The sequence below is a fragment of the Isoptericola cucumis genome, from assembly GCF_014635665.1.
GTDB classification, from domain to species: domain Bacteria; phylum Actinomycetota; class Actinomycetes; order Actinomycetales; family Cellulomonadaceae; genus Isoptericola; species Isoptericola cucumis.
Genome location: NZ_BMDG01000018.1, coordinates 1 through 56,774, shown reverse-complemented (window position 1 = coordinate 56,774; position 56,774 = coordinate 1). Strand labels below are relative to the sequence as shown.

Genomic DNA, 56,774 nt, shown 5'->3' with positions numbered 1-56,774 from the left:
ATCTGGTAGCGCTTGAACGGGAACGCCAGGCGGCCGGCGTTCTCCAGCACGTACCGCGCGAACGGGACGGTGAGGTCGAAGTGCAGGCCCAGCTGCTTCTCCGGCTGCCGGTCCGCCGGCTCGGCACCGTCGGCGTCGTCCTGCAGCCGCCGCAGCACGTAGACCTCCTTGGAGGTCTCCCCCTTGCGCAGCAGCTGGTCCAACGGCTCGACCGCCCGCGTCTCGATGCCGGCGAACCCGTGCAGCTCGAACGTGCGCCGCAAGACCTCGAGCACGTGCTGCTCGACCACGCGGCCGTCGGGGAGCCATTCGGGGAAGCCGGAGAGAGGGTGAGGGCGTGCCATGCGGCCATCTTCCCAGACGACGGAGGTGCACCGGTCCCGGCGCCCATCGGCCGGACCGGTCTCGGACACCGCTCGGGCGCCGCTCGGGGTCGCCGGGTTCAGCCGGCCGCTCGGCGCAGGAACGGGTTGGTGGCCAGCTCGTGGGCGACGGTCGTCCTCGGTCCGTGGCCGGGTACGACGACGAGGCGGGGGTCGAGCCGCGCGACGACGTCGCGCAGCGTGCGCGTCATCGTCGCCGCGTCGCCGCCGGGCAGGTCCGTGCGCCCGACGCCGCCCGCGAACAGCACGTCGCCCGCGAGGACGGTCCCGGCGGCCGCGTCCCCGTCGTCCGCGGTGCCCGGGCCGTCGTCCAGGACGAACAGGGTGGAGCCCTGCGTGTGACCCGGCGCCGGCACGCCGGCCAGGCGCACGGCGCCCGCGACGACCTCCACGGGGCCGCCGGTGCCGTCGAACGTCTCGACGTGCCGCGGGACGCGGTAGTCGCCAGGCCGTCGCCCGGTACCTGCGAGCGCCGCCGCGAGGGCGTCGGAGACGCCAGGGCCCCCGCCGGCCGCGAGGCCGAGGCTCCCGAACGGGTCCGCGAGGCGGTAGGCGTCCGCGGCGTGGAGACGGAGGGGCACGTCGTACCGCGCGCACAGGTCGGCGGCGTCCCAGGTGTGGTCGACGTGACCATGCGTGGCGAGCACCGCACGCGGCCGCAGCCCGTGTCTCTCCACCAGGCGCGACACCTCCGCGGCGACGCCGGCGCCCGGGTCGACGACGACGCAGTCGCGGCGCGGACCGGCGTCCTGGCGCGCGTCCGCCGACGAGCCGCCGGCGACCACGACGCAGCAGTTGGTGCCGAACACGGGGGCGACGACCTGGAGCACCTGCACGACCCACACGCTAGCGGCGGATTCTCGTGGGCGTGACCGGCGTCCCGCCGCCTAGACTGTCCTGCGCACGTGGATCCGACGTGCGGTGACCGGACGACCAAGGAGGTGCCCCCGACGGTGGCGGCCACCAAGCGCGAGCGCGAGCAGGCACGCAAGCGGCAGGCGAAGTGGGACGAGCGACAGGCTCGGACGAGGGAGCGCCGGCGCCGGACGTGGGCGATCGTGGCGATCCTCGCGATCCTCGCGCTGGTCGGAGGCACGGCCGTCGTCGCAGGTCTGGGCGGTGCGTCGGGCCCGGCGGCGTCCGGCACCCCCGCGGCCGCCGGCGACTGCCCCGCCGCGTCCACCGGTGCGCGGAGCGGGGGCGAGCTGCCGGACCCGTCGGCCGCCGAGGGCCGCACGTGGACCGCGACGCTCGACATGTGCGCCGGAGGCACCGAGTCCCAGGTCGTCATGGAGCTCGACGGCGCCGCGGCCCCCCAGGCCGTCGCCAGCTTCGTGTCGCTCGCGGACGGCGGCTATTACGACGACACCGCCTGCCACCGCCTCACCACCTCGGGCATCCACGTGCTGCAGTGCGGCGACCCCACCGGCACCGGGTCCGGCGACCCCGGCTACTCGTACGGCCCGGTCGAGAACGCCCCCGCCGACAACGTGTACCCCGCCGGCACCGTCGCGATGGCCCGCGCCAGCGGCGACGGCGAGTCGATGGGCTCGCAGTTCTTCATCGTGTACCAGGATTCGACCATCCCGTCCGACGCCGCCGGCGGGTACACGGTGCTCGGCACCGTGACGTCCGGCCTGGACGCCGTCCAGGCAGTCGCTGACGCGGGCACCGTGGAGGGGACAGAGTCCCCCACGAGCCCCGTCATCATCGAAGGAGTGGAGACCCAGTGAGCGAGAGCACCCCCGGCTCGACCGGCCCGGAGCAGCCCGAGGCGGTCGAGACCGAGCAGGCCGAGACTCCTGCCCCCGACACCGACCGTGCCGCGGAGGCTCCCGGGAACTCCTCCCCAGCCACCGACGAGGGGGCGCCCACCGACGAAGGAGCGCCCACCGACGAAGGGGCGCCCGCCGATGACGACGGCGGTGCTGCCGCGAGCGCACCCGCCGCCGAGAGCGCACCCGCCGACGACGACGCGACGGCTGAGACCACACCGGGCGCCGAAGAGACACCGAGCGCGCCGGCGACGGGTACGCCCCGACCCCCCAAGCCGTCGGCCCTCGCGCCCAAGCCCTCGGCGCTGCGCCGGCCGACGCCGGCCGCCGTGGCCCGGCCAGGAGCCAAGCCGGGAGCCGACGCCGCCCCGGTGCCCGCGGTCCCGCCCGCGGCGCTGGACGCCGCGGAGGCCGCCGCGGCCGAGGCGTTCGGCCGCGTCGACGACGACGGCACGGTGTACGTGCGCGAGGCGGCCGGCGAGCGGGCCGTGGGCCAGTTCCCCGGGGTCTCCACGTACGAGGCGATGAGCCTCTACGTCCGCCGGTACCTCGACCTCGTGGCCAAGGTGGCGCTGTTCGAGACGCGGCTGTCGTCCGCGGACCTGTCGGTCCGCGAGATCGACCAGACCCTGGCCAAGCTGTCGGAGGAGACGGCCGAGCCGGCCGCCGTGGGCGACCTCGACACCCTGCGGACGCGCGTGGAGGGGCTGCGCTCGGTCGCGGCGGAGCGCCGGGCCGCGCTCGAGCAGGAGCGTCAGGCCGCGAAGGCCGAGGCCGTCGAGGCCCGCACCGGCATCGTCGAGGCGGCGGAGAAGATCGCGGCCACCGACCCGGCCAAGATGCAGTGGCGGCCCGCCGGGGAGGAGCTGCGGTCCCTGCTCGAGACCTGGAAGGAGTCGCAGCGCAACGGCCCTCGCATCGACCGGCCCACCGAGGAGGCGCTCTGGAAGCGTTTCAGCCACGCGCGCACGGCCTTCGACCGCGAGCGCCGGCACTTCTTCGCCGACCTGGAGCAGCGCAACAGCGCCGCCAAGGCGGCCAAGGAGAAGCTCGTCCAGGAGGCCGAGGCCCTCGCGCACAGCACCGACTGGGGGGCGACCGCAGCGGCGTACCGCGACCTCATGACCCGCTGGAAGGCGGCCGGCCGGGCCAACCGGAAGGACGATGACGCGCTCTGGGCACGCTTCCGCGGCGCGCAGGACACGTTCTTCGCCGCCCGGGACGCCGAGAACGCGGTGATCGACGCGGAGTACGCGCAGAACCTCGTGGTCAAGGAGGAGCTGCTCGCGCAGGCGGAGGCGCTGTTGCCGGTCACCGACCTCCAGGCCGCCAAGGCCGCGCTGCGGGACATCCAGGAACGCTGGGAGGACGCCGGCAAGGTCCCGCGCGGCGACCTGCAGCGTGTCGAGGGCCGGCTGCGCGCCGTCGAGTCGGCCGTGCGCGACGCCGACCAGGCCCGGTGGGACCGCACGAACCCGGAGACGCGTGCCCGCGCCGAGGGCGCGGCGTCGCAGCTCGAGTCCGCGATCGAGGGGCTGGAGGCCGACCTCGCGCGGGCCCGGGAGGCCGGGGACGCGCGCCGCGCCGAGGAGATCGAGACCTCGATCGCCGCGCGCCGCTCCTGGCTGGAGCAGGTGGTGCGCGCCGCGGAGGAGACGCGCGGCTGAGCCTGCGCACAGCCCGGCCCCGGCGCGGTCCGAGTCAGGGCCGTCCACAGGAGGTCCACGAGCAGGGCCCACGCCCGGGTACGTTCCCGGGTGTGGGCCCTGCCTCGTCTCCCGTCCTCCCCGCCCCCGCGCCGACACCGCTCGGCGAGCTGCTCCGCGCGCCTGGCCCGTCGCGCAGCCCGCTACGCAGCCCGGCCGACGTCGGCGGGCGCGCCGCGTGGGACGTCCTGGTGCGCGACGGCGTCCTCGAGGTCGTGCGCGGCGACGCCGCCGTGGCGGCAGGCACGCGGCTCGACGCGGCGCACCGGGCGGGGCTCCTGGCGGGCGCCGTGCCGACCGGTGCCGTCGTCGCCGGCCGGACCGCCGCCTGGGTGCACGCCGGGCGCGTGCTCGACGACGGCGGGGCCCTCGACCTCACCTACCCTGCCGGGGGCCACCGGCCGTCCGTCTGGGGCGCCGGCCTCGTCTGGCAGTCGCCGCTGCTGCGCGAGGACGTCTCCCCGTACGGCGGCCTGCGTGTCACGAGCCCGGTCCGCACGGCGCTGGACCTCGCCCTGCACCTGGCCCCCGACGACGCGGCGTGGCGGGTCGTCGCGCTCGTGCGCGCGTGCGGCGTCGACCTGCGGGAGGTCCGCCGGCAGCTCGAACGCCGGGTGCGCGCCGTCGGGCGTCCGCGGGCCCGGACGGTCCTCGACCGGGTCGGGGCGAGCCTGGGTGCGGCGCCGGGCCCGCTGCCCTAGGTTGAGGCCCATGGCCTCCGCCTCCCCCGCCGTCGAGCTCGACGCCGCCGGACGCGCCGTGCGCGTCTCCAGCCCGGACCGGGTCGTCTTCCCCTCCCTCGGCAGCCGCCCCGGCATCACCAAGCGGGAGGTCGTCGAGTACTTCCTCTCCGTGGGTGACGGGATCCTGGGGGCGCTGCTGCACCGGCCCACCACGCTCGAGCGCTGGCCCAAGGGCTGGTGGGCCGACGCCGTCATGGCCACGCGGGCCGACAGCCGCGGCGACGCCTTCTACCAGAAGCGCCTCCCGAAGGGGGCGCCCGACTACGTCGAGACGGCGACCATCGCCTTCCCGAGCGGCCGCACCGCGGACGAGGTCGCGCCGACGGAGCTGGCCGTCGTGGGGTGGGCCGCGAACCTGGGCACCCTCACGTTCCACCCGTGGCCCGTGCGGCGCGACGACGTCGAGGCCGTGGACCAGCTGCGCATCGACCTCGACCCGCAGCCCGGCACCGACTTCGGCGACGCGGCCGCGGTCGCGCCGCACCTGCGCGAGCTGCTGGGCGAGCTCGGGCTGACCGGCTATCCCAAGACGTCCGGCGGCCGCGGGATCCACGTCTTCGTGCCGCTCGCGCCCCGGTGGTCGTTTCAGCAGGCCAGGCGCGCCACCATCGCTGTCGGCCGCGAGCTGGAGCGCCGGCTGCCCGAGCGCGTCACCACGAAGTGGTGGAAGGAGGAGCGCGGGGCCAAGATCTTCGTCGACTACAACCAGATGGCGCGCGACCGCACCATCGCGTCCGCGTACTCGGTGCGCGCCAACCAGCGCGCGACGGTCTCCACGCCGCTCGAGTGGGACGAGGTCGGCGAGGTGCATCCTGACGACTTCGACGTCTTCACCGTCCCGGCCCGGTTCGCCGAGCGTGGCGACCTGTTCGCGGCCCTGCGCGCCGACCGCGACCCCGCGCTGGACTGCTCCCTCGACCAGGCGCTCGAACTGGCCCGCCGCGACGAAGAGGAGCACGGCCTCGGCGACCTGCCCTACCCGCCCGAGTACCCGAAGATGCCGGGCGAGCCCAAGCGCGTGCAGCCCAGCCGCGACACCGACCGCAAGCGCTCCTGACGCCCCCGGCGCGGTCAGCGGGCCGTGTAGCGCAGGAAGACCGACCCGTCAGTGAGCGGCCGGGACTCCGCGAGCGTGAGCTCCGTCTGCCAGCCGTCGGGCAGCAGGCGCAGCCCGCCTCCCGCCACGTAGGGCGCGACGCGCACCGTCAGCTCATCGACCAGCCCGGCGCGCAGCATGCCCGCCGCCGTCGTCGGCCCGGAGACCTCCACGACGCCGTCGGTCGCCGCCACGATCTCGGCGAGGCGGCCCGGGGTGAGCCGCGGCTCGAGCGTGGTGCGCGGTGCGTCGACGGCGTCGAGGCTGTCGGAGCAGACGATCTTGTCGATCCCCTTCCAGAGCTCGGCGAACTCGTCAGCGGCCTCCCCCTGGCCGGGCGGCCAGTCGTCCCACACACGCATCGTGTCGAACATGCGCCGGCCGACGACGAACGTCCGCACGTCGCGGACCCGGTCGTTGATGAACGCGTGGACCTCCTCGTCCGGCGCTCCCCAGTCGAAGCCGCCGTCCGCGTCGGCGACGTAGCCGTCGAGCGAGCAGGTCATCAGGCCGTACCTCAGTGTTCCCATGCCCTGCCGACCGACCCCGGCGCCGGAACTCACCGGTGCCGGGGCGGCGACCGCCCGGCAGCGGGTCAGTGCAGCATGATCGAGCCGCCGTCGGTCATGAGGGTCTGGCCGGTGACGTACCTCGAGTCGTCGCCCGCGAGGAACGCGACGACCGGCGCGATGTCGTCCTCCGGGTCGCCCAGGCGCCCGAGCGGGATGCCCTGACGGACCTCCTCGTAGGCGTCGGGGTAGGCCTTCGACCACTGCTCGATCCCCGGGGTCAGCGCGACCGGGGACACGAGGTTGACGCGGACGCCGTCGGCGGCCCACTCGTGCGCGGCCACCCGGGTGATGGCGCGGATGGCCTCCTTCGCCGCGGCGTACGTGACCTGGTTCGGCAGCCCCTTCAGACCTGCCCCGGAGGCGAAGTTCACCACGGCGCCCCGCGTCTTCGTCAGCTCGGGGTACGCGGCCCGCATCAGGTGGAACGTCGCGTACATGCCGCTGCCCAGGGACAGGTCCCACATCTCCTGGGTCGTCTCCATGATCGGTGCCTGCTGCGACGCGTGGGCGTTGTTGACGAGCGCGTCGAGCGCGCCGAACCGCTCGACGGCGGCCGCGACGATCACCGGGGCGTTCTCCGCCGCCGAGATGTCGGAGCGCAGGTAGGCGACGTTCTCCGCGGGGACGAGCCCGGCGACGAGCTCGTCGCCGGCGGCCTGGTCCACGATGTCGACGACCAGCACCTTCGCGCCGCGCGCGAGGAAGTGCCGCACGATCCCCTGCCCGATGCCGCCTGCGCCGCCGGTGACGATCGCGACCTTGCCCGCCAGGGAGCCGGTGTCTGTCATTGCTGTGCCTTTCGTGGTGGTGTGCGCGCCGTCACCGGTCGCGCGGGTGGAGGGAGTGGGCGACACCGTCGAGGTAGCTGCCCAGCGCCACCTCGAGCAGGCGCCTGCCGCGCCCGGCGTCGAACGGCTCGCCGCGGAACCGTGCGGTCAGCGTCTCCTCGACGGGCGCTCCGCCCCCCGGGTGGTCGGCGGCGTACTCGACAGGACGCGAGGCTCCCGTTCCGGGCGCCGTGCCGGAGGGTGGGCCGAGGGTGACCCGGGCGATGCCGATGACCAGCGCCGCGGTACCGAGGAACACGTCGCCCGCGCGGTCGGGCGGGCACCCGGCGGCGACCAGACGCGCGAGCACGGTCTCGGTCTCGGGGGCGGAGGTGGCGTCCACCAGCCGGCTCGGCGAGACGGCGACGTCGACCAGCCAGCGGTGCCGTTCGAACGCCGTCCACTCGGTGGTCGCGAGGTGCTCCAGCGTCTCCCGCCAGCCGACCTCGCCGGCCGGCACGTGGGGCAGCTCCACGGCGATCCGGGCGACCATGCGGCGCACGAGGTCGTCGCGGTCGCCGACATGGCGGTACAGCGCCATCCCGGAGACGCCGAGGGCGGCCCCGACGCGGCGCATCGAGACGGCTTCGACACCTTCGGCGTCGGCGAGAGCGATCGCGGCGTCCGCGATCGCGGAGGCCCCCAGCCTGTCAGCCGCACGTCGTCCGGTCACGTTTACAGTGTAAACGCGGTGGCGCCGGTCCAGGTCCCCCGCCGAGGGTCCGGGAGGCTACCGCTCCGTCGTGCCCGGAGCGCCGGGCAGGAGCGACGCGAGGTCGTAGCCGACCGGCTCGACCAGCTGCTCGTACGTGCAGGACGCGGGGTCGCGGTCCGGGCGCCAGCGCTTGAACTGTGCGGTGTGCCGGAACCGTGCCCCCTCCATGTGGTCGTAGCCCACCTCGAGCACGCGCTCGACGCGCAGCGGCGTGAACGACAGGTCCTTGCCCGCGCTCCACCGCGACTGCGCGCCGGGGCGCCGCTCCCCCGCGCTCCCGTCGGCCACGGCCGGGTCCTGCCAGTCCGCCCACGGGTGCTCCGCCGCCGCCGAGGTGCCGGGCTCGACGACGAGCGGCGCCAGCTCCTGGTACAGCTCGGCCCGCCGCGCGACGGGGAACGAGGCCGCCACCCCGACGAACTGGAGCCGCGACCCACCCCCGGCCTCGTCGTCGCGGTACAGGCCCAGCAGCAGCGACCCGATCAGCGGCTTCTCGGGCGTCGAGGTCTTGTGCGGCCGGTAGCCCGCGAGCACGACGTCCGCCGTGCGGGCGTGCTTGATCTTGAGCATCGCGCGCTTGTCCGGCTGGTAGGGGCCGTCGGCCGGCTTGGCGACGACGCCGTCCAGCCCGGCCCCCTCGAAGGAGTCGAACCACTCGCGGGCGACCCGTGGGTCCGTGGTGCGCGGCGTCGCGTGCACCTGCGGCCCGGCCAGGCCGAGCCCGTCCAGGAGCGCCAGCCGCTCCGTGAGGGGCCGCGCCGTGAGGTCGTCGTCGTCGAGCGCGAGCAGGTCGAAGACGACGAGGCTCGCGGGCGTCTGCTCCGCCAGCATCGTCACGCGCGACTCGGCCGGGTGGATGCGCTGGCCGAGTGCGTCGAAGTCCAGGTGCGCGGAGCCCGCCCCGTCGCCCGGCCGTGCCAGCACGATCTCCCCGTCGACCACGCACCGGGGCGGGAGCGCCGCGCGGGCGGCCTCGACGACCTCCGGGAAGTAGCGCTGCATCGGGCGGCCGTTGCGCGAGTCGATGCGCACGTCGTCGCCGTCGCGGAAGACGAGCGCCCGGAAGCCGTCCCACTTGGGCTCGTAGACCCACCCCGGCCCGTCGGCCGGCTGGTCGGGCACGGCGGCGACCGACCGCGCGAGCATGGGCAGGACCGGCGGCTCCAACGGCAGCGTCATGGAGGCGAAACTACTCCGGGCGCCGCCCGAGCACCTCTCGCACGCCCGACCGGCTCAGGCCGCGGTCACGAGCCGCACCCGTACCGTCACCCGACCCGCCGCGTCGCGGTCCGCCACACCGTGCCCGCTGTGCTCCGCGCCGTCCAGCTCGAGCGACAGCGGAGCGCCCTCGCCCAGGAAGTTGCGCCACCAGCTCTTGGCATCCGGCATGCGCACCCCGATGACGACGTCGTCCCCGCTACGACGGAACCCGACCGGGATGACGAAGTCCCGCCCCGAGCGTCGGCCCGTGTACCTGACGATCGTGAGGTGCCGGCGCACCGGGCCGCCCCAGCGCGGCGAGGCGCGCCACGCGAGCACGCGTCCGTTGAACCAGGTGACGAAGCGCCGGGCGCGGGGCGAACCGAGGTTCGGCATGGGTCTCCTTCATGTCAGGACGAGCGTCGGGCGGGACGACCGGACGCGGTGCGTCAGACGACCACCGTCACGTCAGCCACGTAAGCGGAGGGAGGATTCCGCTTAGGTCTAGAGTGAGAGCAATGAGCGCCGAAACCTCTCACCCACGCGTCGCCGGGCCGGCAGCCGCAACCACGCCGGCAGACCCACCGCTGCGGTCGGACGCCCGGCAGAACCGGGACCGGATCGTCGAGGCTGCCCGTTGGCTGTTCGCCTCTCGGGGTATCGACGTGCCGCTGGCCGCCGTGGCCCGCCGGGCCGACGTCGGCGTCGCGACGCTCTACCGGCGCTTCCCCACACGTGAGTCGCTCGTCGAGGCGGTCTTCGCCGAGGAGTTCGCCACCTGTGCCGCGGCCGTCGACCAGGCAGCCGCCGATCCGGACCCGTGGCGGGGCTTCCGTGTGGCCGTGGAGCACGTGTGCGCACTGCAGGCCGTCGACCGCGGGTTCAGCGCAGCCTTCCTGGCGGCGCTCCCCGAGACGGACACCGTCGCCCGAGAGCGGGACCGCGTCCTGGGCGTCATCGCCGACCTCGTCGCGCGGGCCCAGGCGGTCGGCCGGCTGCGCCCCGACGTCACCATCGACGACCTCGCGCTCGTCGTCATGGCCAACAGCGGGGTGGTCGCCGCGTCACCCGAGGAGGCGCAGATCGCCTCGCGCCGGCTCGTCGGGATCCTGCTCAGCGGGTTCCGGGCGGACGGCGCGGTCCGGTTGCCACCCGCCACCGGGCGCGGGCTCGCGGAATCGCTCAGGCGCCGGGAGAGCCCGCCACCTCGTGCACCTCGGAGGCCTTCGTCCCGGTGATGCGGTAGACGTCGAAGACGCCGTCCACCTTGCGGACGGCCGTCAGCACCTGCGCGAGGTGCGCGGGCTCGGCCATCTCGAAGACGAACTTCGACGTCGCGATCCGGTCCGACGTGGTGGCGACCGACGCCGACAGGATGTTCACGTGGTAGTCGGACAGCACCCGGGTGACGTCGGACAGCAGGCGCGACCGGTCGAGGGCCTCGACCTGGATCTGCACCAGGAACATCGTGTTCGCGCCGGTCGTCCAGCTCACGTCGACCATCCGCTCCGGCTGGGCGTGACGGAGCTGCTCGGCGTTCGCGCAGTCGGAACGGTGCACGCTGACCCCGGCGCCGCGGGTCACGAACCCGACGATGTCGTCGCCCGGCACGGGGGTGCAGCACTTGGCCAGCTTCACCCAGATGTCCTCGACGCCCTTGACCATGACGCCCGGGTCACCGGTGCGGCTGCGGCGCGACGGACGGCCCGGCTGCGCGACCTCGGCCGCGTCCTCCTCGGTGCCCTCGGCCCCGCCGAGCGACTTCACCAGGGTCTCGACGACGTGCTGGGCGGACGTGTGTCCCTCGCCCACCGCGGCGTACAGCGCGGACACGTCGGCGTACCGCATGTCGCTCGCGATCCCGACGAGGGCCTCGTGGCTCAGCAGCCGCTGGATCGGCAGGTTCTGCTTGCGCATCGCCTTGGTGATGGCGTCCTTGCCCTGCTCGATCGCCTCCTCGCGGCGCTCCTTGGTGAACCACTGCCGGATCTTGTTCCGGGCGCGGGGCGACTTCACGAAGGCGAGCCAGTCGCGCGACGGCCCCGCGGACTCCGCCTTCGACGTGAGGATGTCGACCGTGTCGCCGTTCTGCAGCGACGAGTCCAGCGGCACGAGCCGCCCGTTCACCCGCGCGCCCATCGTGCGGTGCCCGACCTCGGTGTGCACCGAGTACGCGAAGTCGACGGGGGTCGCGTCCGCCGGCAGCGCCATGACCTCACCCTTCGGGGTGAAGACGTAGACCTCGGCGCCGCCGATCTCGTAGCGCAGCGAGTCGAGGAACTCGCTCGGGTCCGCGGTCTCCCGCTGCCAGTCCACGAGCTGGCGCAACCACGCCATGTCGTTGGCCCGCGGGTCGTCCGACGCCCCCTTGCCGGAGCGCGCCATCTCCTTGTACTTCCAGTGCGCCGCGACGCCGTACTCGGCACGGCGGTGCATGTCGTGCGTGCGGATCTGGATCTCGACGGGCTTGCCGCCCGGGCCCACGACCGTCGTGTGCAGCGACTGGTACATGTTGAACTTCGGCATCGCGATGTAGTCCTTGAACCGGCCCGGGACGGGGTTCCAGCGCGCGTGCAGCGCACCGAGCACCGCGTAGCAGTCCCGCACCGTGTCCACGAGGACGCGCGTGCCCACCAGGTCGTAGATCTCCGCGAAGTCGTGACCGCGGACGATCATCTTCTGGTAGATCGAGTAGTAGTGCTTCGGCCGGCCGGTGACGGTCGCCTTGATCTTCGCGCTGCGCAGGTCGGCCGTGATCTGCTCGCGCACCACCGACAGGTACTCCTCGCGCGCCGGCGCGCGCTCCGCCACGAGGTGCACGATCTCGTCGTACACCTTGGGGTACAGCGTCTGGAAGGACAGGTCCTCCAGCTCCCACTTGATGGCGTTCATGCCGAGCCGGTGCGCCAGCGGGGCGTAGATCTCGAGCGTCTCGCGGGCCTTGCGCTGCGCGGAGTTACCGGAGACGTACTTCCACGTGCGCGCGTTGTGCAGCCGGTCGGCGAGCTTGATCACCAGGACGCGGATGTCCTTGGCCATCGCCACGACCATCTTGCGGACGGTCTCCGCCTGCGCCGCGTCGCCGTACTTCACCTTGTCGAGCTTGGTGACGCCGTCCACGAGCATGGCGATCTCCTCGCCGTACTCCCGGGTGAGCTCCTCCAGCCCGTACTCGGTGTCCTCGACCGTGTCGTGCAGCAGGGCGGCCGCGAGCGTCGCACCGTCGAAGCCCAGCTCCGCCAGGATCGTCGCCACGGCGACCGGGTGCGTGATGTACGGGTCGCCCGACTTGCGCTCCTGGCCGCGGTGACATCGTTCGGCCGTCGCGTAGGCCCGCTCCAGGACGGAGAGGTCGGACTTCGGGTGGTTGGTGCGCACGGCCTGCAGCACCGGCTCGAGAGCGGGCGTCGTCGCGGGTGCGCCGCGGACGCCGAGGCGCACCAGCCGGTTGCGCACCCATTCGCCGGAGCCGCTTGACCTGTTGCCGGACGCCGGGGGCGGGGAGGTCGCGGCGCGCGCGACCTTCGTCTCGTCGCTCATCTGCGCCTCCCTCCGCCACCGTGGTGTGCTGGACGTCCGGAACGGCAAGTCTACGACCCTACTCGCAGCAGGGTCTCGACCGTGCGCCCCGTGAGTCGGTCGCGGCCGCCCAGGCCGACCAGCTCGAGCAGGAAGGCCAGGGCGACCACCTGCCCGCCGGATCGCTCCACGAGCTCGGCCGCCGCCCGGGCGGTCCCGCCGGTCGCCAGCACGTCGTCGATGAGAAGAACACGCGCACCGGGGTGCAGTGTTCCCGTGCGCAGCTCGATCGCCGCCGAGCCGTACTCGAGGTCGTAGTCGACCCGCTCGACGGGCGGCGGCAGCTTGCCGGCCTTGCGCAGCGGCAGGAACCCGACGCCCAGCCGGGTGGCCAGGGGCGCGCCCAGCAGGAACCCGCGCGCCTCCATCCCCGCCACGACGTCGATCTCCCCGTCGAGCGCCGACGCGCCGTCGGCGAGGTGCATGCCGGCGAACGCCTCCACGACGTCCGTCAGCGCCGGACCGTCGGCGAGCAGGGGGGTGATGTCCCGGAAGACGACCGGCGGGTGCGGGTAGTCCGGCACGTCCCTGATCAGCGCGCGGATCTGCGCGGCCCGCCCCGCGCCGAGGAGCGCGAGCGCGTCGGGGACGATGTCGTCCGCCCCCGGCGCGGCCGGCACGTCACCGGCTGCGGCGTGCGCCGGGTGCTGCGGTTCGATGTCCCATCCCATGCCCGGTCAGTTCCCGCGCCGGCGGCGCGGCTGGGCGCCCTGGCCCTGGTGCCGGCCGGGGATCAGCTGGGCGGAGCCGGTGCTCGCCGCCGCGAGCTCGGCCTCGTGGCCGCCCTCGGCCGCGAGCTGCTGACGCGACTCCAGCACGGCCCGGGTGTGGGCGGCGATCTTCGGTTCCCCGTTGCGCAGGGCGGCGTCGAGCGGCGTGGCGAGGAAGATCGACGACGCCGCGCCGACGGCGATGCCGACGAAGAGCGACAGCGACAGGTCGCGCAGCGTGCCGGCGCCCAGCAGGAACGCCCCGACGAACAGGATGCTCGCCACCGGCAGCAGGGCGACGACGGAGGTGTTGATCGACCGGACGAGAGTCTGGTTGACCGCCAGGTTGGCCCGCTCCTCGTACGTGCTGCGGGTCTGGGTCTGCAGGTCGGCGGTGTTCTCGCGCACCTTGTCGAACACGACCATCTTGTCGTACAGCGAGAAGCCGAGGATCGTCAGGAAGCCGATGATCGTCGACGGCGTGACCTCCCAGCCGATCAGCGAGTAGACACCCGCCGAGATCAGCAGGTCGGACAGCATCGCCACGATCGCCGCGACCGACATCCGCCACGCGCGGAAGTAGACGGCCATGAACAGCGCCGCCGCCGCGATGAACACCACGGTGCCCCACAGGGCGCGCATCGAGACGCCGGCGCCCCACGTCGGGCCGACGAACGAGGTCGTGATCGCCGACTCCTCGACGCCGTAGGCGTCCGCGAGGCCGGTGGCCAGCTCCGACTTCTGCGCCTCGTCGACCGTCTCGGTCTGCACGCGCACGGAGTCGCCGCCGACCACCGCGACACGCGGCTCGTCGTCCGGCAGCACGTCGTGCACCGCGTCCACCGCGGGCTGCTGGTCCGTCGTGGTGGCGCCCGCCACGGTGAACTCCGTGCCGCCGCGGAAGTCGATGCCGAGCGTCAGCCCCTTGGTCAGGAGCACGACGATCGAGGCGATCGCGAAGACCCCGACGATCGCGAACCAGGTCTTGCGACGCTGGACGATCGGGTAGGACCGCCGCCCGGTGTACAGGTCGTTGCCCCACTGGGCGAAGTTCATGCCGGCCATCACCGGTTCTCCTCGTTCTCGTCTGACGCGGCGGGCCCGGCGGTCGCGGGGTCGTCAGGGGCGCGGCCGTCCGGGGCGGACCCGTCGGGGGCCGACCCGTCCGCGGCGGCCGCGGCCGCCTTGCGCTCCGCCGCACGACGCTCGGCGATGGTGAGCCGGCGACCGGTCGCGGCCGTGGCCGGCGCTCCGGTGCTCGCCGCGGCCCCGACACGCTCCCCGACCGACGGGCCGGCAGACGGGGCGGGCGCGGCGGGCTCGGACACCGGGCTCGCACCAGCACCGGTGGCCGGCGCGCCGACCGTCGCGGGCTCCGGCATCCGCACCCGGCCGGCACCCGCGTAGCGCGGGCCGCTGCCGATGCGCAGGCGCTCCGGCGAGAGGCCCGACCAACTGTGGCCGTCGCGGAAGAACGGTATCCGCGAGAGGACCTCCATCACCGGGTGCGTCATCCAGAAGACGACCATGACGTCGATGATCGTCGTCAGGCCCAGGGTGAAGGCGAAGCCCTGGACGCCGCCCACGGCGAGGAAGTAGAGGATGATCGCGGAGATGAGGGTGACGGACTTCGCGGCCAGCACGGTCCGGCGTGCGCGAATCCACCCGCGCTCGACCGCATAGGAGAGCGTGCGACCGTCGCGAATCTCATCGCGGATGCGTTCGAAGTAGACGATGAACGAGTCCGCGGTGAAGCCGATGGCGACGATGAGGCCCGCGACGCCCGCCAGGGAGAGCCGGTAGCCCATCGTCCACGAGAGGATCGCGATCGCCAGGTACGTCATCACCCCGGCGACGACCAGCGATCCGACGGTCAGGAGCCCGAGCGTGCGGTACTGGAAGAGCGAGTAGACGACGACCAGCGCGAGGCCGATGAGCCCCGCGAGCAGACCGTTGCGCAGCTGCTCGGAGCCCAGCGTCGCGGAGATCTCCTCCTGGCTCTGCACGTCGAAGTTGATCGGCAGCGCGCCGAAGCTCAGCTGGTTCGCCAGCGTGGCGGCGGAGTCCTGCGTGAAGCTGCCGGAGATCTGTGCCTGGCCGTCCGTGATCACGGTGCCGGCGTCCAGCGACGGGGCGGACACCACGAGGCTGTCGAGGACGATCGCGAACTGGTTGCGAGGCGGCTCGAGGCCCTGCAGGCGCTGCGTGGTCTCACGGAACTCCGTGGTGCCCACGCTGTCGAAGTTGAGGAAGACGCCCCACTCGTTGGTGGTGGTGCCGTTCGGCCCCGGGACCAGCCCCGAGCTCGCGGAGGAGATGTGCGTCCCGTCGACCTCCATCGGCCCCAGGATGTACTTCATCCCGTCGCTCTCGCCGCAGGTGACGAGCACCTTGTCGGGGTCGTCGCCGCCCCCGCCGGTGAGGTTCTTCGGGTCGGTGCAGTCGAGGGCGTCGAACTCCGCCTGGACCTCGGGCGTGATCTGGGCGAGGTCGCTGGGGTCGGTCGCCGCGGCGTCGCCCTGCCCCTCGCCCTTGCCGCCGGACTGCTCGTCGGTCGGCTCCGGCGTCGGGTCCTGGGTCGCCGCGGTAGCCGTGGCCTCGGGGTCCGGGACCGCGCCGCCCGCGCTCTTGCCGCTCGGGCTCGTACCGGCGTCGTCGGCCGCGCCGTCCTTCGCAGCGCCGTCCTTCGCGCCGCCACCCTCGGCGGGCGCGCCCTCCTCGCCGCCACCGGCGCCCCCCTGCTCGGGGGTCGGGGTGCCCTGGGCGTAGGTCAGCACGGGACGGAAGCGCATCTGCGCGGGCTGCGAGACCAGGTCGATGGTCGCCTGGTCCACCTCGCCGGGGATGCCGACGACGATGTTGCCCGACCCCTGGCTGGTGATCTCGGCCTCGGTCACGCCCGAGGAGTCGATGCGCTGCCGGATGACGTTGATCGACTCCGAGACGGTCTCGTCCGTGACCTCCGAGCCGTCGGTGGACACCGGCGTCAGGACGATCTGCGTCCCGCCCTGCAGGTCCAGCGCGAGACCCGGCGCCCAGCTCGCCCCGCCCGGGTTCTCCTCCGACTTTCCGTCGAAGAGCACCCCGGCGCCGAGCGCGAGGAACGGCACCACGATCGTGAGGATCGTCAGGACGACGAGGGTGCGTACCGGCCGCGACCGCTTCGTGCGTGAGTCAGCCAACTTCAGTCTCTTCCCGTGTGCGCACCGACCTGGGTCGACGCGTGAGGGCGCCGGCCGGGTCGCCCCGGCCGGCGCGGTGTCAGGCGGGCGGGGCTCCGAACGCCCGCCCTCGCGTACCGCTGCTGCGTGGAGTTACTTGGAGTCGGTCTCGCCGTCCTCACGACGCTGCTGTTCCCGGTACTCCCGCTGGGCGGTGTCCAGGCTCGACAGGTCGTCAGGGACGTCCACGTGACCGTCGCCGGAGGTGATCGTACCGGTCTCACCGGACTCATCTGTGACGTCGGTCTCGCCGTCCGTCTCGGAGCCCTCCTCGACCGGCGTGTCGACGCGCTTGGCGATGGCGGCGCGCAGCCAGCGCGTCTGCGTCCCGGGCGAGGACTCGATGGTGACGGTGTCGCTGGCCTCGTCGACCTCCACGACCGTCCCGAACAGGCCCGAGCCGGTCATGACCTCCTGGCCGGGCGCGAGCTGGGAGCGGAACTCCTGCTGGGCGCGCTGCTGCTTGCGGGAGCGGGCGCTCATGAAGAACATGAGCCCGGCGAGGACCACAAAGAGGATGATCATTTCCACGGAGGGGCGTCCTTGTCTGTCGCTGCCCGACCGTCGAGGACGACAGGCGGGCGTCGGGGCGCGCCGGTCGGCGCGCCGGGCACAGTGACTGTGCGCGTACGGGCCCCAACGAGCACTCCGCCCGCCGAGTTCCGGTCCCGTCCTCCTGTGGCCGGGACCACCCCAGTCTAGGGGCCCGAGCCGCCGCTCGGACCCGGGCCCTGGAGACGCCCGGCGACGGAGCCCGCCCGGCCGTCCTCGTCGGGGTCGAACAGCGACCCCGGCGTCGTCCCCCAGGCCCCCGGGGGCGGCTGGATGCCGAGGTGCTGCCAGGCGGCCGCCGTCGCGACCCGACCTCGCGGGGTGCGCGCGACGAGCCCTTCACGCACGAGGTACGGCTCGGCCACGGTCTCGACCGTGTCCGGCTCCTCCCCCACCGTCATGGCCAGCGTGCCGAGGCCGACCGGCCCGCCGGCGAACCGCCGGCACAGGGCGTCGAGCACCGCCCGGTCGAGCCGGTCCAGCCCGATCGGGTCGACCTCGTACACCTCGAGCGCGGCGTGCGCGGCCCGCAGGTCCAGCCGGCCGTCGCCGCGCACCTGCGCCCAGTCGCGCACACGGCGCAGCAGCCGGTTGGCGATGCGGGGGGTGCCGCGGGAGCGGCCCGCGATCTCGTGCGCCGCGCCGTGCTGGATCTCGACGCCCAGCAGGCCCGCGGAGCGCAGGATGACCCGCTCCAGCTCCGGCGCGTCGTAGAAGTCGAGGTGGCCGGTGAAGCCGAACCGGTCGCGCAGCGGCGCCGGCAGCAGCCCCGACCGGGTGGTGGCCCCGACCACGGTGAACGGCGGCAGCGCCAGCGGGATCGCGCTGGCGCCGGCGCCCTTGCCGACCACGACGTCGACCCGGAAGTCCTCCATCGCCACGTAGAGCAGCTCCTCGGCCGGCCGGGCGAGGCGGTGGATCTCGTCGATGAACAGCACCTCGCCCTCCTCGAGCGAGGAGAGCACGGCCGCGAGGTCGCCCGCGTGCTGGATGGCCGGCCCGCTGGTGACGCGCAGCGAGGCACCGAGCTCGGCCGCGATGATCATGGCCAGCGTCGTCTTGCCCAGACCGGGCGGCCCGGAGAGCAGCACGTGGTCGGGCGTGGCCTCCCGGGCCAGCGCCGCCTGCAGCACGAGGGAGAGCTGTTCGCGGACCACGACCTGCCCGACGAACTCGTCGAGCTTCTTGGGGCGCAGCGCCGCCTCGGCGGCGCGCTCGATCTCGTCGGCGCCCGCGGTGACGAGCCGCTCGCCCGCGTAGCCGTCCTGGTCCGGGTACCCGCCCGTGAGGTCAGCCACGGCGGCCGCCCAGCGACCGCAGGGCCGCGCGCAGCGTGGCGGCGACGTCGACCGGTGCGGCCGGCGCGCCGTCCGTCGCCGAGTCGGCCAGAACCCGGTCCACCGCGTCCTGCGCGACCTTCGCGGTCCAGCCGAGGCCGACGAGCGCCTCGACCACCTGGTCGCGGCCCGCGTCGCCCGACGCCGGCGTCGGCGTCTCCTGCGCGCCGGGGCCGCCGGACGACGGCGCACCGAGCTTGCCGGACAGCTCCAGGACGATGCGCTGCGCGCTCTTCGGCCCGACGCCGGGCACCCGCCGCAGCGCCGCCGTGTCGTCGGAGTCCACCGCACGACGCAGGGCGTCCGGGGGCATGACGGCGAGCATCGCCAGCGCGATCCGCGGCCCGACCCCCGACACGGACTGCGCCGTCTCGAAGACCTCGCGCTCGTCCGCCTCCGCGAACCCGTAGACCGTCATCGAGTCCTCGCGCACGACGAGGGTGGTGTGCAGCTGTGCGCGCTCCCCCACCCGCAGACCCGCGAGGGTGCCGGGGGTGGCGTGCACGAGGTACCCCACGCCGCCGACGTCCAGCACCACCCGTTCCAGGGACACGTGCGTGACCGTGCCGGTCAGGGAGGCGATCACCGCTGGCTTCCTTCCGTCGAACACCGCCGGGAACATGGTCGAACACCCGTACGAGGCGTCACTGTAACAACCCCCGCCGACGGCGCCGGGTCACGACACGGTGGGCGGCGGCGCGGGGCGCCGGCGGCCCCGCGGGGAGGTCAGCCGCGCACGGTCGGAGACGGGAGGTCAGCCACGGGCGCGCGTGGGCGCGCCCCGGTGCGAGCCGCGGCGTGCGGACTGCTCGGCCGCGGCCCAGGCCCGCTGCGCCGGGGTCAGCTCGTGCCGGTCCCCGCCCTGCAGCGCGCCGGCCGGGCGCCACAGGTGCGTCACCGCCAGGGCGAGGGCGTCGGCGGCGTCGGCGGGTCTCGGCAGCTCGTCGAGACCCAGGATGCGCGCCACCATGTGCTGCACCTGCTCCTTGCCGGCCCGGCCGGAGCCGGTGACGGCCGCCTTCACCTCGCTGGGCGTGTGCATGGCCACCGGCACCCCGCGGCGGGCGGCCACGAGCATCGCGATCCCCGCGACCTGCGCGGTACCCATCACGGTGCCCCGGTTGTGCTGGGCGAACACCCGCTCGACCGCCACCACGTCCGGCACGTGCCGGTCCATCCACGTCTCCAGGCCGTCGGCGACCGCCAGCAGCCGCAGGTCGATGCTCGCGCCCGGGTCGCTGCCCACGACGCCCACGTCGACGAACGCGGCCCGCCGGCCCGGTCGCGAGTCGACGACGCCGACCCCGCACCGGGTCAGGCCCGGATCCACTCCCAGCACGCGCACGCCGTCACCATCTCACGCGACGCGGACGCCGACGGCGTGGCCCGCCGGGGCGAGCGGGATCACTCCTCGTCGAGGGCGGCCATGACCTCGTCGGAGGCGTCGAAGTTCGCGTAGACGTTCTGCACGTCGTCGCTGTCCTCGAGGGCGTCGATGAGGCGCATGATCTTGCGCGCGCCCTCGACGTCGACCTCGACCTCCATCGACGGGTGCCAGACCGAGTCGGCGGAGTCGTACTCGATCCCCGCGTCCTGGATCGCCGTGCGGACCGCGACCAGGTCGGTCGCCTCGGACAGCACCTCGATCACCTCGCCGGCGTCGGTGACCTCCTCGGCCCCGGCGTCCAGGGCCGCGAGCATCACGTCGTCCTCGGTGACGCCGTCGGCCTTGGGCACGACGACGAGCCCCTTGCGGGAGAACAGGTACGACACCGAGCCCGGGTCGGCCAGGTTGCCACCGTTGCGCGAGAACGCGGTACGGACCTCGGCGGCCGCGCGGTTCTTGTTGTCGGTGAGGCACTCGACGAGGACGGCGATCCCGTTGTTGCCGTAGCCCTCGTACATGATCGTCTGGTAGTCGACGGCGTCGGCGCCCTCGCCGGAGCCGCGCTTGAGGGCGCGCTCGATGTTGTCGTTGGGGACCGACGACTTCTTCGCCTTCTGGATGGCGTCGAACAACGTGGGGTTGCCGGCCGGGTCTCCCCCGCCGGTGCGCGCCGCGACCTCGATGTTCTTGATGAGCTTCGCGAAGAGCTTCCCGCGCTTGGCGTCGATCGCCGCCTTCTTGTGCTTGGTCGTGGCCCACTTGGAGTGACCGGACATGACCTACCTGACCCCTTCGCGATTGCTTTCCTCGACCATCCTGACGAACATCCCGTGCACTCGCGTGTCCCCCGTGATCTCCGGGTGGAACGCCGTGGAGAGCAGCCGTCCGGTCCGTGCTGCGACGATCTTACCGGCGGCGTCGCCCACCATCGTCCCGTCCGCCCACCGGTCCGGGATCCGGGCCAGCACCTCGACGTCCGGCCCCGCCTCCTCGATCCACGGCGCACGGATGAACGCGGTCCGCACCGGGCGCGTGGTGCCGTCCGCGACGCCTCGCATCTCGAGGTCCGCCTCGAACGAGTCGACCTGGCGGCCGAAGGCGTTGCGCCGCACGAGCACGTCCATCCCGCCGAGCGTCCGCTGGTCCGCGGTGCCGCCGGCGATCCGGTCGGCGAGCAGGATCATCCCCGCGCAGGAGCCGTAGACGGGCAGGCCTTCGCGGATCGCGTCCCGCAGCGGACCGGCCAGCTCGAAGATCCGCAGCAGCTTGTCGATCGTCGTCGACTCGCCGCCGGGCAGGACCAGCCCGTCCACGGCGTCCAGCTCGGACCGGCGGCGCACCGGCACGCCGCGCGCGCCGACCGCACCGAGAGCGGCCAGGTGCTCGCGCACGTCGCCCTGCAGGGCGAGCACCCCGATCGTCGGGGTCACGCGCTGCCCTCCGCCGCGGCGCTCGACCCGCTCGTCGCCGCGTCCGCGTCGTCCTCGTCGTCGTGCTGCAGCCCCAGGTGCCGTACGACGCCGTCCCACCCCTCGGCGAGCGCGTCGACGAGGTCGGGCAGCGCGGTCGGGAAGACCTCGTGCGGCTGGTCGCGCAGCTCGGCGGTGCTGATCCAGCGCAGCTCGTCCAGGACGTCGCGCTCGACGTCGGTCCAGCCGGCCCGGGACGGCTCGTGCCCCGCGACGCGCGCGACGAAGAACACCTCGTCCTGGCGGCACGTCTCGGCGAGGAAGCGGAACACCCCCTCGCGGGTCAGCACCGGGCCCTCGAGGTCACCGGGCCGCAGCCGGAGCCCGGCCTCCTCGCGCAGCTCGCGGAGCGCGGCGTCGACCTCGCTCTCCCCGGGGTCGATGCCGCCGCCGACGGTGAACCACCACGACCGCCCGGGCTGGTCGGCGTCGTGCCCGCGGACCAGGAGCACGCGGTCGTCGTCGTCGAGCACGATCACGCGAGCGGCACGGCGATGGCGCAGCCCGTCGGGCCCGCGCACCCAGTCGGGCCCCAGGGATGCCGACGTCACCAGCCGCCCCTCGCCGACCGGGCCCGCTCGGGCTGCTCCTCGACGGTGGCGCCGCCGGGTGACGAGTCTCGAACCGGTGCGGCGGGCAGCAGCAGGGGGCGGGCATCCATGCCGTCCATGCTAGCCACGCAGAGGCCACCCGTCGGCGACGCCACGTGCGGGGCCGTCCAGGTGCGTGAGCCGTCCGGGTGCGCGAGCCGTCCGCGGCTCACCGGCGGGGCTTCGGTCGTCCGGTCGGGACGGCGGCGAGCGGATCCTCCGGCCACGGGTGGCGGGGGTAGCGGGCACGCAGGTCGGCACGGACCTGGGGGTATCCCCGCACCCAGAAGGAGGCGAGGTCGCTCGTGATCGCGACCGGGCGCCGTGCGGGCGACAGCAGGTGGAGCACGACCGGCACACGGCCGTCCGCGACGGCCGGAGCGGCGGTCCAGCCGAACACCTCCTGCAGCTTCACCGCGAGGACGGGCGGCTCGACGCCGTCGTACGCGAGCCGGACCTCGGAGCCCGACGGGACCCGGAGCCGCTCCGGCGCGAGCTCGCCGAACCGGGCCGCCGCGGGCCACGGCAGCAGCCGGCGCAGCGCCGAGGCCACGTCGATGCGGGCGAGGTCGCGCGCGCTGCGCACCGCGGCGAGCTCGGCACCCAGCCACCCGTCGAGGTCGGCCAGCAGGGCCTCGTCGTCGACCGCGGGCCAGGGAGCGCCGAGGTGGGCGTGGCAGAACGCGAGCCGCTCCCGCAGGGCGAGCGCGGCCTCCGACCAGCGCAGGACGGACAGGCCGCTGCGGCGGATCCCGTCGCGGACCGCGGCCTGGACGAGCAGCGGGTCGGGACTCGTCAGCGGGACGTCGCCCAGCACGACCGCGCCGAGCGTCTCGACGCGCCGCGTCACGACCCGGCCGTCGTCCCAGCGGATCTGGTCGGTGGTCTCCACGAGCTCACCCGCGACGTCTCGCGCGGTCTGCTCGTCGATCGGCGCCGCGGACCGGATCCTGGCGTCGGCTCGACCGGGCGCCCGGTCGGCGACCGCGACCGCCAGCCAGGTCGTGCCCCGCAACGGCGACTGCGGATCGAGCGCGGCACCCGTGCCGCCGGACATCTGGTAGGTCGCCGAGCCGGTCCCCCGGGCGCGCGCGATCCGATCGGGGAAGGCCAGCCCCACCACGATCCCCGCCGCGAGATCGTCCGGCACCCCGCGCGTCCCGTGCCCGGGCGGCCCGCCCGACGCGCCGCCCGACGCGCCGCGGCCGAGGCGCTTCGTCTCTTCTCGCCAGCGGGCCGTCGCTCCCCGGTCCTCGCCACGGCGAAGGGCCCGCCAGCGGGCCGGCAGGTCGTCGCCGGAACCACGGCCGGAGTCGTCCGAGAGCATCGCGACGACCTCGCGCGCCCGGTCGGCGCCGACCCGCGGCGTGCCGTCCAGCAGCGCACGCGCGAGGCGAGGATGCACCCCGATCTCCGTCATCTGCCGGCCGCGCGCCGTGATCCGGCCGTCGTCGTCCACGGCGTCGATGCGGCGCAGCAGCTCGGTGGCCGCGGTCATGGCCGGCGCCGGCGGCGCGTCGAGCAGGGTCAGCCCGGCACCGGCAGGCGCACCCCACGCCGCGAGGTCGAGCGCGAAGGCCGCCAGGTCGGCGACGGCGATCTCCGGCGCCGGGTGGTCGTCGAGACGCGCGTGGTCGGTGGCGGACCAGCATCGGTAGACCCGGCCCGGCGCCTCGCGCCCGGCGCGGCCCGCGCGCTGGTCGGCCGACGACCTCGAGACCCGGCAGGTGACCAGCGCCCCGAGGCCACGGGACTGGTCGGTCCGTGGCTCCCGGGCCAGACCGGAGTCGACCACGACCCTGACCCCGGGGACCGTCAGCGAGCTCTCCGCGACCGACGTCGTGACCACGATCCGGCGTGTGGCGGCCGGTGCCAGCGCGCGCTCCTGCTCGGCCCTCGACTGGCGGCCGAACAACGGCAGGACGTTCTCACCGGCCAACCTGCGGGTCACCCCGTGGATCTCGGCCTCCCCCGGGACGAACACGAGGACGTCGCCGTCGTTCTCGGCGATCCCCCGCCGGACGACGGCCGCGACGTGGTCCAGCAGGCGCGGGTCGACCCGCCCGCCGGGCAGCAGCGGCGTGGGCAACGGTGGTGGGGCCCACTCGGTCGTCACGTCGAACTGCGCGGCGGACGCGGAGATCACCGGTGCGGGGTCGTCGGCGCCCAGCACACGGCTCAGCCGGACCGTGTCCGCGGTGGCCGAGGTGGCGACGATCGCCAGGTCGTCCCGCAGGTTCGCCCGGATGTCGACGCCGAGCGCGAGCAGCAGGTCGGCGTCCAGGTGCCGCTCGTGGCACTCGTCGATCACGATCGCGGAGACGCCCGGCAGCTCCGGGTCCCGCTGCAGGCGCCGGACCAGGAGCCCCGTCGTCACCACCTCGATGCGCAGGCCCTTCCCGCCGCTGCGCTCGCCCCGCATCGCGTAGCCGATCCGCTGCCCGAGCGGCTCGCCGACCAGCGACGCCAGCCGGCTCGCGGCCGCGCGGGTCGCCATCCTTCGCGGCTCGGCGACGAGGATCGTGCCTCCGAGCGCGTCGGCCAGCGCGAGCGGCAGCAGCGAGGTCTTGCCCGACCCGGGCGGCGCGACCAGCACCGCGGTCCCGCGCGACCGGACGGCGTCGACCGTGGCGGGCAGGACCGCCCGCACGGGCAGGTCTGCCCCGGGCACCGACGACTCAGGCAGCAGCACGCCCCGACGGTAGCCGACCACCACGGCCCAACCGCTCACCCGACCGACGGCGGCGCCGGCGACCTGGAAGGATGCGCTCCCGTGAACCACCTGCTGGACCTCGGGTCCCGGAAGTTCTGGCGCCTGGTCGGCAAGCGCGTCGATCTCGCCTCCGACCACTCCTGGTTGCGCGCGCCGACGAGCCGCTCCTCCACCGTCGGGGACGGCTGGCTCGCCGCCGAGGCCGCGCACCACGGCGGCACGGTCGACGACGCCGCCGCGGCCACGGCCCCTGCGGCAGGCCCCGCACCCGGCCTGCTCCCGGCGATGACGGTCCTCGACGGGCCCGGGTTCGACGCCGCCCGGCTGGACCGGCGGGTCCGCGACTTCTACGAGCACACCGCCGCCTGGCACATGGAGGTGTGGAGCGGCTGGTCGCCCCTGTTCTGGCCGGCCGGCGAGCTGGTCGCGCGGTTGTTCGGCCGCCGGGTGGAGCAGCTGTCCCTCCCGATGCGCCCGCTCGACGTCGCGCACGGGATGGACAGCCAGGTCCGCGTGATCCGCGACGGGGACGGCGAGCAGGTGGGCGCCGCGTGGCTGCGGACGCTCCGCCCGTCGGGCCGCTACGTGTTCAGCGGGTGCTACTCGGCGCGCCGGCTCCCCGGCGCGGCACGGCCGAGCGTGCACGTCGCGTTCCCGCTCGAGTCCGGCAACGTCCAGGTGTTCCTGCGCCCGGTCGTCGGCGACGGCGGCGGACTCGTCCTGGAGTCGCCCCCCGGGGCGGTTCGGGCAGGACGGCGCGTACGTCGTGGTCCACGACGGCGGGCGGGACTACGCCGCGCGCGTCCCGCTCCACGAGACCTTCCGGCTGTCCCTCGACCCGGACGGGGTGCTCCGTACCGACCACGAGCTGCGGATCTGGCGCACCTGGATGATGCGGCTGCACTACAAGATGGAGCGCGCCCGATGATCCACACGTTCCACCTCGCCGAGCTGCCCGCCGCCGTGACGGCACGCGCGCTGCTGCGACCGCCGTCGAGCACCGGCGCTCCCGGGCTGGACCACGCCGAGTGCCTGGCCCTCATGCGCCTGGGGGCGCCGGCCGTCTCTCTGGACCGGCTGCAGCTGAGACGCATCGCGGTGTTCGCGCAGTGGTGCGACGAGGACGCCGTGGACCGCTTCCTGTCCGAGGACGCCCTCGGCCGTCACCTGGCGGCCGGGTGGCACGTCCGCCTGGAGTACCTGCGCCGCTGGTCGCGGCTCGCGGCCCTGCCCGGCCTGCCCGCCCGGACGGGCGGCTGGGACCAGGACGAACCCGTGGTCGCGGTGACGGTCGCGCGGATGCGCCTGCCCGAGGTGCCCCGGTTCCTGCGCTGGGGCCGACCCGTCGAACGCCAGGTGCGCGACCACCCCGGCACCACGCTGGCCCTGGCCGCCGTCCGGCCGCCGCGCACCATCGCCACCTTCTCCGTGTGGCGCACCGTGCGCGAGATGGAGCAGATGGTGCACGGCCGCGCCGGCGACCACCCGGACCGACGGCACGCGGACGCCATGGTCGAACGTCGTCGTCGCGACTTCCACCACGAGTTCGCGACGTTCCGCTTCCGCCCGCTCGCGGAGCACGGCACCTGGGAGGGGCGGACCGGGATCGTGCCGCTGAGCTGAACCGGGCTGACACCGGGCCGGCACCGGGCCGGTACCGGGTGGGCAGGACCCCGCGGGCCGGCCCGTCAGCCCCCGGAGCGGGGCGTCACCAGCCGCGCTCGGCCAGCCGGACCGGCTCGGGCTCCTCCTCGACGTTGATCCCGACCATCGCCTCGCCCAGGCCGCGCGAGACCTTCGCGATCACGGAGGGGTCGTCGTAGAAGGTGGTGGCCTGCACGATCGCCTTGGCGCGCGCGACAGGGTCGCCGGACTTGAAGATGCCGGACCCCACGAACACGCCCTCGGCCCCGAGCTGCATCATCATCGCCGCGTCGGCGGGCGTCGCGATGCCGCCCGCGGTGAACAGCACCACGGGGAGCTTGCCGGTGCGCGCGATCTCGGCGACGAGCTCGTACGGCGCCTGCAGCTCCTTGGCGGCGACGAACAGCTCGTCGGGCTCCATCGAGGTCAGCCGGCGGATCTGCGCGCGGATCTGGCGCATGTGCGTGGTCGCGTTCGACACGTCGCCCGTGCCGGCCTCGCCCTTGGAACGGATCATCGCCGCGCCCTCGGTGATGCGGCGCAGCGCCTCGCCGAGGTTGGTGGCGCCGCACACGAACGGCACGGTGAACTGCCACTTGTCGATGTGGTTGGCATAGTCGGCGGGGGTCAGGACCTCGGACTCGTCGACGTAGTCGACCCCGAGGGACTGGAGCACCTGCGCCTCGACGAAGTGGCCAATGCGCGCCTTGGCCATCACCGGGATGGAGACGGCCTCGACGATGCCGTCGATCATGTCGGGGTCGCTCATCCGCGACACCCCGCCCTGGGCACGGATGTCGGCCGGCACGCGCTCGAGCGCCATCACGGCGACGGCCCCCGCGTCCTCGGCGATCTTCGCCTGCTCCGCGGTGACGACGTCCATGATGACGCCACCCTTGAGCATCTCGGCCATGCCCCGCTTGACGCGGGCGGTGCCCACCTCGCCGGCGCCCGTGGCGCCGTGGTTCCCGGTGCTCTCGCTCAACGCAACCTCGCTCGTGTCCGCGGCGTGACCGGTGTCACGCCTCCAGGCCATCCTACGGTCGCGCGCGCCCGCTCAGGGGCAGCGGTCACGACCGGCCGAGACCGGCCGGCATCTGGTCGTCCAGCTCGACGGTCTGGGGCACGGCCGCCCGGCCGGACAGGTGCAGCAGCCGCACGTACCACGTGCGCCGCGCCCGCTGTGCCTGGGCGACCGCCTCGTTGTGGAACCGACGGGCGAGCTGCGCCCGGTACCACGCGGCGGCGAGCGCCCCGACGAGCGTCTCGCCGTCGGTGCCGGCGCGCAGCTCGCGGATCGCGTCGTCGTCGCCCAGCGCGGAACGCAGCGTCGCCGACAGCCCGCTCTCCGCGCGCTCGCGCGCCGCCCCGAGTCCGCCCAGCCCGAGCTCGCCACCGGGCGGCGGCGGGCCTGCGGGGTCCTCCACGACGGCGAAGCCCGCGTCGGCGACGAGCACGGCCCCGGCCGGGTCGAGCAGCCCCGACGACGCGAGGTCGATCGCGGCGCCGGCCCGGCGCGCAAGCTGCGCCTGCAGCGCCAGCCGCGACGCGACGACCTTGCGGTGCAGGCGGTCCAGGCGGGACGCCGAGATCCAGGCGAGCCACACCACGACCGCCGCCACGACGATCACGACGAGCGCGATCTCCGACCAGCTCATGCGCCCTCACCCCCTGCCGTGCGGCGCACCCGCCGCCATCCGGCCCGCTCGTCGCGTGCCACGGCGGCGAGCGCCTCCTCGCTGCCCAGCGCGTCGCCCGCGGCGACCGCCATCTCGTACACGGCGAGCACCTGCTCGGTGACGGCCGTCCAGTCGAACTGCTGCACGAACGCGCTCGCACGATCGCGGCGCACGGCGGTGCCGGCCGGGTCGTCGAGGGCCTCGATCAGGGCCCGCGCCAGGTCGTCGGGCTCGCCGGTGCGGAACAGCCGCCCCGCCGCGCCGTCGTCGAGCACCCGCCGGAACGCACCGAGGTCGCTCGCGACGACGCCGGCGCCGGCGCTCATCGCCTCGACCAGGACGATGCCGAAGCTCTCGCCGCCCGTCTGCGGCGCGACGTACAGGTCCGCGGACGCGAGCAGGGACGCCTTCTCCTCGTCGCTGACGCCACCGAGGAACTCGAAGGACGCGGCACGGGGCCCCAGCGCCTCGACGGCGGCGTCGCGGCCGGCGTCACCCCGGCCCGCCACGAGGAACCGCGCGCCGGGAGCGTGCGCGAGCACCCGGGGCGCGGCGGCCGCGAGCACCTCGAGCCCCTTGCGCGGCTCGTCCAGCCGGCCGAGGAAGGCGATCGTCGGGGCGTCGGGCGTGCCGCGCCACCGCTCGGCGGGCGCGGCCGCCGTGAACGCGTCGACGTAGACCCCGTTGGGGATGACCACGGCGTCCCCGCCCAGGTGCTCCACCAGGGTGCGGCGCGCGTCCTCCGACACGGCGATGCGCGCCGCGATCTTCTCCAGCGACTGGCGCAGCAGCGGGTAGGCCACCTGCAGCGCGCGCGAGCGCTCCTGGGACGTGTGGAACGTGGCCACCACCGGCACCTCGGCGACCCACAGCGCCAGCATCGCGAGGCTGGGCACCATCGGCTCGTGCAGGTGCAGCACGTCGAAGTCGCCCGCCTCGATCCAGCGGCGCACGCGGGACGCGGCCCGCGGGCCGAACGACAGGCGCGCGACGGAGCCGTTGTAGCGCACGGCGACCGCGCGGCCGGCGGAGGTGACGACCTCCGGGACCGGGGTGCCTTCGTCGGCCGGCGCGAGCACCGAGACCTCGTGGCCCTGGCGCTGCAGCTCCTGGGCCAGGTCGCGCACGTGGAACTGCACGCCGCCGGGGGCGTCGAACGAGTAGGGGCAGACGATGCCCACGCGCAGCGGGCGGACGCCCACCGCGGGCGACGGCATCGTCTCGACGGGACCGGTCATCGGGCTCGGGCCTCTCTCGCGTCGGCGGCCTGCGTGCGGGCGTAGCGCTCCTGGTCGAGGTCGTCGACGAAGACCCGCTGCAGCATGTGCCAGTCCTGGGTGCTCTCCACCAGGGTGCGCCCGACGGCGTCGACCCAGCCCTGCGTCATGAGCGCCGCCTGCGCCCGGCGGTCGGGCTTGCCGGCGGCCGTGGTCACGTCCGGCACGGGGACCTCGGGGTAGAACCGCAGCACGATGCCCCACGCCGTGCCCGCGACCCGCCTCCGCTCGCCCGTCAGGCGCTCGTACGTGATCCCGACCGGCACGAGCGGCACCTTCGCGGTGAGCGCCAGGGTCGCGGGGCCGGCGGCGACCCGCGCCCGGTGCCCGCACAGGTCGACCTCGATCCCGCGGGCGGTGAGGTCCCGGTCGGCCAGCAGCGGGATGATGACGCCTCCCGCCGCCCCGCCCCGCACCAGGCTGCGGAAGACGTCCGCGTCGCCCAGCGGCAGCGCCTCGATCCCGAGCGAGCGGCGGAAGGCGACGAACTCCTGGAACAGCTCTTCCGGCTTCAGCCGCTCCGCGACGGTGAGCACCGGGGCGATGTGCGCGCTCGCGTACGCGCCGGCGAGGTCCCAGTTGCCGAGGTGCGCGAGCGCGAGGGACACCCCGCGCCCGGCGTCGACGTGCGGCTGCAGGTTCTCGAGGCCTTCGACGCGCACGCGAGCGGTGACCTGCTCGGGCGTCGCGCCCTGGAGCGTGAACGCCTCCCGGAAGTACCGCATGTACGACCGCATGCCCGCACGGGTGAGGCGGCGCAGCGCCGGGCCGTCGAGGTCGGGGCGCACGCGGGCGTAGTTCGCCTCCAGGCGCCGCACCCCCTGGGTGCGGCAGCACCAGGTGACGTCGGCGACGAGCGTGAAGGCGGCCCGCAGGACGGGCTCCGGGACCTTCGGCGCGTGCCGCCACGCGAAGGTGTAGAGCTTGGCGACGTCGAGGTGCATCAGGCCTCCGGCTCCTGGTCGGGCGCGCGGTCGGTCGCGGCGTCGGTCGCAGCACCGGTCGCAGAGCCGGCCGTGAGCTGCCGGCGCACCGTGGCGACCCGCTGCACGATGGTGACGGCGCTCGCGGCGGCGAGCAGGGTCAGCACCACCACGGCCACGAGCACCGGCACGCCGAGCGGGACGAAGGTGATGCCCGCCAGCGCGAGGAACAGCCGGTCGGCGCGCTCCGCGATCCCGACCGCGGCCGTCGCGCCCACGCTCTCGGCGCGGGCACGGGCGTAGGGCACGACGGACCCGAGCACCAGGCAGGCCAGCGCGGCAACGGCGCCCCAGGTCGCGTACGGCTCGTCGGGGTGCAGCACGAACCACAGGGTGATCCCGACGAACACGGCGCCGTCGGAGACGCGGTCGAGCGTCGAGTCGAGGAACGCCCCCCACGGACCCGTACGCCCCGACATGCGGGCCATGACCCCGTCGAGGGAGTCCGTCAGCACGAAGACGCCGATGAGGAGGCCACCGAGCAGGAGGTGGCCCGTGGGAAGAAGGGTGAGGGCGAGGGCGCTGACGATCACGGTGCCCGCGATCGTCACGGCGTCCGGGGACACGCCCCACCGCAGAAGCAGCGTCGCCAGGGGCTTCCAGAACCCCTGCATCGCACCGCGCAGGCGGGAGAACATCAGGCATCGCCCCCGTCCACGCCGTCCCACGCGGCGGCGACCCGCGCCCGGGTCTCCGCGAGCAGCTCCGGGAGCGCCTTCGTCTGGCCCACGACCGGCAGGAAGTTCGCGTCGCCGAGCCACCGGGGCACCACGTGCTGGTGCAGGTGCGCCGCGATGCCGGCCCCCGCCACCTCGCCCTGGTTCATGCCGAGGTTGAACCCTGCCGGGGCGAAGGCGGCCCGCAGGGCGCGCACCGCCGTCTGCGTCATGGTGGCGAGCTCCGCCGTCTCGGTGGGCGTCAGGTCCACGTAGTCCGACACGTGCCGGTACGGCAGCACCATGAGGTGCCCGGAGTTGTACGGGTACAGGTTGAGCACGGCGTAGCACTCGCGCCCGCGCGCGACGACGAGACCGGTCTCGTCGTCGCGCGTCGGGATGCGGCAGAACGGGCACTGGGCGACGGAGCCGTCGGCCGGCTTGTCCTGCCCCCCGATGTACACCATGCGGTGCGGCGTCCAGAGCCGCTGCATGGAGTCCTCGGGCGGCCCGAAGGCGCCCGCGGGCTCGGTGTCGTGCTCGCCCATGCTCAGACCTGGACGCGGTCGCGGACGGCGGCGACGATGCGCTCGATCGCGTCGGCGACCGGCACCCCGTTCTCCTGGCTGCCGTCGCGGAAGCGGAACGACACCGCGCCGGCCTCCGCGTCCTCCCCGCCCGCGATGAGCACGAACGGCACCTTCTCCTTGGCGGCGTTGCGGATCTTCTTGCCGAACCGGTCGTCCGACCGGTCGATCTCGGCGCGGATGCCCTGGGCCTTGAGCTGGGCGACGACGTCGGAGAGGTAGTCGTCGAACGCGTCGGCCACGGGCACGGCCAGCACCTGGACCGGAGCCAGCCAGGCCGGGAACGCGCCCGCGTAGTGCTCCACGAGGATGCCGAAGAACCGCTCGATCGAGCCGAACAGGGCGCGGTGAATCATGACCGGACGCTGCCGCGAGCCGTCGGACGCCGTGTACTCGAGCTCGAACAGCTCCGGCTCGAAGAAGTCGAGCTGGATGGTCGAGAGCTGCCACGTGCGCCCGATGGCGTCCTTGGCCTGCACCGAGATCTTCGGGCCGTAGAACGCCGCACCGCCCGGGTCGGCGACCAGCTCGAGGCCGGACGCCGTCGCGACCTGGCGCAGCACCTCCGTGGCCTCGTCCCACGTCGCGTCGTCGCCCACGGACTTCTCGGGGTCGCGCGTGGACAGCTCGAGGTAGAAGTCGTTCAGGCCGTAGTCGCGCAGCAGCTCGAGCACGAACGTCAGGAGCGAGGTCAGCTCGGTCTGCATCTGCTCGCGCGTGCAGTAGATGTGCGCGTCGTCCTGGGTGAAGCCGCGGGCGCGCGTCAGGCCGTGCACCACGCCGGACTTCTCGTAGCGGTAGACGGTGCCGAACTCGAACAGCCGCAGCGGCAGCTCCCGGTACGACCGGCCCCGCGAGGAGAAGACGAGGTTGTGCATCGGGCAGTTCATCGGCTTCAGGTAGTAGTCCTGGCCGGGCTTGCGCACGTTGCCCTCGTCGTCGAGCTCGGCGTCGAGATGCATGGGCGGGTACATCCCGTCCGCGTACCAGTCGAGGTGCCGCGAGGTCTCGAAGAGCTTCGCCTTGGTGATGTGCGGGGTGGACACGAACGAGTACCCGGACTCGATGTGCCGGCGTCGCGAGTAGTCCTCCATCTCCATGCGCACCATGGCGCCCTTGGGGTGGAAGACCGGCAGGCCCGAGCCGATCTCGTCCGGGAACGAGAAGAGGTCGAGCTCGCTGCCGAGGCGGCGGTGGTCGCGCCGCTCCGCCTCGGCGAGACGCTCGAGGTAGGCCTTGAGCTCGTCCTTGCTGGGCCAGGCGGTGCCGTAGACGCGCTGCAGCTGCGGGTTCTTCTCGCTGCCGCGCCAGTAGGCCGCGGCGGTGCGCATCAGCTGCACGCCGTTGCCGATCAGCTTCGTGCTGGGCAGGTGGGGGCCGCGGCACAGGTCCTTCCACACCACGGTCTCGCTCTCGCGACCGGCGCCGCGCACGTTGTCGTAGATCGTCAGCTCGCCGGCGCCCACCTCGACGGAGACGCCCGCGTCGTCGCCCTCGGCCGGCGCCGCGCCGCCCTTGAGGCCGATGAGCTCGAGCTTGTACGGCTCGTCGGCCAGCTCGGCCCGCGCCTCGTCCTCGGTCACGACGCGGCGGCGGAAGGTCTGACCCTCCTTGATGATGCGTGCCATCGCCTTGTCGAGAGCCTTCAGGTCCTCGGGCGTGAACGGGGTCTCCACGTCGAAGTCGTAGTAGAAGCCGTCCGTGACCGGCGGGCCGATGCCGAGCCTCGCCTTCGGGTTCACCTGCTGCACCGCCTGGGCGAGCACGTGCGCGGCGCTGTGCCGCAGCACGGCGAGGCCGTCGGGCGAGCCGATCGTGACCGGCTCGACGACGGTGCCGGCCGCCAGCGGGGTGGACAGGTCCTTGAGCTCGCCGTCGACGCGCACGACGACGACGTCGCGGCGGTCGGCGAAGAGCTCGGTGCCCGTCGTCGGCGTCTGCACCGTCACCGCGTCCTGCTGGTGGTCGGGGTTCGGTGGCATCGGCGAGGCGACGTCGGACACGTGCAGCTCCTTGTGAGTCGGTGTGACCGCTGCGAACGTGCTCGCAGGCGGTCGAGCGGGCGGCCGCCGAGGCAGAGCCGGGGACGGCCGTGGGGCGTCACCACCGGTGACGCCCCACGATCGTACTCACCCGTGCGGCCCGCGCACGGAGCACGCGTCAGTCGTTGCGCTTCTTGGCCTCGTCGGCGGCCTTGTCGACGTAGCCGTCGACCTTGTCCGGCGCGACCTTCTTCACCTGCTCCGCGGCCTTCTCGATGTTCTCGTCGGTCGCCAGGTCCTTGGCCTTGTCCTTGGCCTTGTCGAACAGCCCGCCCAGTCCGGAGCGCTCGCTCATGGTCCTCCCCCTTCGACGTGCGGCGGCCGGACAGCCGTCGCCCTCCTCGCCACGGTAGCCAGGCGGACCCTGCCCCGCGACCTCCGCCCCCACGGCCCGCTCGGATGCATGTGAAGGACTTCACATGCATCCACCCTGCGCCCGGGCGAGGTGTGGTCTTACCATAGAGGCGAGCGCCGGACCGGCGCACCACCCGCCGCGGGACCCGCGGCCCCGCACCCCCGGAGGGGACCATGACCACCACCCGCACCGCAGGCGGCACCTCTCGCCTGGCCCGCACCGTCGGCATCCTCGCCATCGTCGCCGGCCTCGTCATGATCGGCGCCGGTGCCGCCACCTGGGCCACCGTCAGCTCCCAGCTGTCCGCCCAGGAGATCACGGTCTCCGAGGACGCCGCGTTCCTCGCCGGCGACACCGTCGACGGCCCCTTCTCGGCGTACGCGCAGGCGCAGGTCATCGACAAGCACGCGCTCGAGGCGACCGGCGGGCAGACCTACGCCCAGCTGGAGCAGGACGACCCGCTGCGCGACACGGCGATGAACGCCTCGTTCCTGCGGGCCTCGCTCTTCACGTCCGTCGTGGCCTACGGCGTCAGCGCCCTGGTGATGGGCCTCGGCGTCCTCGTCGGTCTCATGGGCGCCTCGCTCCGCAGCCTCGGTGCCGCGACCCCCGCCGTCGCCACGCCCCGGCCGGCGACCACGCGCACGCACCTGACGACCGCCGCCTGACCGCCCGCAGCAGCAGGCGTCCCCGCGACCCCCTCGGCCCGCCCCTTCAGGGAGCGGGCCGACGCACGTCCCGGCGAGGATGGGTCCGTGCCTCCCACCCCGTCCGTGCCGTCCGGCGGCGCCGGCCGCTCCGTCCCCGCCGACCCCGCCGACCCTGCGTCGCCCCGGTACCCCGAGGCCGCGCGCACGGCCGGGAGCCTGGCCGCGCTCGACGACCACCTCGTCGACTGCCGCGCCTGCCCGCGCCTCGTCGCGTGGCGGGAGGAGGTCGCCGCGACCCGCCGCGCCGCGTTCCGCGACCAGACCTACTGGGGCCGGCCGGTGCCCGGCTTCGGCGACCCGCAGGCGGCGGTGGTCGTCGTCGGGCTCGCGCCGGCGGCGCACGGCGCCAACCGCACCGGGCGGATGTTCACCGGCGACCGCAGCGGGGACTTCCTGTTCGCCGCGATGCACCGCACCGGGTTCGCCAACCAGGCCACGTCCACCGCGGCCGACGACGGCCTGGAGCTGCGCGGCATCCGCGTCACGGCACCCGTGCGGTGCGCCCCGCCCGCCAACAAGCCCACGCCCGCCGAACGCCGGCGCTGTGCCCCCTACCTGGCCCGGGAGCTCGAGCTCGTGGGCGACGGGGTGCGCGTGGCCGTCGCCCTCGGCGCCATCGGCTGGCAGGCGCTGCTGACGACGCTCGACGAGCAGGGGTGGGAGGTGCCGCGACCCCGGCCGCGCTTCGCGCATGGCACCGAGGTGACCCTGCGCCGGGCACGGTCCGAGGACCCCGGCCCCGGCACCCTGACCGTGCTCGGCTGCTTCCACGTCTCGCAGCAGAACACCTTCACCGGCCGACTCACCCCGCGGATGCTCGACGACGTCCTGGAGCGGGCGCGCGAGCTGGCGCACGGCTGACGACGTCGCTCCGGGGGCGGCGCCGAGAAATCAGGCCCGCGCCGTCCCGCCCACCCGCTAGGGTCACCCGGGTGACCGTGACCATCCTCACCGGCCCGTCGGGCGCCGGAAAGACCACCGTGGCCGCCCTGCTCACGGCGGACGCCGCCCGACCGACCGTGAACCTCACGAGCGACACGTTCTACCGGTCGATCGCCACCGGCTTCGTGCCGCCGTACCTGTCCGGCTCGCAGCAGCAGAACGACACGGTCGCCGCGGCGCTCGTCGGCGCCGTCGGCGCTTACGTCCGCGGCGGCTACGACGTCGTCCTGGACGGCGTCGTCGGCCCGTGGTTCCTCCCGCCGTTCCGCGCCGCCGCCGCGCGGGAGGGCTGGGACCTCGCGTACGTCGTCCTGCGACCCGGCCTCGAGGTCGCCCTCGCCCGGGCCACCGACCGCTCCGACGCCGAGCTGCGCGACCCGGCCGCCGTCCGCAGCGTCCACGCGTCGTTCGCCGACCTGGGCGAGCTGGAGGCGCACGCGCGAGACACGGGCGACGAGGAGCCGGCGGCCACCGCGGCGGCCGTCCGCGCCGCGCTCGACCGCGGCGAGCTGCGAGTGCCCGTGCGGGCGACCGTCGAGGAGGAGGGCGCCACAACCGTGGAACCGCCGGCCTCCACCCGGGTCGACCCACCGCTGCGGGTGGACGAGGCCACCACGCTGCGGGCCTACCTCGACTACCACCGCGACACCCTGCGCTGGAAGACCGCAGGCCTGTCCGCCGAGCAGCTGCGCACGCCCCACCCCCCGAGCACGCTCACGCTCGGCGGCCTGCTCAAGCACCTCGCGCTCGTCGAGTCCGACTGGTTCGCGGCGGTGCTCGACGGCGGGACGGTGATGGCCCCCTTCGACACCGCCGACTGGGACGCGGACCGCGACTGGGAGTTCACCACGGCCGCCGACGACTCCCCCGAGGACCTCAGGGCGTTGTTCGAGGCCGCCGTCGCCGACGCCGACCGCCGCATCGACGCCGCGCTGGCCTCCGACGACGGGCTGGAAAGCCTCAGCCGGCGCGAGTCGAGCCGCCACGGCGAGGGGGCCTTCAGCCTGCGGTGGATCCTCGTGCACATGATCGAGGAGTACGCCCGCCACAACGGCCACGCCGACCTGCTGCGCGAGGCGGTGGACGGCGTCACCGGGGAGTGACCTCGGCCGCCTCCCGGCGCGGACGCAGCACGTGGTGCTCGGTGACGTACCCCACCACCACGGCGAGCAGCACGACCGGCGCCATCGCGGGCGCCGACGCCCCGAGCAGCATCACCACCAGCACGGCCGACGACACCGGGAACGGCAGCGTCGCCGCGGTCGCCGCCGCCATGCCGGCGGCGAGCGCGGGGACCACGCCGAACCCCGGCAGTCCCGCGACCAGCACGCCCGCCGCCGCCCCGAGGAGCACCGCCGGGAAGATCGGGCCGCCGCGCAGCGTGCCGAGCGACACCCCGTACGCGACCCCCTTGAGCACCAGCAGCGCGACCAGCGCACCGGCCCCCCACGCCGCGGGGTCGGCCGCCAGCGGGGCGAGCAGGTCCTGCCCGGACAGCGCCACCTCCATCGGCGAACGCCCCGTCACCAGCGCGTAGGCGGACGCGCAGACGCCCACCACGAGCGCCCCGGTGACGGCGGCCGCGAACGGCCGTGCGGCCGCGCGCCGCGCGACGGCGGCGCCCAGCCGGTGCACGAGCCGGACGCCGACGGCGACCACCACCGCCACCGGCACCGTCCACAGCACGTCGGCCAGGTCGGGCCGCACGGGCCCGTCGACGTCCGGCAGGGCGAGCGACGCGATCTCAAGACCGGTCCAGCTCCCCATCCCGGTGAAGACGAGCGCGCCGATGCCGGAGGCAAGCAGGCACGGCAGCACCACCCGGGTCAGCTTCGCGCCGGACAGGCCCGAGAGGCCCGCCGCCTCGATGACGAAGACGGCGCCCACCAGCGGGTTGCCGAAGATGGCCGACAGCGCGGCCGCCGACCCCGCCACGGCGAGGACCTGGCGGCCCGGGTCGCCGAGGCTCGCGTCCCACGGCCGCACCAGGACCACGGCGAGCGCCGCGCCGACGGCGAGCAGGGGCGCCTCGGGGCCGAGGACGACGCCGAGGGGCAGCCCCGCGACCGCGGCCAGCAGGATGCCCGGGACGAACGACGCGGGCACGACACCCATGCTCAGGCCGTCCACCGGGACGTGCCCGCCGTGGCCCGGCAGGAACCGGACCGCGACCCCGACCCCGACGCCCGCGAGCAGCAGCCACGGCAGCGGCCACCACCACGGCACGCCGGGCAGGCCCCAGGCGCCGGGCAGCACCTCCCACACGAGGTGCGTCAGCTCGTGCAGCACCACCAGGAACAGGAAGGCCGCGACCGACACCGGGACCCCCAGCGCCGCGGACAGCGCCAGGAGCCGCGTGAACCCGCGCGGCGGTGCCGCCGCCTCGACCTGGGTCATCGCCGGGCCTCCTCGCTCGTCTCGTCGTGCTGCGGCCCCGGCCGGGCCCGCAGCTGTTCGGCCACCACCGGGAAGACCAGCACGGACGCGATCGCCGCCAGCACGACGGCCGCGGCGTTGGCCTCGGGCAGCAGGCCCGCCGTCGTCCCGACGGTCGTGATGACCACGACCAGCGGCAGCGCCGTCGCCGACATCATGCCCAGGGCCAGCGCGTCGGTCCGGCCCAGGGCCCGGCGGTGGAACAGGTAGGTCGGCAGGCACCTCACCGCGAGGAAGAGCGCGACGATGATCGGCACCGAGACCAGGACGGCCGGGTCCGCCATCAGGGACCGGACGTCGAGCGTCACGCCGCTCATGACGAAGAAGACCGGGATGAGGAAGCCGAACCCGATGCCCTCCAGCCGCGACTCCACCACGCGGGACTCCAGCGGGTCGCTGGAGGACAGGAACAGGTGCACGAGGATGCCTGCGGTGAACGCCCCGAGCACGGGATCGAGGCCGAGCGCCAGCGCGAGCGCGAACATCCCCACCACCACCAGCACGCACAGCCGCACCGCCACCTGCGAGCTGGTGCCGAGCGTGGCGGTCACGACGCGCCCGAGCCGGGGGTGGCGCGGCTTGCGCGCCAGCACCGCCCCCGTGACGGCGAGGCCGGCGAAGACGAGCAGCACGACCAGCGTCTGCGCGGGGCGCTGGCCGGACAGGACGAACGCGATCGCGAGGATCGGGCCGAACTCGCCCACGGTGCCGACGGCGAGCACCCGGTCGCCGAACGGGGTGCCGGCGGCGCCGCCGTCGCGCACGATCGGCAGGATGACGCCCAGCGCCGTCGTCGTGAGCGCGAGCCCGACGACGAGCCCGGCCTGCGGTCCGGCGAGGAGCAGCCCGACGGCCAGGCCGAGCACGAGGGAGACCACCCAGCTCGCCGCCGCGGTGCGCAGCGGGCCCCCGCGGATCCGCGCGAACTCGATCTCATAGCCCGCGAGGAACATGAGGAACGCCAGCCCGAGGTCGGACAGCGCCTCGATCACGGGCGTCTCGTGCACGAGGCCGAGGATCGCGGGCCCGACGAGGATGCCGAGGAGGATCTCCACCACCACCGAGGGGATCCGCACGACCCGCTCGAGCCGGTCCACCACGAACGGGGCGACGACGGCGGCCGCGGCGACCACCGTCAGCATCGTCACGGTCTCGAGGTCCACACCCCGCCCCTTTCCCGGGCTCCGTCACCACCCCGGACACCGTCCGAGCAGGGTGTCAACCCAGGAGCTTGGCCTTCGCTGCCGCGAACTCCGCGTCGGACAGCACGCCCGCGGCCCGCAGGTCGCCGAGCTGCTTCAGCTGTGCGATGAGGTCGTCCGGACCCGGCCCGTCGGTCACCTGCGCGGGCGCGGGCGGCGGCGCGGGCGCGGGCGGCGGCGGCTGGTACTGCTGCGCCTGCTGCGCCTGCTGCGCCTGCTGCGCCTGCTGCGCGTTGTACTGGTCGGCGGCGTAGCGCTGCTCGTCGCGGGCCATGGCACGCCGGTTCATCGCCCGGCTGGTGGCGTTCGCCGTCCCGGTGATCACGGCAGTGCGGGCCATGGTCCCGATCAGGCCGGGGCGACCCATCCGTCGCATCGGTGGCATCTCAGTCCTCCTTCTGGATCTCTTCGGCGAGCGCGTCGATCGCCTCGGCCGGTACCCGGGTCCAGTCGAGCACCTGCCCGCCGGCCCCGCGCACGGCCCTGCTGAGTCCTCGCGCCCAGGTGTGCTCGAAGACGATCATCCCGACGGCCGACCCCGGGGCCAGCTCCTCCGCGACGGCGTCGACGTCGTCCGCGGCGAGCAGGCCGGCGGGCTCGCCCACGATGCGGGCCAGCTCGTCGTCACCCCCCTCGGTCGCCTCGAGCCATTGGACGGTGCCGTCGTCGGACTTGCGGATGAGGAGCGCGTCGAGCACGTCGACCGTGCCCGCGTCGACGAGCCGGGCCAGCTCGGCGACGATCTCCCCCTTGAACTCGGCCCTCGGGAACTCGATGAGCACGAGCTCCACGGGTGCGCCGGACGTCGGTCCGGGCGGAGTGCTGGATTCCATGTGCTGCCTCTCTCTCGGACGATGGTCAGGCTGTGGGGTCGTCGGCGGAGGTGCGCAGGATCGCCCAGATCACGAACACGTCGAGCGCGATCACCAGCACCGCCCACACCGGGTAGTACGGCAGGAAGAGGAAGTTCGACAGCGCGCTCAGCCCGGCCAGCCCCACCGCGATCCCGGCCGCCACCGGGCTCCCGCCGAGGAGGAAGAAGCCGGTGAGCAGGAGGAACACGCCCAGGGCCAGGTGGATCCAGCCCCAGGCGGTGAGGTCGAGCGCGAACGCGTACGACGAGGTCCGCACGAAGAAGTCGTCGTTGACGAGGGCCGCCAGCCCTTCGAACCCCTGGAAGAGACCGACCATGATGAGGAGGGACGCCCCGAGCGCGGTCCCGCCCACGGCCCACGCCGACGGGTGGGTACGTCGCGTGCTGGTCGTGCCGGTCATGCGGTCACCTTCCCACTCGACGGTCGCGCGCGCCCGCCGTGGCGCCAGGTCCGTGCCGTCAGGTCACGGCCCGGCGAAACAGCAGGTCATCGCCACGATGATCCGGTCGACGGCGCAAGGCCGCAACCGGGAGCGGGCGCCGGTCACCCACGCGCCCGGGCGCCGACGGGTCAGCGGCCGACGACGGGTCAGCGGCCGACGACGGAGCGCACGTAGGCGGTGGCCGGCTCCTCGAGCGCGGCGCGCAGCCGGTCGAACGTCGCGACGCTCACCGGGCCCGGCCAGTCGTGGGGCAGAGCGCTCGCCGGGAGGCCGGGGTCCACGGCCGGGATGACGCGCCAGTCGTCGAGGGCCCGGGTCCAGCGCGCGAACGCCCCGCTCCCGGGCCCGCGCGGCGCGGCGTCGCCGCCACCGTCGCCGTGCCGGGCCAGGAAGCCGCGGTGCAGCGCCGCGAGCCGGTCGAGGTCCCACCACCGCGCGGCGGCGTCGGCGAACGTGCCCGCCGGGCGCGGCGTCGACGTGACGAAGAGGGTGGCGGCGTCGCGCAGGCCGAGCCCGTCCAAGACCTCCTCCACCTCCCCGGCCAGGTGCGCCGGGCAGATCCACAGGCCCGTGGCCACGTGCCCGCACCCGAGCCCCGCCAGGTGCCGGCGCAGCTGGTGACGTGCGTCGCGACGCGCCTCGGGGACGGTGTACGACACGAGGCACCAGGGGTCGTCCTCCCCCTGGGGCCGGTAGGTGAAGATGCGCCGGTCACCGCGCTCGAGCATCCGGGCGGCGCCCGCCGCCAGCCGGTAGCCGGGCCGCCCGCCTACCACCCCGGCGTCGAGCAGGCCGCGGGACTTGACCCGCGAGACGGCGCTGCGGGCGCTCGAGCCGCCGACGCCGACCTCGCCGAGCAGCGCGACGAGGTCGGCCGCGGCGATCGACCCCCCGACCTGCCGCAGGTACGCGCCCACGACCGTCCGCACCAACGAGGTCGTGCTGCCGGGCCGGGCGTCGACGTCGTCGAGGACCGCGGGCCGGGCGTCAGGGCGGGTAGCGGTGCGGGCGGCCGTCACGGTCGCCCCGTCAGTCCTCGCGGCGCAGGAGGGCGGCCCGGATCGCCTCGACGCCGACGCGCACCTCGTCGAACGACGTCGACAGCGGCGACAGGCCGAGCCGGATGCCGTGCGGGCGCCGGAAGTCGGGCACGACCCCCTGCTGCCACAGCTCGCCGACGACGTCGGCGAACGCCGGGTGGTCGATCGTCACGTGCGAGCCGCGGCGGCCGGCCTCCCGCGGCGACGCGACCTCGACCCCCAGCGGGACCAGGAGCTCGTCGGTCAGGTCCAGCGCGAGCTCGGTGAGCCGCACCGACTTGGCGCGGATCGCGTCCATGCCGGCGCCGGCGATCAGGTCGAGCATGTCCTGCATCGCCAGCATCGAGGTGATCGGCGGCGTGCCGGAGACGAACCGGCGGACCCCGGGGTGCGGGGCGTACGCCGGGCCCATCTCGAACGGGGCGTCCGCGCCCATCCAGCCCTGGATGGGCTGGCGCAGCTGCTCCACCAGGCCCGCGCGCACGTAGCCGAACGCGGGCGAGCCCGGGCCTCCGTTCAGGTACTTGTAGGTGCACCCGGCGGCGAGGTCGACGCCCCAGGCGTCGAGCGCGACCGGCACCGCACCCGCCGAGTGGCACAGGTCCCACAGCACCAGGGCGCCGGCGTCGTGCGCGAGCCGCGTGATCTCGGGGGCGTCGGCGAGGTGGCCGGAGCGGTACGCGACGTGGCTGAGCAGCACGAGCGCGGTGCGCTCGCCCAGCACGGCCGCGACGTCGGCCGGGGTCACGCCGGCCGCGGGGTCGGGGTGGAGCCACACGAGACGCTTGCCGCGCTCGGCCGCGATGCCCTCGAGCAGGTAGCGGTCCGTGGGGAAGTTCCCCGAGTCGACCACGATCTCGTCGCGACCCGCCACGGCGGGCAGGTCCAGCGCCGCCCGCACCAGCTTGTACAGGACGACGGTCGTCGAGTCGCCGACGAACGTCTGGCCCGGTGCGGCCCCCAGGACGACGTCGCCGATCCGGTCGCCGAGCGTCAGCGGCAGCTCGTACCAGGACTCGTCCCAGCCGCGGATCAGGCGCGCCCCCCACCCGGTGGTCGCGAACTGCGCGAGGCGCTCGGCCGCGGCCTTCGTCGGGCGGCCGAGGGAGTTGCCGTCGAGGTAGGCCACGACGTCGTCGGACGGCACGAACCGGTCCCGGTAGGCGGCCAGCGGGTCGGCGGCGTCGAGCGCGGCCGCGCGGGCGGCGGGGTCCAGCTCGGCGGTCGGTGCTGCGGCGGGGGTGGTCACGGCGTGCCCTCCTCGGGGTGGGACGGTCGGGTGGCGGAAGCGGTGGCGGGGTCGGTGGCGGGGTCGGCGACGACGGTGGCGCGGGACAGGAGCTCGACCAGGTCGACGGAGCCCGTGCCCGCGTCGGGCGGCGCGCCCGGCAGGAACGTCGCCAGCCCCGGCACGGGGCGCGACGTCAGGGCGCGCAGCAGGGCGGGCGCCTGCAGCCCCGCCTCGGCCAGCGCCCGCAGCTCGCGCACGTTCAGCCCGACGGGCAGCGGCCCGTTGCCGAGGTCGGTGCCGTAGGCGATCGTGCCGCCCGCGGTGTGGAAGCGGCGCAGGTTGTCGAGCGCGACCTCCCGGTCTCGCTCCTGCCCGACGTCGGGGGCGCCCCAGCCGTGGATGTCCAGCGTGCTGACCCAGACCTGCCGCTCGGCGGCGGCCTCCACGACCGCGTCCGGCAGGCGCTCGGTCCACGGGGTGTGCGCGAGCCGCCCGACGCCGGCCTCGAGCGCCCGCTCGGCCTGGCCGGGCCCCTCGACGTGCGCCACGACGGGCAGACGGTGCGCGCGCGCCGCGCCGACGACGGCCGCCAGGGTGGCGTCGTCGAGCACCGGTCCCCCGGTGTGCAGCGTGACCTTGACGTACGACGCGCCGGCCGCGACCTGGCGCGCGACGGCCGGCGCGGCGTCGGCCGGCGTGGCCACGGGGTCGACGGCGCCTGCCGGCGCCCACGCCCGGTCTGCCGGGTAGCCGCCCGGCGCCGCGAGGAACGCGCCGGCCACGCGCACGTGCGGGAACCCGGACGTGCCGGGCCAGGCGGCCGCGACGGCCCGGTCCCAGCCGAGGTCGTCCACGCCGGCGACCCCGCCCGCGCGCAGCGCGAGCGGGTCGGCCAGGCCCAGGTGCACGTGGGCGTCGACGAAGCCGGGCAGCAGCGTGCCTCCGTCGACGGCGCGCGCCTGCGGGACGCGGCGCGGCAGGCCCTGCGCCATCAGACGCCGAGCTCCGTGCGCACGGCGAACAGCTCGGGGAAGAACGTGAGGTCGAGGGCCTTCTTCAGGAAGGCCGCGCCCGAGGACCCGCCGGTGCCGCGCTTGAACCCGATGATGCGCTGCACGGTGCGCAGGTGGCGGAACCGCCAGAGCTGGAAGTTGTCCTCGAGGTCGACGAGCTCCTCGCAGGCCTCGTAGGCCGACCAGTGCGCCTGCGGGTCGGCGTAGATCGCCCGGAAGACCTCGACGAGGGCGTCGTCGTGGGTGTGGGCGTGCGTGACGTCCCGCTCCAGCAGGTGCTGCGGGACGGCGTGCCCGGCGCGCGCGAGGTAGCGCAGGAACTCGTCGTAGACGCTCGGCTCCTCCAGCAGCCGGCGCAGCACGTCCTGCGCGGGCGGCTCGGCGTCGAAGACGCGCAGCATCCGGGAGTTCTTGTTGCCGAGCAGGAACTCCACCGCCCGGTACTGGTACGACTGGAAGCCCGACGCGTTGGCCAGGGCGCCGCGGAACTCGCCGTACTCGCTGGGCGTCAGCGTGGCCAGCACCGACCACTGCTCGGTCAGCGTCTTCTGGATGTGCTTGACCCGGGCGATCCGCTTGAGCGCCGCCGGCAGGTCGTCGGCCGCGAGCAGCTCGCGCGCCGACAACAGCTCGTGCAGCACGAGCTTGAGCCACAGCTCCGTCGTCTGGTGCTGCACGATGAAGAGCATCTCGTCGTGGTGGGCGGGCGAGCTCACGGGCGCCTGGGCCGTCAGCAGCCGGTCCAGCCGCAGGTACGAGCCGTACGTCATCTGGTCGCGCAGGTCGGTGACGATCTCGGCCTCGAGCTCGCGCTCGTTGGTCGCGGGCGCGGGGCCCGTCGGTGGCGTCGGTGGCGCGGTCGGCGTGGGGTGAGCCATGACGACCGAGCGTACTGCACAATCGTGACGACCGGCCGAAAGACGCAGCACGCCGGCCGGGGCCCGACGCCCGACCGGACCCCCGAGACGGAGGACCATGACCCAGGGACGGACCACCACGACCGGCTCGGGCACGACGGGCCCGGACCCGACGGGTGCCCCCGGCACGTCGGCGCTCGCGGCCGCCGGCGTCGCGCCCGACGAGGAGCGCCTCTACCGGCTGCTCGTGACCGTCGGCACCTCGGACGTGCCGCACCTGGCCGACGTCCTCGCCGAGCCGGCCGACGACGTGGCCGACGTCCTCGCCCGGCTCGTCGAGCACGGCCTCGCGGCAGCCCACGGCGACCCGCCGCGCTACTCCGCGACCGCGCCCGACGTCGCGCTCGCACCCCGCGTCCTGAGCACCCAGACGGCGCTGCACCACGCCACCTCGGCGATCGCCGAGCTCGCCGAGGAGCACCGGGCCAGCACCCGGCGGCGCCACGCCGACCAGCTCGTGGAGGTCGTCACCGGCCAGGCCGCGCTCCGCCAGGCGCTGCGCAGCCTCCAGCTCTCCACCCGTTCCGAGATCCTGTGGTTCTGCCGGGCCGGTCACGTGGCGATGCCCTCGGCCGACAACGACGAGGAGTTCGCCATGCTGGCCCGGGGCGTGCGGTACCGGGTCGTGTACGAGCAGGCCCTGCTCGAGGAGCCGGGCATGATCGACAGCCTCGTCCTCGGCGTCCAGGCGGGCGAGGAGGCGCGGGCCGCTCCCTCGCTCCCGGTCCGGCTGGCCGTCGCCGACGGGGCGGTCGCCCTGCTCCCGCTGGTCCCCGCCCGCGACGGGGTCACCGAGCCGACGGCCGCCCTGGTGCGCGACAGCAACCTGCTCACGGCGCTCATCGCCCTGTTCGAGAGCTACTGGGCGGACGCGTCGCCGCTCCTGGTCGGCCACGCCGGCGACGAGGAGGACCACCCCCTGGCCGTCCGCTCCCCCACCGCGCCCCTAGGCGCGGACGAGCGGCGCCTGCTGTCGCTGCTCGTCGCCGGCGTGAGCGACAAGGCCATCGCGACCCGCCTGGGGCTCAGCACCCGCACCGTGCAGCGCCGGGTCAGCGACCTGATGGCCCTCACGGGCGCGCAGACCCGGATGCAGTTCGCCTGGCACGCGGCGCAGCGCGGGTGGCTGACCGCGGACGGTCAGCCGATCCCGTAGGCACGCTCGACCGTCTGCCTCAGGGTGCCACCGTCCGCGTCGGTCACCCGCACGTCCAGGGACACCGGCCCGGTGCGCCGGCCGTGCACGACCCGCGCGTCGAACGCCCGGCCGCCGGCCCGTGTCACGTCCAGCCGCTCCCACGTCGCGCCGTCGTCGAACGACACCCGGGCCTCGACCTTCGCCACCCGCGGCGCCCGGGCGCCGAGCAGCCCGGGGTGCGCGACGCGGAGCCGCAGGTCGTGGAACGGCCGGCGGGTGTGCACCCGGTTGTCCAGCCCGACCGGCACGTCGTGGTCGACCCGCATCATCGGCAGCCCCGCGGCCCGGCTCCCCGCGGGCCTCCGCGAGCCGAAGGTCCACACCGACCGGGTGGCGGTGCCGAGCTCCCAGTCGGCCCCGTCGCGCCGGGTCGCGAGCTCGACCTGGTACGTCGCGGCCGGCTTCCTCGCCCGGAACGTGCCCCAGACGCCCGGTCCCTCGCCGATGACGACACCGTCCTCGAGCACCCGCCCGCTGGCCTCCGACGCCGACGCGCGGGCGGACGTCTCGGCCGCGCCCTGCACGAACTCCGGGACCTGGATCGTCAGCTCGTCACCGCTGCGGGACGCCTCGCGGACCGCCGGGCGCTGCACGCCGCCGTACCAGTCGTAGGCGACCCGCTCGCCGGGGGCGTAGGTGCGCAGGTCGTGCGTCGCGCCGCCGCTGATCGGGTTGAGCGAGTCCCACGAGAAGTAGTGCAGGACGTGCTGGCGCCACAGCGTGTCGCCGGCCGACACGTACTCGACGCGCGACTGCGGGGTGCGCAGCTCGTGCTGGGACTCGACGATCGTCGAGCGCTGCCACGGCCGCCACGCGAACCGCTGCTCCTTCGACCACTCCTCGCCGCCCATCTCGTGGTAGCCCGCCTCGACCGTCGCGGTGTTCGCGGGCGACACCCGGTGCACCACGTCCCGCGGCACCCGGTCGGGCGAGACCTGGACGACGTCGTACCGGTACGGGTACTGCTGGTCGCCGCTGAGCCTCAGCTCCGTCGGCCCCTGCGCCAGCCGCCGAGCGAGCCGGTCCACCTCGTCGGGGGCGAGCACGGCCACGGGCAGCGGCAGCCGGGCGCCCCGCCCGGTGAACTTCACCCACCACGACGTCCCCTCGGCCGGCGCGACCAGCACCGCCGCGGCGCCCGCCTCGGCCGCGGCCGCCGCGGCGGCGCGCTCCTGCCCCTTGCTGTCCAGGTGCACGACGACGACCGCCCCCGCGACGTCCCGGCCCGCGTAGTCCTCGGCGAGCCCGCGCCCGACGTCCACGACCGGACGGGCTCCCCGCAGGTCCGCCTCGGGCGAGTACCGCTCGTACCGCGGCCACAGCACGAGGCCGTGCCGGCCGGGCTCCCGCGCGCGCAGCATGGGCGCCGCCAGCTGCCAGCGGGAGGTGAACTCGAAGTAGCCGCCGTCCGCGGGCTCGGTGGGCGTGACGTTGATCCGCGAGGTGCCGTCGAACTTCATCGTCGAGTTCGACAGCCGGCGCGAGCCGATGTCGCGGTACGTGGTGAACCCGAGGTTCCCGCGCGGCTCCGCCGGCTTCGGGGTCACGACCCGCACCGGGTTCGCGTCCCGGGCGTCGACGACCAGCTCCGTGTCCCCGGTGATCTCCAGGTCGGGGTCCACGATCACCGACGACTCCCCCTGCCCGTCGTTCACCATCGCGTGCAGGAAGTACGCGCCCTCGCCCACGCGGACCCGGCGCGTCTCGCCGGGCTTGTCGAACGTCACGACGTCGAACCGCGGGTCCTCGCCCAGCAGCACCACGGGCGACGCCATGGCCTCCTCGCCCGACCGGTCGAGGCCACGGACCGTCACCGTGTGGATCGGCGGCTCCTTGACCACGCCGACCGTGGTGTGCACGACGACGTCCCCGGCGGTGGCCGTCAGCCAGCCGGTGTGCTGTCCCACCGGCAGCGCGCCGACGTCGGCCGTGACGGGGACGCCGGCGCTGCCGCCCGCCGGGACCGTCACGGTGTCCCCGCCGACGTCCACGGCGTCGCCGGTCGGGTCGCCCTGCGCGTCCGCGAGCGTGAGGGACAGGGACAGCTCGACGTCGGCGTCGCCCTCGTTGGTCCAGGTCACCTCCGACGAGGCACGGCCGTCGTCCCCGTCGGTGAAGCTCCCGAGGTGCACGGTGCCGGTGCCGGTGACCTGCTGGGTGGCCGCCCGTGCGACGTCGACCCTGCCACCGCCCTGCTCGTACGGCGTCCCCGCGCCGGTGGCCGCCGTGCTGACCAGGGCGTCCTTCAGCTGCGCGCGGGACCAGCCGGGGTGCTGCGCGGCCAGCAGCGCGGCGGCACCCGCGACGTGGGGCGCGGCCATGGACGTGCCGTTCGCGGCGGTGTACAGGTCGTCGACCGGGTCCCCCAGCCCGGTGCCGGCGGCCCGGGCGGCGACGATCCCCACGCCCGGGGCGGTGAGGTCCGGCTTCACGGCCAGGTCGCCCAGCCTGGGGCCGCGGCTGGAGAAGTCCGCGAGCACGTCGGCACGGTCGACGGCCCCGACCGTGAGCGCCGAGGCCGCCGCACCGGGGGTGCCGACCGTCCAGCCGCGCGGCCCGTCGTTGCCCGCGGACACGACGAACAGCACGTCGTGGTCGGCGGACAGCGCGTCGACCGCGCTGCTCAGGGGGTCCGAGCCGTCGGTCGGGCCGCCGCCCAGGCTCAGGTTGACGACGTCCGCCCCGGCGCCCGCGGCCCACTCCATGCCGGCGATGATGTCCGAGTCGTAGCCCGTGCCCGCGTCCGACAGCACCTTGCCCGAGAGCAGGTCTGCGCCGGGCGCGACGCCGGACCGCCGGCCGTCGGAGCCCGCGCCGGTCCCGGCGACGGTGGACGCCACGTGCGTGCCGTGCCCGTGTCCGTCGGCCGGCGTCGCGCTGGTGGAGAAGTTCTCTTCGGCCACGACCTTTCCTGCCAGGTCGGGGTGGGCCACGTCGACGCCGGTGTCCAGCACCGCCACCGTCGTCCCGGTGCCGTCCACCCCGGCGTCCCACGCGGTGGGTGCACCGATCTGGGCGGTGCTCTCGTCCAGGTCGACCTGCACCTGGCCGTCGAGCCACAGCTTCTCCACGCCGCCTGCGAGGGCCGCGTCCTCGGCTCCCGGCCGCAGCGCCCGGGCGCCGACGTCGCCCGCCGCGACCGACTCCCAGAACCGGCCGGCGTCCTCCTTGTCGACGGCGAGCGCCTGCGCGTCGATGCTCTCCAGCCGCTCCTGCGGCTCGGCCGCCGCGAGGGACCGCACGCCGGGCCGGGCACCGTCCGCCAGGGTCGCGATCACCGGCAGCGTGTCGGTGGACGCGTCGTCGTACCCCTGGGAGACCAGCGCGTCGACGCTGAACAGCTCCCGGTCGAGCAGGTCCTCGGCGACGTACGGCAGGACGTCGAGCGGCAGGACGTACAGCTCGCCGTCGATCTCGAGCTGGTGGACGTCGATCGTCTCGCGCCCCTCGCCCGGCTCGATCGTCACCGCGCGCCGCCCGTCGGCCTCGTGGAGCCGCACCGTGTCGCCCGTCAGCAGCGTGACCGACGTCGCCGCCGCGCCCGGGCGCTCGGTGGCCGGCGTCGCGCCGCCCCCGCCGGGGTCCGCGGTGGCCGCGCCCCCGAACGAGGCGACGACCACGGCCGTCGTCGTGATCCCTGCGAGCAGTGTCCGACGCATCCTTGGTGCTCCCTCTCCGCCGAGGGGCTCCGGCGAGCCCGCCCTCCGAGGATGTGTCACCCGCCCGGCGGTGTCACGGTCCGCCGGTGTCGCAGATCGTCATGTCGTCATTGCGACACGTCCTCCCCCGGCGGCACGACCATCTCGGCGCGGACCCCCAGCAGGCGCACCTCCCGGCCCGGCTCGAGGCGCTCGGCCAGGTCGAGCACGGCGGCCGTCAGCTCGTCGAGGGACCGCGTCGGCGCGGACAGCTTCCGCGCGAGGGTCCGGGTGAAGAAGGGCGCATAGCGCACCTTGAGCCCCACCCGGAACACCGCCCGCCCCTCGCCCTCGGTGTCCGCGTGCACCTGCGCGGCGAGCTCCCTCAGCGCCGCGGTCACCTGCTCCGGCGTCGTGAGGTTGCGCTGGTACGTGGTCTCGCGGCTGTGCCCGCGCGCCACCCACGGCGTGTCGTCGACGACGGCGGAGCCGTCGCCGCGGCCCAGGTCGCGGTACCAGGCGCCCATGCGGGGGCCGAACTCCGCGACCAGGGTGTCGAGGTCGGCCGCGGCGAGCTGCGCCACCGTGCCGATGCCGTGGGCCGCCAGCCGCCTGGACACCTTGGACCCCACGCCCCACAGCGCGTCGGTGGGCCGCTCACCCATCACCTCGAACCAGGTGTCGGCGGTGAGGCGGAACACGCCAGCGGGCTTGCCGAACCCGGTGGCGATCTTCGCCCGGACCCTGGTGTCGCCGATGCCGACCGAGCAGTGCAACGCGGTCGCCTCCAGCACCGCCCGCTGCACGCGGCGCGCTTCCGCCTCCGGGTCGTCGGCGTCGCAGCCGAGGAACGCCTCGTCCCAGCCCAGCACCTCCACCACCGAGCCGAGCCCGCGCAGCGTGTCCATCACGTGCGCGGACGCCGCGTCGTAGGTCTCGTGGTCGACGGGCAGGAGCACCGCGTCCGGGACCTTGCGGACCGCGACCCGCAGCGGCATGCCGGACCGCACGCCGAAGGCCCGCGCCTCGTACGACGCCGTCGAGACCACGGTGCGTTCGGACGGGTCGCCGCGGCCGCCCACGATCACGGGCCTGCCGGCCAGCTCCGGGCGCCGCAGGACCTCGACCGCGGCCAGGAACTGGTCGAGGTCGACGTGCAACACCCAGCGGAACGCGCGCGGGCCCATGGGTCGAGTCTTGCCCGGCCGGGCCCCGCCCTCAACGCGGTGCGGCGCCGCCCGGCGCCCCCGGTGCCGTCCGGCGCCGTCCGGCGGCGTCCGGCGGCGGGCCGGTCCGTCCTCACCAGGGGACGGGGCCTGCCTCGTTGAAGAACCCGCCCCGAGGGCCGTCGTCGGGCAGGCGGGCCAGCCGGACCGCGATCGTGGCGCCCTGTGCGGGGGTGCGCGGGGCCTGGTGGCCGGTGAAGTCGGTGGCCACATGGCCGGGGCACGCGGAGTTGACGATGACCGCGGTGTCCGCCAGCCGGCGCGCGTACTGGACCGTCAGCGCGTTGAGCATCGTCTTCGACGAGGCGTAGGCGGCCAGGAGCGGCCCCGTGTGCAGCTCCAACGACCCCATGTCGCTGGACATGTTGACGATCCTGGGCGCACCCGCCCTCTCGAGCAGGGGGAGCATCGCGTTGGTGACGCGCACGACGCCGAGGACGTTCGTGTCCAGCACGGTGCGCAGGACGGCCAGGTCGAGCGTCGTCGGGTCCTGGGCGCCCCCGTCGAGCCTGCCCGAGATCCCCGCGTTGTTGACGAGGACGTCGAGACGCCCCGCCTCCGCCTCGATCTCCTGCGCCGCCGTGGCGACGCTCTCGTCGGACGTGACGTCGAGCGCGACACCGAACGCGTCCACGCCGTCCGCCCGGAGCTTCTGGACTGCCGCGTCCCGGCGCTCGTCGTCGCGCGCACCGACAGCGACCCGGAACCCTTCGGCGCCGAGCCCGTGCGCGACGGCGTAACCGATCCCCTTGTTGGCGCCGGTGACCAGCGCGATCTTCTTCTCGTCCATGGGAGAGATGTTGCGCGGCGCGCGCACGGTCCGTCCAAGACCGATCGGGTCGCCTGTGATACCGCCCGGGTATGAGTGCGTAGGGTCGTGCCGTGGACGGTCTCGAGACGCGCGAGCTGCGCTACTTCACCGCGGTGGCCGACGAGCTGCACTTCGGCCGGGCCGCCGAGAGGCTGGGCATCGCCCAGCCCCCGCTGTCGCGCGCGATCCACCAGCTGGAGCGACGGTTCGGGGTCCGGCTCTTCGACCGCGACCGGCGCGGCGTCTCGCTCACGGAGGCGGGGACGGTGCTGCGCCGCGAGGCGGGGCCGGCGCTCGCCGCCGTCGAGGCGGCGGCACGGCGCACCCGGCGGGCCGCGGACCCGTCGCGGACGATCACGCTCGTGACCAAGGCCGGTGCCTCGCACGACCTCCTGCGGTCCCTCCTCGACGCGTCCTCGCGCGTCCCGGACGCCGCACCGGTCGACGTGGTCCTGTGCGAGGTGGGAGAGCAGGCCGGGTTCCTCCGCACCGGGGCGGCCGACGTGGCGCTCATGCACCGCCCGTACGACGACCTCGCAGGGTTCGAGACGCAGGACCTGCTGACGGAGGGCCAGGTGGCGATCGTCCCCGCCGCGCACCCCCTCGCGTCCCGGGACCGAGTGACGGTCTCCGACGTCGCGCACGTCCCGGACCTGCCGATCGCGCGCTGGCCGCGTCTCGACGGCTCCTACCCCGACGGGCCGGGGCCCGAGGTACGGACGCAGTCGCAGCTCGCGCAGCTGGTGGCCCTGGGACGGGCCCTCCTGGTCATCCCCGCCTCCAGCCGGGCGTGGCAGTGGCCGCAGCACGCCGCGGTCCCCGTGACCGACGCGCCACCCGTCACGACGGTCCTCGCCTGGCCGGCGCACCTGCGCTCGGGCGGCCTCGACGCCCTGCGCGAGACCGCGGCCGCGCTGCCGCAGGCGCAGGGCGCCGACGACCCGGGCCTCCCCGCGGAGCCTCGCCGCCGAGCCTGACGCCGTCGGCGTCAGGCCCCGGCGCGGTCGGCGAGCGCCAGGACCCAGCGGGCCCGGTCGATCATCGCCACGTCGAGGAACGTGCCGTCCGCCAGGACCACCGTCCCCGACCCGGCGTCCGCGGCCTCGGCCACGCGCGCCACGACCTCGCGGGCCCGCTCCACGTCGCGCTCCGTCGGCGCGAACGCCTGCCGGATGACGTCGAGCTGGCCGGGGTGGATGGCGGTCCGCCCGCAGAACCCCAGCGCCCGGCCCGCCCGGCACGACGCGGCGAGCCCGTCCAGGTCACGCACGTGCGTGTACGCGGACATCGCGGGGGCGGGCAGCCCGGCGGCCCGTGCGGCCACCACGACCCGCGACCGCGGCCACGCCAGCCCCGCCTCGTCGTCGACCCGCAGGTCGGAGCGCAGGTCCGCCTCGCCCAGGCCGACGGACGCGACCTGCGCGGACGCGGACGCGAGCTCGAACGCCCGCTCCACCCCGAGGGCGGACTCGAGCAGCAGGTGCAGGGGCCGTCCGGGCAGGGCGCCGGCCAGGGCGCACACCTGCGAGACCGACTCGACCTTGGGCACCCGCACCCCGACCGACGGCGGCAGCGCGGCGACGGCCGCCACGTCGGCGGCGTGCCACGGCGTGCCCGCGGCGTTGATCCGCACCTGCACCTCCAGGCCGGCGGGCTCGGGACCAGCAGCCCTGCCGCCCAGGAGGCCGGCGAGGTTCCCGCGGGCCGCGTCCTTGGCCCCCGGGGCGACGGCGTCCTCCAGGTCGACGAGGACGGCGTCGGCGCCGGAGGCGAGCGCCTTGGCGACCCGGTCCGGGCGGTCGGCCGGCACGTACAGCAGGGTCAGCGGCGGCACGGGCGCCCCGCCGGCCGCCGGCCCGTGGGCCCCGGCGCCGGTCACACCGCCCCCTCGGCGCGCAGGGCCGCGACCCGCTCCGGGGCGAACCCCAGCTCGTCGAGCACGGCGTCCGTGTCCGCGCCGTGCGCCCGCCCGGTGTGCCGGATGACGCCGTCGTGCCCCGAGAGCCGGAACAGCGGCCCCTGCATGAGCATCGGCCCGAGGTCCGGGTCGTCGATCTCGTGGATGGTCCCCAGGGCGCGGAACTGCGGGTCACGGACGATGTCGTGCGCGTCGTAGATCGGCGCCACGGCTGCCTGCGCCTCCTCGAACGCCGCCACGACCTCGTCGCGCGTGCGCTGCGCGATCCAGCCGCCGACGGCGTCGTCGAGCTCGTCGGCGTGCTGCGCCCGGTCCACGCCGCGCGCGAACCAGGGCTCGTCGACCAGCTCGGGCCGCCCCACCAGCCGCACCACCCGCTCGGCGATGGACTGCGCCGAGGTCGACACGGCGACCCAGTGCCCGTCGCTCGTGCGGTAGGTGTTGCGGGGCGCATTGTTGGTCGAGCGGTTCCCGGTGCGCGGCTGGGTGGTGCGCAGCTGGTCCCACCGGGTGATCTGCGGTCCCAGCATCGCCAGGATCGGCTCGACGATGGCGGTGTCCACCACCTGGCCGCGCCCCGTGCGCTCCCGGCTCGACAGGGCGACCATGACGGCGAACGCCGTCGCGAGCGACGCCACGCCGTCCGCGAGCCCGAAGGGGGGCAGGGTGGGCGGCCCGTCGGGCTCACCGGTCATCGCGGCGAACCCGCTCATGGCCTCGGCCAGGGTGCCGAAGCCGGGCCGGGTGCGGTACGGCCCCACCTGGCCGAACCCGCTCACGCGCGCCAGCACCAGGCCGGGGTTGCGTGCCGACAGCTCCTCGTAGCCGAGCCCCCAGCGCTCCAGCGTGCCCGGGCGGAAGTTCTCGATCACCACGTCGGAGCGCTCGGCGAGCGCGAGGAAGACCTCCCGGCCGCCCGCGCTGCCCAGGTTCGCGGTGACGGCCCGCTTGTTGCGCCCGAGGGTCTTCCACCACAGGTTCACGCCGTCCTTCGCCGCGCCGTGGGTGCGCGACGGGTCGGGCTTCGTGGGGTGCTCGACCTTGATCACCTCGGCCCCCATGTCGCCCAGGTGCATCGCCGCCATCGGCCCCGCGAACAGGGTCGACGCGTCGACGACGCGCAGGCCGGCGAGCGCGCCGGCGCCGGGCTCGCGCGAGACGGTCATCGGGTCACCTCCGTCGTGTCCTGCGTGCCCGGCGCGTCGGGCAGGTCCCACGCGCACCGGAACCCGACGGTGGCGCCGCGGGCGAGGCCGAGCCCCGGCAGCAGCAGCTTCACCGCGTGGTCCGGCGCGCGCCGGCCGCCCTCGACGTACCAGTCCGAGCCCTCGGCGCCGTGGTCGCTGCCTCCCTTGAGCATGACGTACCGGGTGCGGCCGTCGCTGTGCTCGCTGTCGGTCCAGTTCCACACGGCCGGCTCGCCGCGTCGGAACCCGGGCTGCCCGGGCCGCCCCTCGCCCGCCAGCTGCCACTCGTCCTCGGTGGGCAGCCGGCCGCCGCGCCACGCGCAGTAGGCCCGCGCGTCGTCGAGGTCCACGAAGGTCACCGGCTCGTCCTCGGTGCCCGGTGCCGGGTGCCCGTGGGCCCAGTGCGCCAGGAAGCGGTGCGGCTCGGCGGGCGCGTAGCCGGTCTCGGTGACGAACGCGGCGAACTGCGCGTTGGTCACCTCGGTGACGGCGACCGCGACGGGTGCCACGAGCTCGCCGTCGCGCTGCAGCGTGCGCGCGTCGTGCAGGCGCGGCGGCAGCGGCTTCCACTCGTCGACGTACGGCGCGCCCTGGTACATCCCGGTCTCGCGGGCGCGGTGCCGCACCGTGACGACGTACCCGCCGGCCGGAACGACGACCGCGCCGGCCTCCGGCCCCGCGCCGGGCCCGGGCGCGATCCCCGCGGGGGCCTCGGGCCGCAGCCGGCGGGCGAGCCGGTGGGGGAAGCGTGCGTCCGGGTCGTGCGCGCCCGCCCCCGGCTCGTCGATGCGGGCGACGGCGGACCGCAGACCCGCGAGCCACGCCGGCTCCTCGCCGCCTGCCACGCCGCCCGCCACGCCGCCCGCCACGCCGTCGGCCCGGACCAGCGCCGCGATCCCGCGGCCGGGGACGGTGACGCGCGAGCCGTCGGCGAGCACGGGCCCTGCGTAGTCGTCCTCGCCCCGGTTGACCAGCGTCCACAGCGCGACGCCGTCGGCCTCCCAGCGGGAGGCGTACACCCCGGCGGACTCGGCCTCGGGCGCCAGCCGGGCGAGCGGCGTCCACTCCCCCGCCAGGAGGAGCTCGTGACCGGCTCGCTGGACGGCCTGCATCCGGCGCAGCGTCGCCGCGTCACGTGCCGACCAGCCGACCCACACCCCGAAGACGACCTCCCACACCATGACGCCCACGCCGTTGAGCCAGGCGGACTGCAGCTCCTCGGAGTGGTCCCGGTGCCAGCGCCGCACGTGGTGCTGCATGTGCCGGCGCTCGTACCAGTGGGCGCGCAGCACGCCGGGGACGGGAGAGTCCGCGAAGAACTGCGCCCACGACGACGAGTGGTCCTCGATGCGCTCCACCGGCAGCTTGGACTCGCCCTCGAGCACGATGCCGGGCCGGGCCGCCTCGAGCCGGGCGACGAGCTCCGGCTCCGCCTTCTTCAGGGTGTCGAGGAAGACCCCGTCCGCGCGCAGGTCGCGCACGAGCGCGGCCAGCTCGGTGAGGTCGTCCTCGCCGCGCCGGGTGCCGGTGTCCCACGGGTTGTAGTCGACGAACACGTGCAGGCCGGCCTCGTGGAACGCGGCCACCAGCTGGGCGATGCCGGGCACGTCGCGGTAGAAGTCCCACTGGTTGCGGTCGTCGATCCCGATGACCGGGTAGGCGTGCCACAGCACGACGGCGTCGAGCCCCCCGAACCGCTCGCGGGCGTCGGCGAGGAAGCGCTCGGGGGTGAAGCGTCGCTCGTCGAAGGAGTAGAGCAGCTCGTCCCAGAGCCACACCTGCGCGACCGAGCGGCAGCCGGCCGCCCACGCCGCCCCGGGCCGCGTGTAGGCCGCCCCCGTGTAGCCGTGGCGCTCCCGGGCGTCGTCGCGCCACGCCGCGAGCCGCTCGCGCCACGCGGGCCGGTCGGCGGGGTCGGCCGGCCCCACGAAGATCTTCGCGTCGTCGAGCGCCACGCTCTGCTCGGGCGTCAGCGCGCCGCCGAGCGGCACCGGCGTCGGCCGGTCGATGGGCCTCGGGACGAGGGGGTCGAACGTGTACGTCATGGGAGCTCTCTCGGTGCCGGACGGCGGTCGTGCGGACGGTGGGTGCGGTCGGGGGCGATCGGTGCGGTCGGGGTGGGTGCGGTCGGGGTGGGTGCGGTCGGGGTGGGTGCGGTCGGGGTGGGTGCGGTCGGGGTGGGTGCGGTCG

At 74.9% G+C, this 56,774-nt stretch carries 53 protein-coding genes (1 of these 53 running past the window's edge); 11 read left to right on the top strand and 42 right to left on the bottom strand.

Annotated elements, in window-relative coordinates; all coding sequences use genetic code 11:
* Positions 1-344, bottom strand: partial view of a histidine--tRNA ligase gene (gene hisS / locus IEW03_RS19795; RefSeq protein ID WP_188525432.1) — the 5' portion only. The gene continues 1,090 nt to the left of window position 1, outside the view; 344 of the gene's 1,434 nt are visible here — the first part of the coding sequence; its start codon is at positions 342-344; its stop codon lies beyond the left edge, outside the window.
* Between the two features lie 98 nt (positions 345-442).
* Positions 443-1,219, bottom strand: a complete 777-nt coding sequence (locus IEW03_RS19790; protein WP_188525431.1) for an MBL fold metallo-hydrolase — start codon at positions 1,217-1,219, stop codon at positions 443-445.
* A gap of 105 nt (positions 1,220-1,324) precedes the next feature.
* Here IEW03_RS19790 and IEW03_RS19785 point away from each other — a divergent pair, with 105 nt between their 5' ends.
* From IEW03_RS19785 to IEW03_RS19770, 4 genes are all read left to right on the top strand, one after another.
* On the top strand, positions 1,325-2,116 hold the full coding sequence (locus IEW03_RS19785) for a peptidylprolyl isomerase (protein ID WP_371870646.1): 792 nt from the start codon (positions 1,325-1,327) through the stop codon (positions 2,114-2,116).
* The gene (locus IEW03_RS19780) at positions 2,113-3,825 is read left to right on the top strand and encodes a DUF349 domain-containing protein (protein WP_188525430.1); all 1,713 of its coding nucleotides are present in this window, start codon (positions 2,113-2,115) and stop codon (positions 3,823-3,825) included. The genes IEW03_RS19785 and IEW03_RS19780 overlap by 4 nt, the downstream gene beginning before the upstream one ends.
* Before the next feature lie 92 nt (positions 3,826-3,917).
* A complete protein-coding gene (locus IEW03_RS19775) occupies positions 3,918-4,565 on the top strand; it encodes a hypothetical protein (protein WP_188525429.1) in 648 nt (215 codons plus the stop codon).
* A 10-nt stretch (positions 4,566-4,575) separates the two neighbouring features.
* A complete protein-coding gene (locus IEW03_RS19770) occupies positions 4,576-5,664 on the top strand; it encodes a DNA polymerase domain-containing protein (protein WP_188525428.1) in 1,089 nt (362 codons plus the stop codon).
* Between the two features lie 14 nt (positions 5,665-5,678).
* Here the strand turns inward: IEW03_RS19770 and IEW03_RS19765 are convergent, their stop codons facing one another.
* The 5 genes from IEW03_RS19765 to IEW03_RS19745 form a co-directional block, all read right to left on the bottom strand.
* Entirely contained in the window at positions 5,679-6,209 is a 531-nt protein-coding gene (locus IEW03_RS19765) for a dihydrofolate reductase family protein (protein ID WP_188525427.1), read from the bottom strand.
* 89 nt (positions 6,210-6,298) lie between these two features.
* Positions 6,299-7,063: an SDR family NAD(P)-dependent oxidoreductase gene (locus IEW03_RS19760; RefSeq protein WP_188525426.1), complete on the bottom strand. Its 765-nt coding sequence runs from the start codon at positions 7,061-7,063 to the stop codon at positions 6,299-6,301.
* Between the two features lie 31 nt (positions 7,064-7,094).
* Positions 7,095-7,775, bottom strand: a complete 681-nt coding sequence (locus IEW03_RS19755; protein ID WP_229738458.1) for a TetR/AcrR family transcriptional regulator — start codon at positions 7,773-7,775, stop codon at positions 7,095-7,097.
* A gap of 57 nt (positions 7,776-7,832) precedes the next feature.
* On the bottom strand, positions 7,833-8,996 hold the full coding sequence (locus IEW03_RS19750) for an ATP-dependent DNA ligase (protein ID WP_188525425.1): 1,164 nt from the start codon (positions 8,994-8,996) through the stop codon (positions 7,833-7,835).
* 54 nt (positions 8,997-9,050) lie between these two features.
* Positions 9,051-9,413, bottom strand: coding sequence for a hypothetical protein (locus tag IEW03_RS19745; protein ID WP_188525424.1), 363 nt, complete (start codon positions 9,411-9,413; stop codon positions 9,051-9,053).
* A gap of 122 nt (positions 9,414-9,535) precedes the next feature.
* On the opposite strand from IEW03_RS19745, the gene IEW03_RS19740 reads away from it, so the two are divergent.
* On the top strand, positions 9,536-10,255 hold the full coding sequence (locus tag IEW03_RS19740) for a TetR/AcrR family transcriptional regulator (RefSeq protein ID WP_188525423.1): 720 nt from the start codon (positions 9,536-9,538) through the stop codon (positions 10,253-10,255).
* Here IEW03_RS19740 and IEW03_RS19735 read toward each other — a convergent pair.
* From IEW03_RS19735 to hrpB, 12 genes are all read right to left on the bottom strand, one after another.
* Entirely contained in the window at positions 10,200-12,557 is a 2,358-nt protein-coding gene (locus tag IEW03_RS19735; protein WP_188525422.1) for a RelA/SpoT family protein, read from the bottom strand. The genes IEW03_RS19740 and IEW03_RS19735 overlap by 56 nt on opposite strands.
* A gap of 50 nt (positions 12,558-12,607) precedes the next feature.
* Positions 12,608-13,267 carry an adenine phosphoribosyltransferase gene (locus IEW03_RS19730; RefSeq protein ID WP_188525421.1) on the bottom strand — a complete coding sequence of 220 codons (660 nt, stop codon included), beginning with the start codon at positions 13,265-13,267 and terminating at the stop codon, positions 12,608-12,610.
* Positions 13,268-13,273: 6 nt separating this feature from the next.
* Positions 13,274-14,371, bottom strand: a complete 1,098-nt coding sequence (secF, locus tag IEW03_RS19725) for a protein translocase subunit SecF (protein WP_188525420.1) — start codon at positions 14,369-14,371, stop codon at positions 13,274-13,276.
* A complete protein-coding gene (secD, locus tag IEW03_RS19720; RefSeq protein ID WP_188525453.1) occupies positions 14,371-16,494 on the bottom strand; it encodes a protein translocase subunit SecD in 2,124 nt (707 codons plus the stop codon). Before secD ends, secF begins: the two co-directional genes overlap by 1 nt.
* Before the next feature lie 126 nt (positions 16,495-16,620).
* Positions 16,621-17,052: a preprotein translocase subunit YajC gene (yajC, locus tag IEW03_RS19715; RefSeq protein WP_188525452.1), complete on the bottom strand. Its 432-nt coding sequence runs from the start codon at positions 17,050-17,052 to the stop codon at positions 16,621-16,623.
* Positions 17,053-17,225: 173 nt separating this feature from the next.
* Positions 17,226-18,377, bottom strand: a complete 1,152-nt coding sequence (gene ruvB, locus IEW03_RS19710) for a Holliday junction branch migration DNA helicase RuvB (protein ID WP_188525419.1) — start codon at positions 18,375-18,377, stop codon at positions 17,226-17,228.
* Positions 18,370-19,002 (bottom strand): Holliday junction branch migration protein RuvA, encoded by a 633-nt coding sequence (gene ruvA, locus IEW03_RS19705; RefSeq protein ID WP_188525418.1) that lies wholly within the window; start codon positions 19,000-19,002, stop codon positions 18,370-18,372. The genes ruvB and ruvA overlap by 8 nt, the downstream gene beginning before the upstream one ends.
* Before the next feature lie 168 nt (positions 19,003-19,170).
* Positions 19,171-19,761, bottom strand: a complete 591-nt coding sequence (gene ruvC / locus IEW03_RS19700) for a crossover junction endodeoxyribonuclease RuvC (protein WP_188525417.1) — start codon at positions 19,759-19,761, stop codon at positions 19,171-19,173.
* 59 nt (positions 19,762-19,820) lie between these two features.
* Positions 19,821-20,579, bottom strand: coding sequence for a YebC/PmpR family DNA-binding transcriptional regulator (locus IEW03_RS19695; RefSeq protein ID WP_188525416.1), 759 nt, complete (start codon positions 20,577-20,579; stop codon positions 19,821-19,823).
* Between the two features lie 3 nt (positions 20,580-20,582).
* Positions 20,583-21,233: a pyridoxal 5'-phosphate synthase glutaminase subunit PdxT gene (pdxT, locus tag IEW03_RS19690; protein ID WP_188525415.1), complete on the bottom strand. Its 651-nt coding sequence runs from the start codon at positions 21,231-21,233 to the stop codon at positions 20,583-20,585.
* The gene (locus IEW03_RS19685) at positions 21,230-21,823 is read right to left on the bottom strand and encodes an NUDIX hydrolase (protein ID WP_371870645.1); all 594 of its coding nucleotides are present in this window, start codon (positions 21,821-21,823) and stop codon (positions 21,230-21,232) included. Before IEW03_RS19685 ends, pdxT begins: the two co-directional genes overlap by 4 nt.
* 208 nt (positions 21,824-22,031) lie before the next feature.
* A complete protein-coding gene (gene hrpB / locus IEW03_RS19680) occupies positions 22,032-24,554 on the bottom strand; it encodes an ATP-dependent helicase HrpB (protein WP_229738457.1) in 2,523 nt (840 codons plus the stop codon).
* Positions 24,555-24,635: 81 nt separating this feature from the next.
* Between hrpB and IEW03_RS20530 the strand changes: the two genes are divergently transcribed.
* A complete protein-coding gene (locus IEW03_RS20530; protein WP_229738456.1) occupies positions 24,636-26,198 on the top strand; it encodes a hypothetical protein in 1,563 nt (520 codons plus the stop codon).
* Between the two features lie 85 nt (positions 26,199-26,283).
* Here IEW03_RS20530 and pdxS read toward each other — a convergent pair whose 3' ends face one another.
* From pdxS to IEW03_RS19630, 8 genes are all read right to left on the bottom strand, one after another.
* The gene (gene pdxS, locus IEW03_RS19665) at positions 26,284-27,255 is read right to left on the bottom strand and encodes a pyridoxal 5'-phosphate synthase lyase subunit PdxS (RefSeq protein WP_371870644.1); all 972 of its coding nucleotides are present in this window, start codon (positions 27,253-27,255) and stop codon (positions 26,284-26,286) included.
* 34 nt (positions 27,256-27,289) lie between these two features.
* Complete coding sequence (locus IEW03_RS19660; RefSeq protein WP_188525412.1) at positions 27,290-27,877, bottom strand: hypothetical protein; 588 nt, start codon at positions 27,875-27,877, stop codon at positions 27,290-27,292.
* Complete coding sequence (locus IEW03_RS19655) at positions 27,874-29,085, bottom strand: glycosyltransferase family 4 protein (RefSeq protein WP_188525449.1); 1,212 nt, start codon at positions 29,083-29,085, stop codon at positions 27,874-27,876. The genes IEW03_RS19660 and IEW03_RS19655 overlap by 4 nt, the downstream gene beginning before the upstream one ends.
* A gap of 47 nt (positions 29,086-29,132) precedes the next feature.
* Positions 29,133-30,119 carry a phosphatidylinositol mannoside acyltransferase gene (locus IEW03_RS19650; RefSeq protein WP_188525411.1) on the bottom strand — a complete coding sequence of 329 codons (987 nt, stop codon included), beginning with the start codon at positions 30,117-30,119 and terminating at the stop codon, positions 29,133-29,135.
* Complete coding sequence (gene pgsA, locus IEW03_RS19645) at positions 30,119-30,796, bottom strand: phosphatidylinositol phosphate synthase (RefSeq protein WP_188525410.1); 678 nt, start codon at positions 30,794-30,796, stop codon at positions 30,119-30,121. Before pgsA ends, IEW03_RS19650 begins: the two co-directional genes overlap by 1 nt.
* Positions 30,796-31,362 (bottom strand): HIT family protein, encoded by a 567-nt coding sequence (locus tag IEW03_RS19640; protein ID WP_188525409.1) that lies wholly within the window; start codon positions 31,360-31,362, stop codon positions 30,796-30,798. The genes pgsA and IEW03_RS19640 overlap by 1 nt, the downstream gene beginning before the upstream one ends.
* A gap of 2 nt (positions 31,363-31,364) precedes the next feature.
* Positions 31,365-33,383, bottom strand: a complete 2,019-nt coding sequence (thrS, locus tag IEW03_RS19635) for a threonine--tRNA ligase (RefSeq protein WP_188525448.1) — start codon at positions 33,381-33,383, stop codon at positions 31,365-31,367.
* A gap of 178 nt (positions 33,384-33,561) precedes the next feature.
* Positions 33,562-33,738: a hypothetical protein gene (locus IEW03_RS19630; RefSeq protein ID WP_188525408.1), complete on the bottom strand. Its 177-nt coding sequence runs from the start codon at positions 33,736-33,738 to the stop codon at positions 33,562-33,564.
* 233 nt (positions 33,739-33,971) lie between these two features.
* Here IEW03_RS19630 and IEW03_RS19625 point away from each other — a divergent pair, with 233 nt between their 5' ends.
* From IEW03_RS19625 to IEW03_RS20630, 3 genes are all read left to right on the top strand, one after another.
* Entirely contained in the window at positions 33,972-34,466 is a 495-nt protein-coding gene (locus IEW03_RS19625; protein WP_188525407.1) for an aromatic ring-opening dioxygenase LigA, read from the top strand.
* An 87-nt stretch (positions 34,467-34,553) separates the two neighbouring features.
* Positions 34,554-35,369: a uracil-DNA glycosylase gene (locus tag IEW03_RS19620; RefSeq protein ID WP_371870643.1), complete on the top strand. Its 816-nt coding sequence runs from the start codon at positions 34,554-34,556 to the stop codon at positions 35,367-35,369.
* Positions 35,370-35,440: 71 nt separating this feature from the next.
* Positions 35,441-36,553 (top strand): DinB family protein, encoded by a 1,113-nt coding sequence (locus tag IEW03_RS20630; protein WP_308808278.1) that lies wholly within the window; start codon positions 35,441-35,443, stop codon positions 36,551-36,553.
* On the opposite strand, the gene IEW03_RS19605 is transcribed toward IEW03_RS20630, so the two are convergent.
* From IEW03_RS19605 to kynA, 9 genes are all read right to left on the bottom strand, one after another.
* Positions 36,540-37,847 (bottom strand): chloride channel protein, encoded by a 1,308-nt coding sequence (locus IEW03_RS19605; protein ID WP_188525406.1) that lies wholly within the window; start codon positions 37,845-37,847, stop codon positions 36,540-36,542. The two genes, IEW03_RS20630 and IEW03_RS19605, sit on opposite strands and share 14 nt — an antisense overlap.
* Positions 37,844-39,049, bottom strand: coding sequence for a cation:proton antiporter (locus IEW03_RS19600; protein ID WP_229738455.1), 1,206 nt, complete (start codon positions 39,047-39,049; stop codon positions 37,844-37,846). Before IEW03_RS19600 ends, IEW03_RS19605 begins: the two co-directional genes overlap by 4 nt.
* Before the next feature lie 55 nt (positions 39,050-39,104).
* A complete protein-coding gene (locus IEW03_RS19595; protein WP_229738454.1) occupies positions 39,105-39,428 on the bottom strand; it encodes an SHOCT domain-containing protein in 324 nt (107 codons plus the stop codon).
* A gap of 46 nt (positions 39,429-39,474) precedes the next feature.
* Complete coding sequence (locus tag IEW03_RS19590; protein ID WP_188525405.1) at positions 39,475-39,921, bottom strand: DUF6325 family protein; 447 nt, start codon at positions 39,919-39,921, stop codon at positions 39,475-39,477.
* 25 nt (positions 39,922-39,946) lie between these two features.
* Positions 39,947-40,363 carry a DUF7144 family membrane protein gene (locus IEW03_RS19585; RefSeq protein ID WP_188525404.1) on the bottom strand — a complete coding sequence of 139 codons (417 nt, stop codon included), beginning with the start codon at positions 40,361-40,363 and terminating at the stop codon, positions 39,947-39,949.
* A gap of 188 nt (positions 40,364-40,551) precedes the next feature.
* On the bottom strand, positions 40,552-41,424 hold the full coding sequence (locus IEW03_RS19580; RefSeq protein ID WP_188525403.1) for a PaaX family transcriptional regulator: 873 nt from the start codon (positions 41,422-41,424) through the stop codon (positions 40,552-40,554).
* Positions 41,425-41,434: 10 nt separating this feature from the next.
* Entirely contained in the window at positions 41,435-42,694 is a 1,260-nt protein-coding gene (locus IEW03_RS19575; RefSeq protein WP_229738453.1) for a kynureninase, read from the bottom strand.
* Positions 42,691-43,668 carry an amidohydrolase family protein gene (locus tag IEW03_RS19570; RefSeq protein WP_188525402.1) on the bottom strand — a complete coding sequence of 326 codons (978 nt, stop codon included), beginning with the start codon at positions 43,666-43,668 and terminating at the stop codon, positions 42,691-42,693. Before IEW03_RS19570 ends, IEW03_RS19575 begins: the two co-directional genes overlap by 4 nt.
* A complete protein-coding gene (gene kynA, locus IEW03_RS19565) occupies positions 43,668-44,567 on the bottom strand; it encodes a tryptophan 2,3-dioxygenase (protein WP_188525401.1) in 900 nt (299 codons plus the stop codon). Before kynA ends, IEW03_RS19570 begins: the two co-directional genes overlap by 1 nt.
* A 97-nt stretch (positions 44,568-44,664) precedes the next feature.
* Between kynA and IEW03_RS19560 the strand changes: the two genes are divergently transcribed.
* Positions 44,665-45,762, top strand: a complete 1,098-nt coding sequence (locus tag IEW03_RS19560; protein ID WP_188525400.1) for a LuxR C-terminal-related transcriptional regulator — start codon at positions 44,665-44,667, stop codon at positions 45,760-45,762.
* Here IEW03_RS19560 and IEW03_RS19555 read toward each other — a convergent pair.
* From IEW03_RS19555 to IEW03_RS19545, 3 genes are all read right to left on the bottom strand, one after another.
* Complete coding sequence (locus IEW03_RS19555) at positions 45,747-49,463, bottom strand: S8 family serine peptidase (RefSeq protein ID WP_188525399.1); 3,717 nt, start codon at positions 49,461-49,463, stop codon at positions 45,747-45,749. The two genes, IEW03_RS19560 and IEW03_RS19555, sit on opposite strands and share 16 nt — an antisense overlap.
* A 107-nt stretch (positions 49,464-49,570) precedes the next feature.
* A complete protein-coding gene (locus tag IEW03_RS19550) occupies positions 49,571-50,629 on the bottom strand; it encodes a DNA polymerase IV (protein ID WP_188525398.1) in 1,059 nt (352 codons plus the stop codon).
* Positions 50,630-50,741: 112 nt separating this feature from the next.
* A complete protein-coding gene (locus IEW03_RS19545; protein ID WP_188525397.1) occupies positions 50,742-51,458 on the bottom strand; it encodes an SDR family oxidoreductase in 717 nt (238 codons plus the stop codon).
* Between the two features lie 92 nt (positions 51,459-51,550).
* Between IEW03_RS19545 and IEW03_RS19540 the strand changes: the two genes are divergently transcribed.
* Entirely contained in the window at positions 51,551-52,456 is a 906-nt protein-coding gene (locus IEW03_RS19540) for a LysR family transcriptional regulator (protein ID WP_188525396.1), read from the top strand.
* Between the two features lie 11 nt (positions 52,457-52,467).
* On the opposite strand, the gene IEW03_RS19535 is transcribed toward IEW03_RS19540, so the two are convergent.
* The 3 genes from IEW03_RS19535 to IEW03_RS19525 all read right to left on the bottom strand — a co-directional run.
* The gene (locus IEW03_RS19535; protein WP_229738452.1) at positions 52,468-53,358 is read right to left on the bottom strand and encodes an HpcH/HpaI aldolase/citrate lyase family protein; all 891 of its coding nucleotides are present in this window, start codon (positions 53,356-53,358) and stop codon (positions 52,468-52,470) included.
* A complete protein-coding gene (locus IEW03_RS19530) occupies positions 53,355-54,563 on the bottom strand; it encodes a CaiB/BaiF CoA transferase family protein (RefSeq protein ID WP_188525395.1) in 1,209 nt (402 codons plus the stop codon). The genes IEW03_RS19535 and IEW03_RS19530 overlap by 4 nt, the downstream gene beginning before the upstream one ends.
* Positions 54,560-56,774 (bottom strand): SUMF1/EgtB/PvdO family nonheme iron enzyme (locus IEW03_RS19525; protein WP_229738451.1); only part of this gene is annotated, 2,215 nt, incomplete at its 5' end. The genes IEW03_RS19530 and IEW03_RS19525, both read right to left, overlap by 4 nt.

Coding starts and splice junctions, on each gene's coding strand:
- IEW03_RS19750 (WP_188525425.1), bottom strand. CDS start 8,996: ATGACGCTGCCGTTGGAGCCGCCGGTCCTGCCCATGCTCGCGCGGTCG.
- pgsA (WP_188525410.1), bottom strand. CDS start 30,796: ATGTTCTCCCGCCTGCGCGGTGCGATGCAGGGGTTCTGGAAGCCCCTG.
- IEW03_RS19545 (WP_188525397.1), bottom strand. CDS start 51,458: ATGGACGAGAAGAAGATCGCGCTGGTCACCGGCGCCAACAAGGGGATC.
- IEW03_RS19730 (WP_188525421.1), bottom strand. CDS start 13,267: ATGGGATGGGACATCGAACCGCAGCACCCGGCGCACGCCGCAGCCGGT.
- IEW03_RS19760 (WP_188525426.1), bottom strand. CDS start 7,063: ATGACAGACACCGGCTCCCTGGCGGGCAAGGTCGCGATCGTCACCGGC.
- IEW03_RS19595 (WP_229738454.1), bottom strand. CDS start 39,428: ATGGCCCGCACTGCCGTGATCACCGGGACGGCGAACGCCACCAGCCGG.
- IEW03_RS19625 (WP_188525407.1), top strand. CDS start 33,972: ATGACCACCACCCGCACCGCAGGCGGCACCTCTCGCCTGGCCCGCACC.
- IEW03_RS19650 (WP_188525411.1), bottom strand. CDS start 30,119: ATGCACCTCGACGTCGCCAAGCTCTACACCTTCGCGTGGCGGCACGCG.
- IEW03_RS19770 (WP_188525428.1), top strand. CDS start 4,576: ATGGCCTCCGCCTCCCCCGCCGTCGAGCTCGACGCCGCCGGACGCGCC.
- IEW03_RS19555 (WP_188525399.1), bottom strand. CDS start 49,463: ATGCGTCGGACACTGCTCGCAGGGATCACGACGACGGCCGTGGTCGTC.
- IEW03_RS19570 (WP_188525402.1), bottom strand. CDS start 43,668: ATGGCGCAGGGCCTGCCGCGCCGCGTCCCGCAGGCGCGCGCCGTCGAC.
- IEW03_RS19745 (WP_188525424.1), bottom strand. CDS start 9,413: ATGCCGAACCTCGGTTCGCCCCGCGCCCGGCGCTTCGTCACCTGGTTC.
- IEW03_RS19590 (WP_188525405.1), bottom strand. CDS start 39,921: ATGGAATCCAGCACTCCGCCCGGACCGACGTCCGGCGCACCCGTGGAG.
- IEW03_RS19765 (WP_188525427.1), bottom strand. CDS start 6,209: ATGACCTGCTCGCTCGACGGCTACGTCGCCGACGCGGACGGCGGCTTC.
- IEW03_RS19740 (WP_188525423.1), top strand. CDS start 9,536: ATGAGCGCCGAAACCTCTCACCCACGCGTCGCCGGGCCGGCAGCCGCA.
- IEW03_RS19640 (WP_188525409.1), bottom strand. CDS start 31,362: ATGGGCGAGCACGACACCGAGCCCGCGGGCGCCTTCGGGCCGCCCGAG.
- IEW03_RS19735 (WP_188525422.1), bottom strand. CDS start 12,557: ATGAGCGACGAGACGAAGGTCGCGCGCGCCGCGACCTCCCCGCCCCCG.
- IEW03_RS19550 (WP_188525398.1), bottom strand. CDS start 50,629: ATGGGCCCGCGCGCGTTCCGCTGGGTGTTGCACGTCGACCTCGACCAG.
- IEW03_RS19530 (WP_188525395.1), bottom strand. CDS start 54,563: ATGACCGTCTCGCGCGAGCCCGGCGCCGGCGCGCTCGCCGGCCTGCGC.
- kynA (WP_188525401.1), bottom strand. CDS start 44,567: ATGGCTCACCCCACGCCGACCGCGCCACCGACGCCACCGACGGGCCCC.
- IEW03_RS19585 (WP_188525404.1), bottom strand. CDS start 40,363: ATGACCGGCACGACCAGCACGCGACGTACCCACCCGTCGGCGTGGGCC.
- yajC (WP_188525452.1), bottom strand. CDS start 17,052: ATGATCATCCTCTTTGTGGTCCTCGCCGGGCTCATGTTCTTCATGAGC.
- IEW03_RS19695 (WP_188525416.1), bottom strand. CDS start 20,579: ATGTCCGGTCACTCCAAGTGGGCCACGACCAAGCACAAGAAGGCGGCG.
- IEW03_RS19630 (WP_188525408.1), bottom strand. CDS start 33,738: ATGAGCGAGCGCTCCGGACTGGGCGGGCTGTTCGACAAGGCCAAGGAC.
- pdxS (WP_371870644.1), bottom strand. CDS start 27,255: ATGGCCTGGAGGCGTGACACCGGTCACGCCGCGGACACGAGCGAGGTT.
- IEW03_RS19560 (WP_188525400.1), top strand. CDS start 44,665: ATGACCCAGGGACGGACCACCACGACCGGCTCGGGCACGACGGGCCCG.
- thrS (WP_188525448.1), bottom strand. CDS start 33,383: ATGCCACCGAACCCCGACCACCAGCAGGACGCGGTGACGGTGCAGACG.
- IEW03_RS19605 (WP_188525406.1), bottom strand. CDS start 37,847: ATGACCCAGGTCGAGGCGGCGGCACCGCCGCGCGGGTTCACGCGGCTC.
- IEW03_RS19660 (WP_188525412.1), bottom strand. CDS start 27,877: ATGAGCTGGTCGGAGATCGCGCTCGTCGTGATCGTCGTGGCGGCGGTC.
- secF (WP_188525420.1), bottom strand. CDS start 14,371: ATGGCCGGCATGAACTTCGCCCAGTGGGGCAACGACCTGTACACCGGG.